We start from the raw sequence: 57,671 nt of genomic DNA, 5'->3' as shown, positions 1-57,671 counted from the left end.
GCTGCTGAGCAATTTCACCACCATCAACCCGACCTTGAGTGCACAGGCTGCGCAGGGGCTGGTCAACGGCGACAACCTTATCGGTGCCGTGCCGGGCAGAGGTGACACCGGAACGGCCCGTGGCAAGACTTTCCACGTGGTACTCAATGGCCTGGTGAGTTTCGGCAATACCCCGTTGTGGGACTCGTCCTCGCTGGCTGTAGAAGGTTCCATGACTCATCTGGTCAGCGTCGACAAGGGCGAGCAGTCCTTCAAGGGCAATTCCAGCTACCGGGGCATCGACAAAGTCGACACCAATGCCTACTCCATCGCGACCAACTTCACCCCGACCTGGTTCCAGGTATTCCCGGGTGTCGATATGTCCATGCCCGTCTCCTACAACGTCGGCCTCAAGGGCAACTCGGCTGTCCAGTTGGGTGGCAGCGAGAACGCCGGCAGCTACTCCGTAGGCATCGCCGCGGACGTCTATCAAAAGTACAAATTCGACCTGAAGTACGTGGATTCTTTTGGTCCTTTCAATACCTGTGAAACCGGGCTCGATAACAACACCCCCGGCAGTAGTGGGCAGTACCGCTGCATTCCCGGCCAGATCACTTCGCAGGCAGGCCTGGCGCCGCTGCTGAAGGATCGCGGGATGCTCACGGCCTCGTTCAAAACCACCTTCTGATTGACGCTCAGATCACAAAAACAAGTGGAGAGAATTCAGATGAAATTGCTAAATAGCGTGTTGGCAGCTTCCCTGGCGGCTGTCATTGCCGGTCAGGCCCAAGCGGCTGTATCGGCTCAGGAAGCAGCCAGGTTGGGCACCAGCCTGACCAATGTGGGCGCCGAGATGGCAGCTAATGCCGATGGTTCGATTCCTGCCTACAAAGGCGGCCTGACCACCCCGCCAGCCGGCTTCAAGGCGGGCGACGGCATGCGTCCGGACCCGTTTGCCGACGAGAAGCCGCTGTTGGTCATCGATGGCAAGAACGTTGACCAGTACAAGAGCCAGTTGACCGCCACCACGGCAGAGCTTGCCAGGCGCTATCCCACTTACCACATCAATGTGTATCCGACCCATCGCACTGTCGCCCTGCCTCAGGCAGTGCTGGACAACAGCGTGAAAAATGCCACCGGTACCCAGTCCATCAATGGCGGTCTGTCCATCGATAACTTGCTGCCCGGCGTGCCGTTCCCGATCCCGACCTCGGGCAGTGAAGCCATGTGGAACCACCTGCTGCGCGTAGGGGGCAATCGCAATGTCAAATATGACTCCTGGAATGTTGACTCGGCGGGTGTACCGACACTGTCCACCACGGCGCTGTCGTTCTCGAACTATCCGATCTACGACGACATGTCGAAGCCGTTCAAGAGCACTGACGTGTTCTTTCAGATGAAGCTGTATTACACCGGTCCCGCGCGCCGTGCGGGAGAGGCAATCATGCTCAAGGACACTGCCAACCCATTGGAGCAGCCACGCCGCAGCTGGCAGTACCTGCCTGGCCAGCGTCGAGTGAAGCTGGCGCCGGACTTGGCCTATGACACGCCTAACCCTGGTACGGGCGGTGCCGGTACTTACGACGACGTGTTCGTGTTCAACGGCGCGTTGGACCGCTTCGACTGGAAGCTGGTGGGCAAGCAGGAAATGGTCGTGCCCTACAACACCTACAAGCTGACTTACGCTGTGGACGCCAAGCAACTGACGACCCCCAACCACATCGCATCTGACTTTGTGCGCTGGGAGAAACACCGCGTCTGGGTGGTGGAAGGCACGCTCAAATCCGGCGCGCGGCACATCTACCAGAAGCGCCGCATGTACCTGGATGAAGACAGCTGGATCGCTTTGGCTTCTGACCAGTATGACTCCAGCGGCAAGCTCTACCGTGGCTCCTTCGCCTTCCTCAGCCAGAGTTACGACAAAAACATCCCCGATGTCTCGCCTTTCATGATCTACGACCTGGTGGGCGGTTCCTACAACATCAACGGCATCACGGGCGCGTACGGCGGCATCAAGTACATCGAGTCTCTGTCGAAGGCGCAGTGGGCTCCGGATGCGCTGGCAGCGTCCGGCATCCGCTAAGCGTCAGGCGATAACAGTCCGGGGCGATCGGTAGAGATCCCCCGGCAGAGTGACTGGAAGATGGACGGCCTGAGCGTCGTTCGTCCTGGGTTGCCGACTCCGACGCCGGGCTGTACCTCGTGTGCTTTCCGGTGCCGTTTTCCTAGAAGGTGCGGTATGGGTTCCTTGAAAAATTTCGTGCTGGCGCTGCTGTGCTCGATGCTGGCGTTATCGCAGGGTGTCGCTCAGGCGGCCGGTTATGCCGATGTGCTGGATCTGCCAGCCAAGCCGAGTCCCTTGGCCGTGCGTAGCCCCTTGATCGGCATCGCTCGCGCCGGTGAGCGCCTGGTCACCGTTGGCCAGCGTGGCCATATTCTTTACTCCGATGACGCTGGCAAGCAGTGGCTGCAGGCCAGCGTTCCGCTGAGCAGCGATCTGACAGCGGTGTTTTTTCCTTCCGCGAAACAGGGCTGGGCGGTCGGTAACGACGGTGTCGTGCTGCACAGCAGCGATGCCGGCACCACCTGGCACAAGCAGCTCGATGGTCGTCAGATCGGCGCCTTGCTGGTCAAGCATTATGAAGCGCTGGCCAGTGCCCAGCCGGCCAACGAGCAGTGGCCGTTGCTGGTCGCCGAGGGTCAGCGCCTGGTCGAGCAGGGCGCCGACAAGCCGTTCCTCGATGTGTGGTTCGCCAACGACAAAACCGGCTATGTGGTCGGGGTGTTCAACCTGATCCTGCGCACCGACGATGGTGGCCTGACCTGGACCCCATTCCAGGACCGCACCGACAACCCCCAGGGTTTCCACCTCAACGCCATCGCCTCCACCGGCGACGGTTTGTACATCGCCGGCGAGCAAGGCCTGTTGCTCAAATGGGACGACAGCGCCCAACGCTTCGCCGCCGTGCCAACGCCTTATCAGGGCAGCTTCTTCGGCGTGCTCGGCAAGCCTGGCGAAGTGCTGGTCTACGGCTTGCGCGGCAATGTGCTGCGCAGCACCGATGGCGGCCAGAACTGGACCGCGCTGGACACCAGCCTGCACGTCAGCATCACCGCCGGCCTGATTGATGCCCGTGGTCATTACCGCCTGTTCACCCAGGGTGGGCAGATGCTGGTCAGCCAGGGCACTGGCGCGCAACTGCATCTGGTGCAGCAACCGGCACCGACGCCGATAGCCGGCGCCACCCAGTCCGCCGCTGGTGCCTTGGTGCTGGCCGGCAGCCGTGGTGCGCGGACGTTGTCCGTCGACCCAGCCCTCGAACCTTAAGAGCGAGAACCCAGACATGGGCAATATCAAACAAGACGCCATGCCGGTGATCCGCGAGCTGCGTGACTTCGATCGGTGCTCTGGCAACCGGCTGGAGCGGCTGGTGTTCAACTTCCGCCCGCTGTTCATGCTGCTGATGGCGCTGGCCACCGTGGTGCTGGGCTACATGGCGCTGACCCGTCTGGAACTGCGGCCCAGCTTCGAGAAGATGATTCCGCAGAGCCAGCCGTACATCCAGAATTTCCTGGAGAACCGCCAGTCGCTGCGCGGCCTGGGCAACTCGGTGCGGGTGGTGGTCGAAAACACCCAGGGCGATATTTTCGACCCCGGTTACCTGGACGTACTCAAGCAGGTCAACGACCAGTTGTTCCTCACTGAAGGAGTCGACCGCTCCTGGATGAAGTCGCTATGGAGCCCAGGGGTGCGCTGGACCGAAGTCACTCAGGAAGGCTTCCAGGGTGGGCCGGTGATGCCCGACGCCTACCAGGGCAAGCCTGAGCAAATCGAACAGTTGCGCCAGAACATTTCTCGCGCCGGCATCGTCGGCAGCCTGGTGGCCAGCGACTACAAGTCGAGCATGCTGATCGTGCCATTGCTGGACAAGGCCTCGGCCACTGGCCAGAGCATCAACTACCACCAGTTCTCGCGGTTACTCGAAGAACAGCTGCGCGACAAGATCGAGTTCGCCGGTGACAGTGCGGCGCGCAAGGCCGGGGCAGAGGGCACGGGCCAGTACAAGGTGCGGGTGATCGGTTTCGCCAAACTGATGGGCGACCTGATCGACGGCCTGATCCAGGTGATGATGTTCTTCGGTCTGGCGGTCGTCACGTCGCTGTTGATTATCTATGCCTACACCCGTTGCGTGCGCAGCACCCTGCTGGTGGTCGGCTGCTCGCTGATCGCGGTGGTCTGGCAATTGGGCATCGTCGCCTGGCTGGGTTATGCCATCGATCCGTACTCGGTGCTGGTGCCGTTCCTGATCTTCGCCATCGGCGTGTCCCACGCCGCACAGAAGATGAACGGCATCATGCAGGACATCGCCCGTGGCACCCATAAACTGATTGCCGCGCGCTACACCTTTCGCCGCCTGTTCATTGCCGGCGTCACCGCGCTGCTGGCCGACGCCGTGGGTTTCGCCGTGCTGATGCTGATCGATATCCCGGTGATCCAGGATCTGGCGATCACCGCCAGCATTGGCGTCGCGGTGCTGATTTTTACCTCCTTGCTGCTGATGCCGGTGGCGCTGTCTTACATCGGTGTCGGCGCCAAGGCCGCCGAGCGTGCGCTGAAAATCGACACTCGTGCAGAGAAGCACAAAGGCTTCGGCAAACTGTGGGACGCGCTCGATCGCTTCACCACGCGCAAGTGGGCCACGGGGGCGGTATTGGTGGCCACGCTGATGGGCATCGGCGGCTTCATGATCAGCCTGCAACTGAAAATCGGCGACCTCGACAGCGGGGCGCCGGAGTTGCGTGCCGATTCGCGCTATAACCGCGACAACGCCTACATCACCAGCCACTACGCACTGTCCAGCGATATGTTCGCGGTGATGATCAAGACGGCGCCGGAAGGCTGCCTGAACTACCAGACACTGGTCCTCGCCGACCGTCTGGCCTGGGAGCTGCAACAGTATCCGGGCGTGCAGGCGACGTCTTCGCTGGTCAACGCGGTGCGCCAGATTACGGCCGGCACCTATGAAGGCAATCCCAAGCTCAACAGCATCCAGCGCAACCAGGACGTGCTGAACTATGCCGCGCAACAAGCCTCGGTCAACTCGCCTGAGTTGTTCAACAACGACTGCTCGCTGATGCCGGTGATTGCCTTTCTCACTGACCACAAGGCTGAGACGCTGGACGCGGTGGTGGCGATTGCCGACAAGTTCGCCAAGGAAAACAGCACCAAGGATCGTCAGTTTCTGCTGGCCGCCGGTAGTGCCGGCATCGAGGCCGCGACCAACATCGTGGTGCGCGAAGCCAACCGCACCATGCTGTTTTACGTGTATGCCGCGGTGACGCTGTTCTGCCTGATCACCTTCCGTAGCTGGCGCGCCACGCTGGTGGCCCTGTTGCCGCTGGTGCTGACCTCGATCCTCTGCGAAGCCTTGATGGTGGTGATGGGCATCGGCGTGAAAGTCGCGACCCTGCCGGTGATCGCCCTCGGCGTCGGGATCGGTGTGGATTACGCGCTGTATTTGCTCAGCGTTCAGCTGTACCACCAGCGCCAGGGTCTGTCGCTGGCGGATGCCTACCGAAAAGCGGTGTCGTTCACCGGTCGGGTGGTCGGGCTGGTGGGCATCACCCTGGCTGCCGGGGTGGTGTGCTGGGTCTGGTCGCCGATCAAGTTCCAGGCCGACATGGGTATCCTGCTGACCTTCATGTTCCTGTGGAACATGCTCGGCGCGCTGATCCTCATTCCCGCTCTGTCGTACTTCCTGTTGCGCGGGCCCTCGCTGAACCGTCGTACGGCCTCGGATGAGCCAGTGGTGCATGAGTCGCTGCTGCCCGTCAGTGAGACCGGCCATCCGCAAAAAACAGGCATGCCTCATGCCCTCACATTGACCGAGCAAGCCCACCATGTCTGATTACAAAGCCCCATTGCGCGACATGCGCTTCGTACTCAATGAAGTCCTCGAGGTGTCCAGGCTCTGGGCACAACTGCCCGGTCTGGCCGAGGCAGTCGACGAAGCAACGGCTGCCGCCATCCTCGAAGAGGCCGGCAAGATCAGTGCTGGCAGCATCGCACCGCTGCGCCGCAGTGGCGACGAGCAAGGTTGCTCCTGGAACAATGGCACAGTGAAAGTCCCGGAGGGTTTTGCCGAGGCCTATCAAGCCTTCGCCGACGGCGGTTGGGTCGGTGTCGGTGGCAACCTGCAGTTCGGTGGCATGGGCATGCCCAAGGTGATCTGCGCCCAGGTCGAGGAAATGGTCACCTCGGCCAACCTGTCGTTCGGCCAGTACCCGATGCTGACCGCCGGTGCCTGCCTGTCGCTCGATGCGCATGCCAGCGAAGGCCTGAAAAAGAAGTACCTGCCCAATATGTATGCCGGGGTCTGGAGCGGCTCCATGTGCCTGACCGAGGCCCATGCCGGCACTGACCTGGGGCTGATTCGCACCCGGGCCGAGCCCCAGTCCGACGGTAGCTACAAGGTCAGCGGGAGCAAGATTTTCATCACCGGTGGCGAACACGATCTGACCGGGAACATCATCCACCTGGTGCTGGCGCGACTGCCGGATGCACCCGCGGGGCCCAAAGGCATTTCGCTGTTCCTGGTGCCGAAAGTGCTGGTCAATGACGACGGTTCGCTGGGCGAGCGTAATTCGCTGTCCTGCGGTTCCATCGAACACAAGATGGGCATCAAGGCGTCCGCCACCTGCGTGATGAACTTTGACGGGGCGACGGGCTGGATCGTCGACGCACCGAACAAGGGCCTGGCGGCGATGTTCACCATGATGAACTACGAACGCCTGGGCGTGGGTATCCAGGGCCTGGCGCAGGGCGAACGCTCGTACCAGAGCGCCGTCGAGTATGCCCGTGATCGTCTGCAGAGCCGTGCGCCAACCGGTGCGCAGCACCAGGATCAGGCCGCCGACCCGATCATCGTGCATCCGGACGTGCGGCGCATGCTGTTGACCATGAAAGCCTTGAACGAGGGCGGGCGGGCGTTTTCCAGCTACGTGGCCCTGCAACTGGACACCGCCAAGTACAGTGAAGACCCGACGGCGCGTACCCGCGCCCAAGAGTTGGTGGCCTTGCTGACCCCGATCGCCAAGGCGTTTCTTACCGACATGGGCCTGGAAACCACCCTGCACGGGCAGATGATTTTCGGCGGCCATGGCTACATCCGCGAGTGGGGCCAGGAGCAGTTGGTGCGCGATGTGCGCATTACCCAGATTTACGAAGGCACCAATGGTATCCAGTCCCTGGACCTGGCCGGGCGCAAGATCGTCGGCAGCGGCGGGGCGCTCTACCGTTTGTTTGCCGCTGAAGTTCGCCACTTCACCGCCAACGCCAGCGCAGAGCTTGGCGAGTTCACCCAACCGTTGAACGCCGCCATGGACACCCTCGACGAACTGACGGCGTGGCTGCTCGACCGGGCCCAGGGCAACCCGAATGAAATCGGCGCGGCCTCAGTCGAGTACCTGCAGGTATTCGGCTACACCACCTATGCCTACATGTGGGCCCTGATGGCCAAAGCGGCCCTGGGCAAACAGACCGACGATGACTTTTACGCCAGCAAACTGGGCACCGCACGCTTCTACTTCGCCCGCCTGCTACCGCGCATCCACTCACTGAGCACTTCGGTCAAAGCCGGTAGCGACAGCCTCTACTCGCTGGATGCGGCGCAGTTCTGAATCAGGAAGGTATAACCATGCTGAAGACAAAAATAATTCCACCGGCACAAGGCGCATACACCTACCCGCTGTTGATCAAGAGCTTGTTGCTGTCAGGGGTGCGATACGAACCTGCCAATGAAATCATCTACGCCGACAAGCTCCGATATAGCTACAGGACCCTCATCGAACGAATCCATCGGCTGGCCAATGCGCTGACGGCGGCCGGGGTCAAGGCCGGGGACACGGTGGCCATGCTCGACTGGGACAGCCATCGCTACCTGGAATGTTTCTTCGCCGTGCCAATGATCGGCGCGGTGCTGCACACGGTGAATATTCGCCTGTCGCAGGAGCAGGTGCTCTACACCATGAACCACGCCGAGGATGACCTGGTGCTGGTGCATGATGATTTCGTGCCCATGATCGAGCAGATTCAGGGGCAACTCACCACCGTCAAAGGCTTCCTCCAGCTCACTGATGACACCGCAGCCAGCACGTCGCTGGCAGTGCTGGGCGAATACGAGCAACTGCTGGCCCAGGCATCGGACCATTACGACTTCCCCGACTTTGATGAAAACTCGGTGGCGACCCTGTTTTACACCACGGGGACCACCGGCACGCCGAAAGGGGTGTATTTCACTCACCGTCAGTTGGTGCTGCATACCTTGAATGCCGTGGGTACCCTGGGCGTTTACCAAAGCCTGCCATTGCTGCGTTCGAATGATGTGTACATGCCGATCACGCCGATGTTCCACGTGCATGCCTGGGGCGTGCCCTATGTCGCGACCCTGATGGGCATCAAGCAGGTGTACCCCGGCCGTTACGAGCCCAATAGCCTGGTGCGGCTTTTTCGTGAAGAGAAGGTCACCTTTTCTCATTGCGTACCGACCGTCCTGCAAATGGTCCTCAACTGTGAGGAAGGCAAGGCGACCCGGTTCGACGGCTGGAAAATGCTCCTGGGCGGCAGTGCGTTGACGTTGGGCATCGCCAGTCAGGCAAGTGCCAAAGGCATTCAGGTCCACAGTGGCTACGGCCTGTCCGAGACCTGTCCGATGCTTTGCCTGAGCTTCCTGCGGGGCGAGGAACTTGAACAGTCCATGCCGGCGCAGTTACCCACTCGCATCAAGACCGGTATGCCGATACCCATGGTCGACATGAACATCATTGATGCCAACGGCCATGCGGTCGCCCATGACGGCGAGTCCCTGGGCGAAATTGTCGTCCGCGCGCCATGGCTGACCCAAGGCTATCTGAAGGCCCCGGAAAAGGGTGCAGAACTGTGGCACGGCGGCTGGCTGCACACCGGCGACCTGGCTTCCATCGATTCGCAAGGCAGGGTGGAAATCAAGGACCGCATCAAGGACGTGATCAAGACGGGTGGCGAGTGGATCAGTTCACTGGACCTGGAGAACCTGATCAGCGAGCACGCGTCGGTCACTTCTGTTGCCGTGGTGGGCATTGCCGATGAGCAATGGGGCGAACGGCCCATGGCTCTGGTGGTGTGTGAACCGGGGCAGTTCGTCGACAAACAGATGCTCGAAGCCCACCTGCAACAGTTCGTGGCCTGTGGCCGCATCAACAAATGGGCAATCCCCAAGCAGTTCAAGTTCGTCGCGGAAATTCCCAAGACCAGCGTCGGCAAGATCAACAAGAAACTGATTCGGGAAAGCGAGTTGAGCTGAGGGAATCGAGCTATTCCACGGCACCCACTCCTTTTTCCGAACGAGAAAACATCCATGAATGACTTGATCCATTATCAAAACGAAGGTCCTCTGGCCCTGATCGGCCTCGCCCGTGCCCCCGTCAACGCCCTGGGCCAGGCTTTGCGCGAACAATTGCTGGAGGCCTGTGACCGCGCCGCCACCGATGCCAGCGTGAAAGCGATTGTGCTCTACGGCGAGGGCTTGGTGTTCAGCGCTGGTGCGGACATCTCCGAGTTCGGTAGCGCCGCGTCGTTCGCCAGGCCGGACCTGCCAGGGCTGCTGACCCGTCTGACTGAATTGGACAAGCCGCTGATTGCCGCCATTGGTGGCCTGGCATTGGGTGGTGGGCTGGAACTCGCCCTGGCCTGCGGCTATCGCGTGGCTGAAGCCGGGGCGCGCCTGGGCTTGCCGGAAATCAAGCTTGGTTTACTGCCAGGTGCCGGTGGCACTCAGCGCCTGCCGCGCCTGATCGGTGCCGAGGCGGCGCTGGATATGATTGCCTCCGGTCAGCCGATCAATGCTAATCGGGCACTGGCGCTGGGACTGCTTGATCGCGTGGCACAAAGCGCTGACAGCTTGCTCGACACGGCCAAGGCGTTGGCCGCAGAACTGATTGCCGCACAGGCACCGGCGCGTCCGACCTGGCCGCAGGCGAGTCCGGGCGCAGCCCTGCCGGTGAATTATTTCGCCGACTATCGCGCCGCCAATCAGTCTCGCTGGAAAGGCCAGAGCGCGCCGCAGCGAGTGGTGACGGCGATCGAAGCAGCCTGCAACCTGCCGTTGGCCGAGGGCTTGGCCAGGGAGGGCGAGCTGTTCAAGGAGGCCGAGGCTTCCAGCGAGTCCGAGGCCCTGCGCCATGTGTTTTTCGCCGAGCGTGAAGTCGGCAAATTGCCGGGTCTGGATGCTGGTACGCCGATCCGTCCTGTCACTCAGGTTGCGGTGATCGGCGCCGGCACCATGGGCGGCGGGATTGCCATGAACTTCGCCAATGCGGGCATGGCGGTGACGCTACTGGAGCTCAAGGCCGATGCCCTGGCACGTGGCCTTGAGCTGATTCGCAAAAACTACGAAACCAGTGTCCAGCGCGGCAAGCTCACGGCCGGGCAGATGGACGAGCGCCTGGCGCTGATCCACGGCACCCTGGACTACGCCGATATCGCCGACTCGGACCTGGTGATCGAAGCCGTTTTCGAGAACCTGTCGATCAAGCAGCAGGTGTTCCGAACCTTGGACGAGGTGTGCAAGGTCGGGGCGATTCTCGCCAGCAATACCTCCACTCTGGATGTCGACGCCATTGCCGCCGTCACGCGCCGGCCGCAGGACGTCGTCGGCCTGCATTTCTTCAGCCCGGCCAACGTCATGCGCCTGCTCGAAGTGGTGCGCGGCACGGCCACGGCCGCTGATGTCCTGGCCACCACGCTGAAGGTCGCCAAGCGCATCGGCAAGATCCCGGTGGTGTCCGGGGTGTGCTTCGGCTTCATCGGCAACCGCATGCTCGAACCCTATTCCCGCGAAGCGCACCGTCTGCTGCTGGAAGGCGCCACGCCTGCGCAGATTGACAAGGTGCTCACCGGTCTTGGTTTGGCGATGGGGGTCATGGCCATGCACGATCTGGCGGGCATCGATGTCAGTTTCCTGGTGCGCGAATCGCGCCGTGACGTCATCGCCCACGATCCCGGCTACTGCAAGCTTGCCGATGCGCTTTACGCACTGGGCCGTTTTGGCCAGAAGAGCAGTCGCGGCTATTACCGCTACGAAGGCCGTGAGCGCAAGGATGACCCTGAAGTGGTTGCCTTGGCCGAGCGCATCGCAGGCGAACTGGGCATTCAGCGCCGCGTCATCAGCGATCAGGAAATTCACGACCGTTGCCTGTTGATGCTGATCAACGAAGGCATCCAGTTGCTCGACGAAGGCATCGCCCGGCGCAGCAGCGATATCGACCTGGTCTGGATCAACGGCTACGGCTTCCCGGCCTGGCGCGGTGGCCCGCTGCACTACGCCGAAGGGCTGGGGTTGGCACAGGCGCTGGAACGTATCGGCCATTACCGCCAGACACTCGGCGCATACGGAGCGATGTGGTTCCAGCCGGCAGCACTGCTTGAGCGCCTGGTGACCAGCGGCAAGACCCGCATCGAACGCATCTGACTTTTCGGCGGCCACTGCACATTGGCCGCCCCGACCCGTCACGCAAGGAATTGCAACATGAAAGAAGCCGTCATTCTCTCCACCGCCCGTACCCCCATCGCCAAGGCTTTCCGCGGCGCGTTCAACACCATCAAGTCACCGACCATGGCCAGCCACGCGATCCGTGCGGCGGTCGAACGTGCCGGTATCGAAGCCGGGGAGATCGAAGACCTGGTCATGGGCACCGCACTGACCAGCGGCACTGCCGGTTTGAACCTCGCACGCATGGCGGCACTGGCCTCGGGCCTGCCGTTGTCGGTCAGCGGGCAGACCCTGGATCGCCAGTGCGCGTCGGGCCTGATGGCCATCGCCACGGCCGCCAAGCAGATTATCGTCGACGGCATGCCGGCCACGATCGGTGCTGGTCAAGAAAACATCAGCGCGGTGCAGAACCGCAACATGGAATGGGCCTACGCCGAGCGCGACCCGCAGGTGGAGCGCAACGCCATCCACGCCTACATGCCCATGCTGCAAACCGCCGAGCTGGTTGCTCAACGCTATGGCATCAGTCGCGAGGCGCAGGACGCCTACGCCCTGCAATCGCAGCAACGCACCGCAGCGGCGCAGCAGGCCGGGCTGTTCGACGGCGAAATCGTTCCGGTCAGCAGCATTCGGCAGGTGATCGACAAAGCCACTGGCGAGGCGCGCCTGGAGGAAGTCACCCTGCGTCAGGATGAAGGCAACCGTCCGCAGACCCGGTTGGAAGACCTGATCAACCTCAAGCCGGTGATCGAGGGCGGCTGCATCACTGCCGGTAACGCCAGTCAGCTGTCGGACGGCGCCAGCGCCTGCGTGCTGATGGATGCGCGTCTGGCCGAGCAGCGCAACCTCAAGCCGCTGGGCCTGTACCGCGGCATCGCGGTCGCCGGCCTGGCTCCGGAAGAGATGGGCATCGGCCCGGTGCTGGCGGTTCCCAAGCTACTCAAGCAACACGGCCTGAAGGTCGACGATATCGGCCTGTGGGAGCTCAACGAGGCGTTTGCCTGCCAGGTGCTTTATTGCCGCGACACCTTGGGCATCGACGACGCCCGATTGAACGTCAATGGCGGCTCCATTGCCATCGGCCACCCTTACGGCATGAGTGGCGCACGTATGGTCGGGCACGCTTTGCTGGAAGGCCGCCGACGCGGCGTGAAGTATGTGGTGGTGACCATGTGCGTTGGCGGCGGCATGGGCGCGGCGGGACTCTTCGAGGTGTTCCAGTAAGCACCTGGGTGCCAGGCCCGCGGCAACGCCGACGGTAAATCCAATCACTGCGCACACGGCTCACACCCTGTGCGCAGTGTCTTTATTGCAGGCGCCGCCACAGCGTGGAGCGACTGATACCCAGTTCAATAGCCGTTTGCGCCAGATTGCCGTTACAGGCCAGAAGCGTTTCGCGTATGTATTGCTTTTCCTTTTCCTTGGCGATGTTTTTCAAGTCACTGACTGCCGGTGTTGCCTGACCTGGTGCCTGGGGCAAGGCTTGGCTTTTCAGCAGTTCGGGGATCACCAGGGCGAGGCTCAACTCATCGATCGCGGCGCCTTGCAGCAGGTCCTGTGCCGAAAGCGCCGCACGTTCAACGATGTTTTCCAGTTCACGGATGTTACCTGGCCAGGCATACGCCATGAGCTTGGGCAGCAATGCATCCAGCAGTCGTTCCTGCAATCGCGGCGGGCGTTTGTCTGCATTCAGACGCAGCAGAATGGCGCGGGCGATGTCTGCGATGTCTTCACCGCGTTCCCGCAAAGGCACCGTCTGCAGACGCAGGATGTTCAGGCGATAGTAAAGGTCGCTGCGAAATTCTCCGGCCTCGATGGATCGGGAGAGGTCCTGATGGGTGGCGGCGATGATTCGGATGTCGATGCTGATCGGTTCTGTTGCGCCCAGGCGCAGGACTTCACGCTCTTGCAAGACGCGCAACAGGCGGGTCTGCAGTGACACCGGCATGTCGCCGATTTCGTCGAGGAACAACGTGCCGCGATGGGCGGCTTCGATCAGCCCGGGTTTACCGCCTTTGCGTGAGCCGCTGAAGGCACCTTCCTGATAGCCGAACAGTTCGCTCTCCAGCAGCGATTCGGGAAACGCCGCGCAGTTGATCGCGACGAAAGGACCGCGCTGGCGGTTGCTGACATTGTGCATGCCTTGCGCCAGCAACTCCTTGCCGGTACCGCTTTCGCCGGTGATCAGCACGGTAGAGGAGGTGGCTGCATAGCGTTCGGCCAGTTTCAGCAGCTGTCGGGTCGCCAGGCTTTTGCCGTTGATTTGCTCCAGGCGGTATTTGGCCAAGAACCCGCCAGGGCGGTGCGTCGAGCGGATGCGCTGGTCGGCGCGCTGTACCGCGGACGTATCCTGGCAAGTCAACACCAGCCCGGTGCGTTGGCCGTCTTCCAGAATCGGCAGGATATTGCTGACGACCAGGTTCTGGCCCAGGCGGATGACGGTGTTCTCTTCGCCGACTCCACTGCGCAGCACTTCGTCCAGCGCCAGTTCCGGACAGAGCTCCTGCAGGGGACGGCCCAGCATGAGGTTTGCCGGCATGCCCAACAGGGCTTCCAGTGCCGGGTTCGCCGATTGCACGATTCCCCGGTTGTCCACGGCTGCAACGCCTGTCGGAATGTGCTGCAACACACCGTTCAGATGCCGGCGTTTGGCAATTTCCATGCGCTGGCTGTGCAAGATGCCCAGCGCTTCTTCCAGCGCTTTGCGCACGGTGTCCTGGCTCAATGAAAGCACGCCGTGCAAGCCGACACGTTCCGCCAGTTCAACCACGGTCGATGAGCCAATCACCGTCCGGTAACCCAGGCTGCGGGCGTGCTCCACCGCCTGTCGAGCCTCTTCGAGCGTGAGGTAGCACGCCTGGTGGATCTGCACCGTGAACAGCGCTGCCATCGACTCGAGGTCGGCGTTGATTCGCGCATAACTGATGACGGCGATGTGCGGTGAACGCAGGCGTGCTTGTTCCAGGGCGCGCAGGAGATCGGCGCCGCCCACGCGCATCGACAGCACCGGGCGGGTCAGGTGCCTGCGCAGGTAGGCAGCGGTAGCGCCTGCGCAAATAAAGACTTCGACTTCGTTGTTCTGCTCCAGCTCGCGGGCCAGTTGCAATGACTCGGCGACGGTGGTGTCCAGCACGCGGATGCTGGTTTCGGCCGAATAGTCAGCCATCACGCTGTTCACCACGCGCGCCAGGCGGCTTTGTTGCAGCGGGCGTTCCAGGTGGCTGATGAGAACGATGATCTGGGGTTGGCGGGGCTGCATGGCGAGCGAGCTCTGATGAGTGTTTCAAGAGGGTTTCATAGTTGAATGCAGATGTTGCAGAAATGCAACGTTTGTCGGCGCTATAAAGCCTCGCCGCCGCCCGCTGAAATGGCTGCAGCGCCTGCGCTGCCTGGCGTCCAGCAGACGATCAGGACATGCAGCAAAAGCTGGCCCGGCAATTGCTCCGTCAATGATTGCAGTGAAGCCATCCTCTTCAACAACAATTCCAACAGGTCAGGTGCGGCGTCTAATGAGTGATCCGAACGTAGCAGCGGTGACAGTGCCGCAGCCCGAAGCACAACTGAAAAAAACCAGGCTTGAAACCTTCCTGTGCGCCCAGGCCGGCGCGCAACGGGTGACCGTCGACAATCAGCAGCGCCTGTCTGGTGGCGCCATCCAGGAAAACTGGTTGCTCGACGTGAATGTGGAGGGCGGCGCGTATGCCGGCCGCCAGCGCTGGGTCCTGCGCAGCGACGCTCAATCGGCCGTGCAGGAGAGCCTGAGCCGCGCCCAGGAATTCGCGGTGTTGAGCACGGTCCACCGTGTCGGGGTGAAGGTGCCCAGACCACTCTGGTTGTGTGAAGACACCGCGGTGCATGGGCGGGCCTTTTTCATCATGGAGTGGGTGTCCGGTATCACGGCCGGCCATCGGCTCACCAGTCAGCTGGGAGCGCAAGGCGATATGCAGTTGGTGTCCGACCTGGGCGCCAACCTGGCACGTATCCATTGCATCGCGCCTGGCGAGGCCGGCCTGGATTTCCTTGGTGATCCGCAGCGGGTCTCGGTGCAAGCGTCGATTGATGCCCTGCGTGCCGTATTGGACCGCCTCGGGGCGGTTCAGCCTGTGCTGGAGTGGGGCCTGCGTTGGTGTGAGTCCAACGCGCCAAAAAGCACCGCCCGGTGTTTGCTCCATGGTGACTTCCGCACCGGCAATTACCTGGCCGAATCCGGCAGGTTGCAGGCGGTACTGGATTGGGAATTCACCGGCTGGGGCGATCCGCGCCAGGACATTGGCTGGTTCACCGCCCGCTGCTGGCGGTTCGCCCGGCCTGACCTGGAGGCCGGCGGCATCGGCACGCTGGAGCACTTCATGCGCGGTTACACCGAGGTGTCTCCCCTCAATATCGAGCCTGAAGAATTGGTCTTCTGGCAGGTCATGGCCACGTTGCGTTGGGCGATCATCGCCCAGCAGCAGGCCCAGCGGCATTTGTCCGGTGAGGAGCCTTCGCTGGAACTGGCCCTGACGGGAACGCGGGTCCCCGAACTGGAACTGGACATATTGCGGTTGACCGGAGGGCTGCGCTGATGAATATCCGGCCCGACGCGAATGAACTGTTGGCGATAGCCCGCCAGACCCTGCTCGACGAGTTGTTGCCGCAGCTACCAGGCAGGCTGCGCTACCAGGCGCTGATGGTCGCCAATGCCATGGCCATTGCCGGGCGCGAATACCTTGAGGGCGAGACCGCGCAGGCTACCGAGGCTCGACTGCTCGCGGGACTGCTGGACGATGACCAGGCGTCACTGACGGATGCCCGCCAGGCGCTGTGCCGGGCTATTCGCCTGGGCCGTTTCGATGAGCCCGGGAGTGAACAGGATCACCTGTTATTGGCGCTCTCGGCGATCACCCGTGCACGGCTGTCCATCAGCAATCCGAAGGCGCTTGGCCAATGAGTGCTCCAGCGGTTTTGCGACGTCGTTGCTACCTGGTACGCCATGGCCATGTGGATTATTTCTCCCCCGAAGGCCAGCCGCTGGATCCGCGCAGCGTGCCGCTTTCCGACCTGGGAGAAGATCAGGTGCGGCAGCTGGCGCAGGTGATGAAGTCGATCAGTTTCGACCGTGCGCTGTGCTCCGATTACCCACGTGCGCGGCAGACCGCTGAAGGGCTGCTGGGCGATCGCCAGATCGAACTGCAGGCGTGCGCGCAGCTACGGGAAGTGCGTGCCGGCCGTCTGCGCGAGATTGCCCCGCAGCAACTGCGACAGCAGGTCAGCTACGCCTACGACAGCTTTGCCGATCCTGAGGGCAGCTTCATGGGTGGGGAGCGCTGGAGCGATTTCGACCGCCGCATCATGGCCCGCTTCGAAGAGGTCCTGGCCGAGCCCGACTGGCAGAGCTTGCTGCTGGTCAGTCATGACGCCGTCAATCGCCTGCTGCTGGGTTGGGCTCTGGGTGGCCCGAGCGGTTGCGCCGCGGCCCTGGAACAGGACAACGCCTGCCTGAACATCATCGATATCGACATGCAGGCCGGTCGCGTCCTGCGCTGCTACGTGCGTGTCGTGAACCTGACGCCCTACGACCTCCCCAAGACCCGCCAGCGACAAACCGTGATGGAGCGCATCTACGCGCAGCTTGCGCCTCTTGCCGAACAACGACCCTAGTCGAACAGAAACCAGGACCACCATGAACTTCACCATCCCCCAAGAGTTGCTGGACCTGCGCGAAAAGACTCGCGCCTTTATCGCCGAACAGGTGATCCCCATGGAGACCGATCCGCGCCTCACAGCACACGGTCCCAGCGAAGCGTTGCGCCAGGAGCTGCTGGACATGGCCCGTCGCGCCGGTCTGTTGTGCCCGCACGCCAGTCGTGAAATGGGCGGTGCAGGCTTGAGCCACTTTGCCAAGGCAATCGTCTTCGAAGAAGCCGGTTATTCGCCGCTAGGTCCGATTGCGTTGAACATCCATGCACCGGACGAAGGCAACATTCACCTGATGGACGAGGTGGCCACCGCGGCGCAGAAAGACCGCTGGTTGCGTCCCTTGGTCAGTGGCCGGATCCGCTCCTGTTTTGCCATGACCGAGCCAGCGCCGGGTGCAGGTTCCGATCCGTCGATGATGCAGACTGTCGCCGTGCGCGACGGCGACCACTACGTCATCAACGGTCGTAAATGGCTGATTACCGGGGCCGACGGGGCCGGGTTCGCAATCATCATGGCGCGCATGGAGGATGGCTCGGCAACCATGTTCCTGGTGGACATGAACACGCACGGAATTATCCATGAACGGCAACTCAAGACCCTGGACAGCTGTTTCGCAGGCGGCCATTCAATACTGCGATTTGAAAATGTGCGGATTCCGGCCACCGATGTGCTGGGCGAAATCGGCAAGGGTTTTCGTTATGCGCAAGTGCGCCTGGCGCCTGCGCGGCTGACCCACTGCATGCGCTGGCTGGGCGCTGCCCGCCGTGCCCACGATATCGCCTGCGACTACGCGAGGACCCGCGATTCGTTCGGTAAAACCCTGGGAGAGCACCAGGGTGTCGGCTTCATGCTGGCGGACAACCAGATGGCGCTGCACAGCACCCGCCTGGCCATCTGGCATTGCGCCTGGGTCCTGGACGAAGGCGGTCGGGGCAATGTCGAGTCGAGCATGACCAAGGTGCTGAGTGCTGAAGCCTTGTGGCACGTGGTCGATCGCTGCGTACAGATTCTGGGGGGACGCGGTGTGACCGGGGAAACCGTGGTCGAGCGCATCTTCCGCGACATCCGCCCGTTCCGTATCTACGACGGCCCAAGCGAGGTGCACCGCATGAGCCTGGCGAAAAAAATCCTCGAAGGACACAAGGAGTTTTCCTGATGAAACCTGCAAACACTCAGCTTTTCGATCTGACTGGCCGTCGAGCCTTGGTCACTGGCGCCTCCAGCGGGCTTGGCCGGCATTTCGCCCGGACGCTGGCGGCGGCGGGTGCCGAAGTGGCGGTGGCGGCGCGCCGGGTCGAGCAGTTGCAGACCCTGGTCGAAGAAATCGAAGGCGAGGGCGGGCGCGCCCGTGCGTTCCCCCTGGACGTGACCGACCGGACCTCGGTCAACAGCTGCCTGGCGCGGATTGCCGAGGAACTGGGTCCGTTGGACATTCTGGTGAATAACGCCGGCGTCAGCGACAGCCTCCACGTGCTTGAGTACACCGATGATGATTGGGACCGAGTGGTCGGCACCAACCTCAAGGGGGCCTGGATCGTCGCCCAGGAAGTGGCGCGGCGCATGGTCGAGGCGCAGCGCGGCGGCAGTCTGATCAACGTGACGTCGATCCTGGCCAGCCGCGTTGCCGGCAGCCTGAGCCCCTATGTCGCGGCGAAGGCCGGCTTGAGCCATTTGACCCGCTCCCTGGCCCTGGAACTGGCGCGTCACGAGATCCGGGTCAATGCCATCGCCCCCGGCTATGTGATGACTGAACTCAACAGCGATTTCCTGCGCAGTGAGGCAGGCGAAAAGTTGCGCGCCCGTATTCCCACCCGGCGTTTTTGCACGCCGGCCGATCTGGACGGTGCCTTGCTACTGCTTGCCTCTGATGCCAGCCGTGGCATGACGGGCAGTGAAATTGTCGTGGATGCAGGGCATTTGTGTAGCACGTTATAGCGGGATTTTTAACGAATGCCGCACGCCTTGAACTGATAGGACTGGAAAACCAACATGAACCCACTGCACGAAAAAGTCGCGGTGATCACCGGGGCCGCCAGCGGCTTCGGTCGCGAACTGGCGATAGCCTGCGCCAACGAAGGCATGCGCCTGGCGTTGACCGATATCGATGAGAAGAACCTGCAAGGCACGGTTGAGCTACTGCCGGCGGGCACGCAGGTGCTGACGATGACCTGTGATGTCGCCCAGGCCGAGCAAATCGAGCGGCTGGCGGTTGCCACCTACGCGCGCTTCGGCGCCGCGCACCTGCTGTTCAACAACGCCGGCGTACTGGTCGGCGGCCCGCTGTGGACCACGACCGAACAGGATTGGGCGTGGATGTTCGGCATCAACGTGATGGGCGTCGCCCATGGCATCCGCAGTTTTGTGCCGCGGATGCTGGCGCAAAAGGATCGATGCCACATCGTCAATACCGCCTCGGTCGCCGGCTTGCTGTCGGTGCCGGGTAACGGCATCTACTGTGCGACCAAGCATGCGGTGGTGACGATGTCTGAATGCCTGCAGCTTGAATTGCAGGAGGAAAACGCATCGATCGGTGTGTCGGTGCTGTGCCCGGCCTTCGTAGCGACGGGCATCGCCGATGCCGGACGCAATAGGCCGGCCGAATTGGCTGTCGCCAACCCGCTGAAAGAGAAGTACGAAGAACAGACGCGCAAGGCGACCCAGGCCGGCAAGCTCAGTGCGAACGATATCGCGCGCATCACCCTTGATGCGGTGAAGGAAAACCGCTTCTACATTTTGCCGCATCAAAAGATCAAGAGCCTGATCGAGGTGCGCATGGGCGACATCCTCGAAGAACGCAGCCCGCGCAAAACCTCGCGCTGAAGTATCTGCCTGCCAGCGGCGCATCTGTAGGAGCGAGCCCTGCTCGCGATGGACTCAAGAGCGCCGCGTTTTACCAGTAAACACGCGTTATCGTTGAAGACCATCGCGAGCAAGCTCGCTCCTACAGGGTTAATAGTGCAGGCAGATCTTGCCAAAATGCCCGGCAGTCTGCTGATGGGCAAAGGCCTCGGCAATCTGTTCCAGCGGATAGCGGCTGTCGATGACCGGGCGCCAGCTGAAGTTCTCCAGCGCACGCACCATGTCCTGCTGCTGCTCACGGCTGCCGACGATCAGACCGCGCAGGGTTTGCTGTTTGCGCATCAACTCCAGGGTCGGCACGCTGCCGGCAAACCCGGTGAGCACGCCGATCAGCGCAATGTGGCCACCCGCTGCGCAGGCGCGGATGGACTGCGGCAGCGTGCCCGGGCCACCCACTTCCACCACGATGTCGGCACCGCGGCCATCGGTGGCGGCCAGAACCGCATCGCCCCATTCGGGCTGGTCTTTGTAGTTGATGACCTGATCGGCCCCCAATGCCAGCAGACGCTCTTTCTTGGACTCGGACGACGTCGTGGCAATCACCCGTGCGCCCATCGCCTTGGCCATTTGCAAGGCAAAGATCGACACGCCGCCGGTGCCCAGTATCAGTACGGTATCGCCGGCCTGGATGTGACCATCGACTACCAATGCACGCCAGGCAGTCAAACCGGCGGTGGTCAGCGTGGCGGCTTCTTCATGGGTGTAGCCCTTGGGCGCCAGGGTGAAGGCCTCGGTGGGCAGGTTGACCCGTTCGCGGGCAAATCCGTCCACGCCATCGCCCGGCACGGTCTGGAAGGTGGTGGGCACGGCGCGGCCGGATTGCCAGTGGGGGAAGAAGCACGACACGACGCAATCACCCACGGCAAATTCCGTCACGCCTTCGCCCACGGCAGTGACGACGCCGGCGCCGTCGGACATGGGAATGCGGCCATCCTCTGCACGGGCGTGGCCGGTGACCACACCCAGGTCGTGGTAGTTGAGCGAGCTGGCATGGATGCGTACCTGGATCTCGCCGGCTGCGGGTGCACCGGGGGCGGCCATGTCGACCAGGCGCAGGTTGTCCAGGCCAGCGGGGTGTTGGAGTTGAATGGCTTTCATGATGGTCCTTGAGTCAGTCCGTGCGACGGGAGGATTGGAATTTGTTCGTCTGCGACAACCGTACCCACCTACAGCACCTTGCCTCAAGGGGAGGCTGCGGCGATGCGCACCGCAGCCTGAGCTTGATTAGCGCATAACGTCACGCATGCTGTTCATGTCGATCACGAAGCGGTACTTCACGTCGTTGCGCTGCAGGCGGTCAAAGGCCGTGTTGATGTCTTTGATATCAATCATTTCGCAGCTGGGCAATACCTGATGCTCGGCGCAGAAATCCAGCAGTTCCTGGATCGCCTGGATGCCACCGATGAGCGAGCCGGCGATGCTGCGGTTGTTGCGAATCAGCAAGCCACCATGGATGGGCTCCAGCGGTTCGATGGCGCCGACCAGCACCAGTACGCCTTCGCGACCCAGCAGCATAAGGTAGGGGTTGACGTTGTGCCGGCTGGGAATGGTGTCGATGATGAATTCGAAGGCATTGGCCGCCGCCGTCATGGCCGGCGAATCGTTGGACAGCAGTACGTGTTTGGCACCCAGGGCGCGGGCATCGTCGGCCTTGCCCGGTGAGGTGGTAATCACGGTCACCTCGGCACCGAGCGCCACGGCCAGTTTCACGGCCATGTGCCCGAGCCCGCCGAGGCCGACCACCGCGACTTTCGAGTCCTCGCCCACGCCGTAGCGGCGCATCGGGTTCCACACGGTAATGCCGGCGCATAGCAACGGTGCGGCGAAACGCGGATCGAGGCTTTCGGGCATGCGCAGTACGAACTGTTCACGCACGACAATATGCTCGGAGTAACCGCCATAGGTGATCTCGCCGGTGTGACGATCCTTGCCGTTATAGGTGGGCGTCGGACCATGGGCACAGAGTTGTTCCTGATGCTCGTGGCAGGGGGCGCACTGCAGGCAGCTATCGACCTGGCAACCGACGGCGACCCGGTCGCCGACTTTGAAGCGGCTGACGTTACTGCCGACGGCAGTGACATGCCCGACGATCTCATGGCCTGGCACGATGGGGTAGACCGTGTTGTTCCAGTCATTGTGCACCTGATGGGCGTCGGAGTGGCAGACGCCGCAATAGGCGATATCGATAGCAACGTCATCGGCACGCAAGTCGCGACGCTCGAAACGAAACGGCGTGAGGGCGGAGTGGGGCTCGAAGGCGGCAAATCCCAGGCAAGTGGTCATGGGTAAGTCCTGTAAGAATCAACGCGTACCCCCGGCAATGGCCAGGGGTACAGGAGGGGTTAGATCGACGGGCGCAACCATGGCGCCGGGGTCGTTTCCGGCGAGGCGATCTGGTTGACGATCCACTTGCCCATGCGCCGCAGTGGCTCGATGGAATCTTGCGGACCCGCCCATTTCAGCCCCGCCGCGTAGCCCAGCGAGACGATTCGCTGAGCGCCATACAGGGGCAGAATGTCCTTGAGATCTTCCTTGATGCTTTCCGGATAGACGCCGACGGTCTGGGTGTAGGCATCCACGGCATCCATCATCTCGGTCAGGTCATCGACCGGCACCAGGTTGGCGGTGCGGTCGTCGAGCCGGGTGGCAAACGACACCGACTCCGGAATCTGTGAGCAGATGACGGCGCCTTCACCGTCCTGGCCGCCAATCACCTGGTACCACTCATCATCCAGGCGCAGCGCGTCGACTTCGGCCTTGAGGCCCTGGTCGTAGCGTTTGGGCACGGTGCTGAGGGTGTTGGGCAGGGTCTGCATGGCGTCGTAGACATAACGGCCGAAGGTGTTCAGATTCGCCAGGCCGGCCTCATCGGTGCCGCTCTGCACATAGACCACCCGGGCGCACACACAGGCCTTCTGGTTCAGTGCGCCAATGTCGCTGGCCAGGCGCAGGGCGGCCTCGCGCATGGTCGCTTCACTGTCGAAGGCACCCTTGCCGATGATGCTGGCGCTGCGTTTCGGGTCGAGGGAGATCAGCTCCAGACCCGGCTGGATGTAGCGGGTGACATGCTTCATCGAATTGAAACCACCCCAGGCAACGATCTTCTCCAGGTTCTGCGGCTGGTACAGGCGTTCTTCGAAGGCCTGGTCGCCACCTTTCCAGTAGGCGACGCTGAGGTGTTTGGTCAGCGGATGGTCCGGCGCCATCTCAACCATGGTGCGGGCGATGGCCAGGGCCGTGAACGGGTCGTTGGACGGCGCCTTGATGATCGCGTCGCTGCGCAGCACCATGTTGCGCAGGATGGTCAGCAGGGACAACCCGGTCGCGTTGCCGGCGACGATATGCAGGGTGCGGGCGCCGAAGCAGCGCACGTCCAGTTCGGTGCCGTCGATCAAGCGTTGCTTGACCCAGCCTTCCAGGTACTTGACGCCCACTGAGTTCTCCACCTGTTCGGTGACCGACTCACGGGTGAGCATGTGGCGCAGCCCCATGTAGCTGCCCTTGACCATGCTCGGAGTGACCGGCGCAGTCAGGTACGACAGCTCGCAGGCTTCCTGCAAGTAGGGGTTTTTGTCGAATTCAAGACGTTCACCGAGGGCTTCGGCATAGTCGAGGATGTCGTTGAAACTGAGGGTGTACAGGTCGGCCAGCCTGGCCGGGTTACCCAGTGGCAACTGGTCGATATACTTGTGCGCATCCGGGGTCTGGAACACCAGGTCACCGCCGCGGCCACCCACGTCGATCAGGTTGTCGGTGATGACTTTGCCGCGGATGATCATTGGCGCAATAGGTTTGCTCATGGGGTTAGCCCTCTAATGTGTTCAGGAAATCCATCGCCTGGCGATGGGAGTCTTCTGTTGCTGCACAAGTGATCTTGTCGTCGCCACCATTGAGTTCGCTGTAGCGCTGGATCGGCCCGACGACGTAGCAACTCGGCCGGCCGCATGCGCAAGGCTTGTCCCATTCGACGGTGATTTCATCGCCGGTAATAAAGCCGCCCCAGCGGATCTCGGCGCCGAGGTCGAAGAAGGCTGCACGACCGGTCACGCGGCCTTTGCGCGGCAGCGGCTTGCTGGTCTCTGGATCGAGCAGGTAGGGGACGACGGTGGGGGCGAAGTGGAAGTGGCCCGCTTCGCAGCGCGCGTGGGCGCCGCCGACGATTTCGGACATGGCGTAGGATTCGTTGAGCGTCCTGGCGCCGGTGAAGCGCAGCACGTCTTCGCGCCAGCCTTCGGGTTGAACGACACCCTTGCCGCCACCGGCGGTGTGCACGAACGAGTCAGGGTGGAAGACACCTTCCAGGCCACGCGCAAGGCCGGCCTTGGCCATGCTGTGCAGCAGGTTCCAGGTCGCGCCGATGTACACGCGCTGGCCCTTGAGCTTGGTGGACATATGATCGAAGAAGGTCGCCAGGTGCTGTGGCATCTCGGCCTGCAGCTGGTCGAAGGCCTTCTTCTTTTCCAACAGTTCCGGGCTGATCACCAGGCGATCGAGGGTGCCTTTGGACTGTGCCGCGCGCAGCTTGGCCCCCAGGTGCAGCACGTCGGTGCTGAGGGTGGTCGGGTAAGCGGCATGGAAATGCGATTCGTCCGGCAACAGTGCTGGAATCATGGCGGCATGGACGCGCACATGGCTCAGGTAACCCTTGCGGTAGTAAGGGTAGATCGTGTGCAAGTTGGGCTCCGGGGTGTCCGGACCCTCCATGTTCCACACCATCATCTTGCGCAGTTGAGCGAATTTTTCCCACTCATGTACGCCCTGGGGCAGGAACGACAGGGTGCCGGAAGTGCCCGAGGTGTGACTGATGCGCAGCTGCGGCACGCCTTCGTCCATGGTTTCGAACCAGTCATCCAGGCCTTGGCAATCGCTGACGTTGACCGCGGCGATGGCTTCGGCAACCTCTGGCGTCACCAGTTTGCCCAGCCATTTGTTGATCTGGCCGAAGCTGCGCTTCTCCAGCAACGATGGCGGGTAGGACTTGTAAACGGTGTGTTCGAACAGCAGCGGCACTACGTCGTCGAGTTGCTCGATCTTTTCCACGCCTTGGGCGTCGGCGAGTTTCTTCAGTACCGGTATGCGCTCGCGGAGTTCTTCGAAGCGTTGCTTCAGGGCGTTGAGTTGTAGCGCGTCGATTTCGGCGCGGGGCAAATGGTTCCAGGCTTGCTGGGAATAGTTGACCAATTCTGCCGGGTTGTTCAGCAGCTGCTGGGTTTTTTGTTCTATCGACAGTTGTGCAGTGGGCATTTTCTGGCTCGCTACTCGACTAGTGGGAACCGGCGAGGCCGGGGAAGGGTGCGGCTCAAGTATGGGGATGCCGCCTCGGAATTTGTTCCGGATTCATGTGCCGGTCGATGTCGCTCAAGTAACTGAAAAACAAGGAAAAAAGTAAGCGTGTCGAGATGCCCGTGCAGGCCGTTCCGGATTCGGGGTGGGTGACCGGATTTCAGGCGGGATCAGGAAGTGGGCTGGCATACACTCTGTCTCGCTCACTCCTGTCAATGAGGGGAGCGCTGCCACTCAGACGGCTATTCGTGAGGGGTTTCCGGTTGGCGTATGGGCTTTGCAATCGCCATGAAAACTCAACGCAACACACACCTATTCGTGAGGCTTCCATGTTGAAAATGGTATTTCAAACCACTCCATCAATGATCATCGAACGCGGTGCTGCGACCCGGCTCGCCGATCATGTTCGCGCCAGGGGCTGCAAATCGGTTTTGCTGGTGACCGATGCGGGGGTTATTGCGGCTCGGCTACTGGATGCGGTGCTCGCCGGTTTCGAGGGCCAGGACATAGCCGTCAGCGTGTTTTCCCAGGTACAGGCCGACCCGCCGGAGTCGGTGATCCTGGCTGCGGTGGATGCCGCGAAAACCTGTGGCGCCGATTGCGTGGTGGGGCTGGGCGGCGGCAGTTCGCTGGATGCCGCCAAGCTGGCCGCGCTGTTGGCGAGCAGTGGCGAGTCGTTGAGTCAAGTCTATGGCATCAACCAGACCAAGGGCCCGCGCCTGCCGCTGATTCTGGTGCCGACCACGGCAGGGACCGGTTCGGAGGTGACTTCGGTCTCGGTCGTGACCACCGGTGCCGGTGAGAAGAACGTGGTTTACTCGCCAATGCTGTTGCCCGACCTGGCGGTGCTGGATGCGGAGCTGACCCTTGGCCTGCCGCCCCACGTCACTGCAGCGACCGGTATCGATGCCATGGTCCATGCCATCGAGGCCTATACCACCAGGAACCTGAAGAATCCGATTTCCGATTGCCTGGCACGAGAGGCGCTGCGTCTATTGTCCGGCAGTCTGTTCCAGGCCTGCCTGGATGGCAGCAACCTGCAAGCGCGGGAGAACATGTTGCTGGGTGCCTGCCTGGCGGGTATGGCGTTCGCCAACGCACCGGTGGCGGCGGTGCATGCCCTGGCGTATCCCCTCGGCGCACGTTTCCATATACCGCACGGCCTTTCCAATGCGCTGGTGCTGGGGCCGGTGATGCGCTTCAATCTCGAGGCGGTGGCGCCGCTGTATGCGCAACTGGCCGATATCGTCCTGCCTGGCATCCTGGGTACCGATACAGAAAAAGCCGCTACGCTGGCCAACTACCTTGGCACCCTGGCCGGTGAACTGGGCCTGTCGACCCGCTTGCGTGACCTGGGCATCGTCGAGTCCGACATCGAGGCGCTGGCTATCGATGCGATGAAGCAGCAGCGCCTGCTCGGCAACAATCCGCGGCAGCTGTGCCTGGAAGATGTGCGCTCGATCTACAGGGAAATCCTATGAGCAACAAACTCAAACGGCCGTGCCGGGACGAGTTTCGCCATTTCACCAAAGTGCCGACGCGCTTTGGTGACAATGACTCCTTTGGGCATGTGAACAACGTGGTCTACTACTCGTACTGTGAGTCGGCGATCACGGCGTTCCTGGTCGAACAGGGCACCCTGGACATTGCCAACAGCCCGGTGATCGGGTTGATCGTCAATTCCGGTTGCACCTACTTTGCGTCCATCGGCTTCCCCGATCAGGTCAATGTCGCAATGAAAATATCCCACCTGGGTAACAGCAGCGCACGCTACGAGCTGGCACTGTTTCGCAACGATGAGCATGAAGCGGCCGCAGCAGCCCATATCGTCTATGTGTACGTCGACCGCGCCAGCAACACCTCGGTGCCCATCCCGGAAACGGTGCGTTGTGTACTCGCGAGACTCGCTGACTAAGCGAGTCGGCTCGGTCATACTCCAGTTTGCTGCTTGTCGGTTTTGCCACGGTGGCAATGAGCGGCATTCTGGAGAGGACACCATGACCAAACCAACCCCTGACAAGCCGGGCGTGCAGGTCGAAATTCCTGCCCAGCCGCGCAAGGAACCGCGGCAGGCACGCTCGATCGCGCTGGTCACGGCCGTCAAACAGGCCGGCCGGCAGATTCTCGAAAGCGAAGGGCGGGAAGCCTTGAACGCCATGCGCCTGGCCGAAGACTCAGGGGTGGCGATCAGTTCGATCTACGAGTACTTCCCGACGATGGAGTCGTTGATCGCTGCAGTGTTTGATGATTACCGGACTGAAGCCCGCATCGGACTGTACGCCGACATTATGGCGCTGCCGTCTGGCACCACGCTGTTAGACGGGATTTTGCTGGCCTTGCGGGCCGTACTGGCCGCCCATCACAAGAAAACCCTCTACGATCCTGGGTTCAGCGTGCGCTCCACTCATTATGACGAGCTGGTGCGACTGGATGTGGTCAAGGCCAAGCAGCTTTGGACCGCCACCGCGAGTTCGGCCTTGATGAAACGCTTCGCCAGCGAAATCCGGGTCAAGGACCGGGAAAAAGCAGAGTTTCTGGTTTACCAGACCTGGTCGGTGCTACCTCGGGCCATGCTGTTGGAAAGACCGGGCTACCTCACTGACGAGGACACGCCCAAGTTGATGGCGCGCATGCTGCACGCAATGTTGACTGACCCGAGCCCTTGAACCGCGAACAAAGCGACGCCCCGCAAGCGGGGCGTCAGGTGTTACGCAGCGCAGGCGGCGTGGAGGCTCAGATACCGATGCACAGGTATTTGATTTCCAGGTAGTCCTCGATGCCGTACTTGGAACCTTCGCGGCCCAGGCCCGAGGCCTTGATGCCACCGAACGGCGCCACTTCGTTGGAGATGATCCCGGTGTTGACGCCGACGATGCCGTATTCCAGCGCTTCGCCCACACGGAACACACGGCTCAAGTCGCGAGCATAGAAGTACGAGGCCAGGCCGAATTCGGTGTCATTGGCCATGGCGATCACCTCGGCTTCATCCTTGAAGCGGAACAGCGGTGCCAGCGGGCCGAAGGTTTCTTCCTTGGCGACGGCAGCATTGCGCGGCACATCGACCAGCACGGTCGGCTCGAAGAAGGTCCCGCCCAGGGCGTGCGGCTTGCCGCCGGCGACCACACGAGCCCCTTTGCTCACGGCATCGTCAATGTGCTCCTGGACCTTGGCCATGGCCTTGGCGTCGATCAGGGGACCTGTGGTGATGCCGTTTTCCAGGCCGTTGCCGATGTTCAGCCTGGCCACGGCGGCGGTGAGTTTTTCGACGAAGGCATCGTAGATACCGTCCTGGATGTACAGGCGGTTGGCGCAGACGCAGGTCTGGCCGTTGTTGCGATACTTGGAGATCAGCGCGCCCTCGACGGCGGCGTCCAGGTCGGCGTCATCGAACACGATGAAGGGTGCATTGCCGCCCAGTTCCAGCGAGACTTTCTTGATGTCCTTGGCGCACTCGACCATCAGCTGGCGGCCGATTTCGGTGGAGCCGGTGAAGGTCAGCTTGCGCACGATCGGGTTACCGGTCAGCTCGGCGCCGACTTCGCCGGCACTGCCGGTGACCACGCTGAACACGCCTTTCGGAATACCGGCGCGCTCGGCCAGCTCCGCCAGGGCCAGGGCCGAGTAGGGGGTTTGCGAGGCAGGCTTGAGGACCATGGTGCAACCGGCGGCCAGGGCCGGACCGGCCTTGCGGGTGATCATCGCCGAAGGGAAGTTCCACGGAGTGATGGCCGCAGTGACACCGATCGGTTGCTTGAGCACCATCAGGCGCTTGTCGACCTGGTGACCGGGGATCATGTCGCCATAGACGCGCTTGGCTTCTTCGCCGAACCACTCCAGGAAGGAGGCGGCGTAAGCGATTTCGCCACGGGACTCGGTCAGCGGCTTGCCTTGTTCGAGGGTCATCAAGCGGGCCAGGTCTTCCTGGTTGGCCATCATCAGGTCGAACCACTTGCGCAGTTTGTTGGCGCGTTCCTTGGCGGTCAGGGCGCGCCAGGCCGGTAATGCCTTGTCGGCGGCCTCGATGGCGCGCCGGGTCTCGGTAGCGCCCATCTTCGGTACGCTGCCGATGATTTCACCGGTGGCCGGGTTGTTGACCTTGAGGGTCTGGCCGTTGTCGGCATCTACCCATACACCGTCGATATAGGCTTGCTGGCGGAACAGTTTCGGATCGTTGAGTTGCACGCGTGATTCCTCGCTGCTGGGTTATCGTTAATGGGGGGCTGCGATGGATGCCGCCACAGGGGCGGGTTTGACAAAACTGACGCCAGAACTTGTGAGCTGTTCGCGGACCTTGTCGACGATGTACGCACCGATCGGGATGGCGGAGGTCGCGGCAGGTGACGGAGCGTTGCAGACGCTGACGCTGCGAGCGGTGTTGACGAACAGGAAGTCGTCGATCAGCTTGCCGTCCAGCGAGACAGCCTGGGCTCGGACACCGGCCGGGTAGGCGGTGAGATCGCTCTTGGTGAGGCTCGGGCAGTACTTCTGCACTTGCTTGAGGTAGCCGCCCTTGAACAACGAGTTTTTCATCTCGATCAGTCCGGGGCGCAGGTTCTTCTTCAGCACCTTGAGAATGCCCGGGGTGGTCAGGGTTTCGAACATATCGGACAGCGAGACATCGGTCTTGCGATAACCTTCGCGCTTCATCGCCAGCACCGCGTTGGGGCCGACGGTGACGGTGCCGTCGATCATGCGGGTCAGGTGTACGCCGAGGAACGGCATGGACGGGTCCGGGATCGGGTAGATCAGGTGGTTGACGATCTGGTTGTGCTGCTTGGGCAGCAGGTAGTACTCGCCCCGGAACGGGCAGATGATGAAGTTCGGCTTCATTCCGAGCATGCGCACAACGCGGTCGGCCATCAGGCCCGAGCAGGTGATCAGGAAGCGCCCGTGGTGCTCCTGGTCGCTGCAGCGCACCACCACTTCATCGGGACGCTCATCGATGGCGACTACTTCGCTGTTGTAGCGGATCTCGCCACCGGCGGCTGCGAATTCGCCGCCCATGGCCGCAGTGACCTGGGCGTAGTTCACGATGCCGCTTGAAGGCACGAAGATACCGCCCAGGCCGACGATGTTCGGCTCGCGCTCGCGCAGCTCGGCGGCCGTCAACCAGTCACGCTTGATGCCATTGGCTGCAGTGCGTTCCCACAGCGCGCGCATGCGCTCCATTTCCAGCTCGTTGGTGGCCACCAGCAGCTTGCCGCACTCGTCATAAGGGATGCTGTGCTTGGTGCAGAAGGCCTTGGTGGCCTTATTGCCTTCCAGACAGAAACGCGCCTTCAGGCTGCCCGGGGTGTAGTAGACACCGGCGTGGATCACGCCACTATTGTGGCCGGTCTGGTGCCTGGCCGGGCCGGACTCTTTCTCCAGCAGGAGGATTTTGGCGTCCGGGTAAACCTGGGCCAGTTGCATGGCCGTGGACATGCCCACGATGCCGGCACCGATGATGATGAAGTCGTACACAGCCATTAGCCTGCACCCACCTGAATTACGTTCTTGTTGGAAACACCACCACGCGTGGCGGCCCTCGCCGGTTCAACCCTTGGCAAACCTTATTGGCCGCGCTGGTACAGGGTTTTCTGGTAACTGATGTAGCCACGCTGGCGCATCAGCTCACGACGCAGGCCCTGGTGGGCGATAAAGCGGTCACGGCCGTGCAGCCAGAACATGTTGTTGACCAGCACGAAGCTGCCGACCGGCACCGGTACCGACAGTTTCTGCGGGCTGCCTTCCAGCGATTCGCTCAGGGCGTTCAGCCAGATACCTTCCTCGAAGTCTTTGGGCTGCACGAACTGGTCGATGTAGCGCATGGTCGGGCGACCTTCGGCGTCGTTGTCGAACACTGCGTGGAACACGTCTTCGCGCACGTTCTTGCTGGGTGGTGCGGTGAAGCGCATTTCACGGCGAGCCAGTGGGTGAGTGTAGTAGTGGTGCAGATCTTCCCAGTCATCCAGGTGCAGCAACAGGGAGTTGCCGCCTTCCATGTTCTGCTCGTCGATCTTCATCATCATCACGTAGTCGGTGCGCTCCTGGACGAAAGTGCCGTCGTTGTGCAGTTCCATGACCCGGTGTGGCTGACGCAGGTAGCTGTCGGAGTTGTCGGTGTTGAGCACCACAAAGCGAGCGTAGAACTGGCCGCTCATGGCATCGAAGTTGGAGCGACCGATCAGGTGGGCGACTGCAGAGGAGAACTTGACCATGTCATCGGCCTGGGACACGTCGTTCAAACCTTCAGGCGTGATCAGCATGCCACCGGTGGCGCGGTCCAGGATGTTGTTGACCAACACCGGGCGCAGGGTGCCTTCGCACAGCTCGTCAAGGATCTGGGCGATGCGGAAACGCAGGAACGACTTGTACTCCAGTGCCTGGACCGGCCACTCGGCCACCGCCTTGACGAACGCGTCGACGGTTTCCTTGGCGAATTTCAGCTCAAGCAGGCGCGGCGACTGGTTGGAAGGGGTAAGGGTGAAGCCCTTGCTCTGCGATGGCAGAGGCATCACAAGGTCCTGAATTTGAGTAAAGGCGTTCATGGCAACTCCCGGGCGAAGGTAGTGGTTGGCGCCTTCCAGCAGTGGTCTGGATCTGGCAGAAGAAAAGTATCGCCATAAAACTAAAATGTCTACATTTTTATAATTAGGCGACAAAATCTTAATTTGTCGAATGTTTTTCGTCTGATAGATGTTTGGGTATGATTGGGGTTTGGCAAGTTCTGGAGCAGCACCTTGGATAGCGTCACCCCCAGGCTCAACTCTGCATTCAGCGGGTATGAACGGCTCAAGCTGGACATCATCCGTGGCACATTCAAGCCCGGTGAAAAACTCCTCATGAGCGGGCTCAAGGAGCGCTATGACCTGGGTGTCGGCCCGCTGCGCGAAGCACTTTCGCAGTTGGTGGCAGAACACCTGGTGGTGGTCATCAGTCAGAAAGGCTACCGCGTAGCCCCCATGTCGCTGTCAGAGATGCAGGACATCTATGATGCTCGCGCCAATCTTGAAGCCATGATCGTGGGCCTGGCCATCGAGCGGGGTGATGACGCCTGGGAAGCCCAGATCCTGGCGCAGTCTCATACCTTGTCAAAGGTCATGGACGTGACAACCCGTGAGAAGGTGCTCGACGTTTGGGATGAGCGGCACAAGGCCTTCCACAGCGCCATCGCGGCGGGTTGCGGTTCCAGGCAATTACTTCAGGCGCGTACTTACCTGTTCGACCAGGCCGAGCGCTATCGTCACTTGTGGTTGACGCAAACGGTGTTCTCCGAAGAGGCCCTGGCGTTGAAGCGCAAGGAACATGCCGCGCTGGTCGAAGCCATTCTGGCCCGCGACACCCTTCGAGCGACAACCATGATGCGCACCCACCTGATGACGCCGGTACCCATCATTGTCGAGGTGATGCAGCGCGACGAGTGGGCGAAGCTTTCCTGATAACGGGCAAACCAATACAACGAGAAAGGCTTCCCGATTGCTCGGGAAGCCGCGCTGATGACCGCTGCAGAAATGCCGGGTTATCCGGTGCGGCAAGGTAGTGCCCTGCCGGGACAGTTCAGCGATTGACGATCCTGGCCGGTAACGCCAGCACCAGCAGCGAGCTGGCAAGCAGGCAGGCGGCGAAGAACCATAGGGCAACCTGTGGGCTGTGGAAATGGTCCATCACCGCTCCCATCAGCGAGTTGCTGACCAGACCGGCGATGTTCGCAACCGAGCAGGCCAGGGCGAAGCCGGTGGCAGCCGCGGTGCCTTTGAGGAAGGTGGCCGGCAAGCTGAAGAATACCGGCACCGCACCAATGATGGTCAGCGACGCCAGGGAGAACAGCAGGACGGTGATCGCGACATTCTGGGTGTAGAACGTCGCCATGAACATCGAGGCCGCACCGATGATAAACGGTACGATGATGTGCCAGCGGCGCTCGCGATGCTTGTCGGAACTGGCGCCGATGGCCAGCATGCCGATCAGCCCGGCCAGGCTCGGAATGGCCACCAGCAAGCCAATGTCGCCGGGGTTGGAGACGCCCGCGTTCTTGATGAACGTCGGTAACCAGAAACCCATGGCATAGGCGCTGAGCAGAATCGAGAAATCGATACCGCCGAGCATCCACACCTTGAGGTTGAAGAAGCCGTCTCGGAACGAATGTCCGCCGGTGTTCTCGCTTTCGTCCTTGGCCAATACGGCTTCCAGCTCGCTTTTTTCGCTGTCGCTCAGCCATTTGGCCTGGCGGATTCCATTGGGCAGTACGGCAAAGCACAAAAGACCCAGCACCACGGTCGGGATGGCTTCGAGCAGGAACAGCCACTGCCAGCTGTGCAGGCCGCCGACGCCATTGAAGTTGCCCATGATCCAGCCGGAAATCGGGCTGCCGAGCATGCTCGAAAGCGGCAGGCCGATCATGAACAGGGCGATGATGCGGCTGCGGCGGTACGAGGGAAACCATTGGCTCAGGTAGTACAGCACGCCTGGCAGAAAACCGGCTTCGGCGGCGCCAAGCAAAAAGCGCAGGGTGTAGAACTGCCACTCGGTGGTGACGAACATGGTAAGGCCCGACAGCAGGCCCCAGCTGATCATGATGCGTGCGATCCAGAGCCGCGCTCCGACTTTTTCCAGCACCAGATTACTCGGCACTTCAAACAGGATATAGCCGACGAAAAACAGCCCGGCACCCAGGCCATAGGCGGTTTCGCTCATGTGTAGCGTGTCGAGCATCTGCAGCTTGGCGAAGCCGACATTGATTCGGTCCAAGTAGGACGCCAGGTAGCAAAAGCACAAAAACGGAATCAGTCGCCAGACGATCTTGCGATAGGTGTCGGTGGTGGTGGCCTGGGCCAGGCTCACGGTGGGGGCGTCGCTGAATGACATGATGGATCTCCTGGATCTGCCGCGAAAACACAGCGGCGCAAAGCGATTCATAGGGGGCAGTTCAGGAAAATAGGCTTCTGGACGGCCTTTTTTATTGTGTGTCCACCTCAAGAGGCGGTTTGCTCTTCATCGTCCGTGTGATGGCAGTGCACGAGCGAGGCGCAGCCATGCAGCGCCCGCGTCGTTGTTACCATCGGTGCGTCAGAGGCGGCTCAGGTAATCCAGTGCCTCCTGCTTGTTGATGACGTCGCCGTACTTGTTGTCGATATCGAACAGGTTTGCCTCGTGGGGCGCCTCGTGCCGATCCCCGACGCACTGGCGCACGACGATGGTTCGAAAACCATGTTGCACGCCATCGACGGCCGTCGCCCGGATGCAGCCACTGGTAGAGCAGCCGGCAAGGATCAGTGTGTCGATTCCGCTGGCCAGCAACATCGGTGCCAGGGAGGTGCCGAAGAATGCGCTGGCGTATTGCTTGCTCAGCACTACTTCTTCCGCCAGGGGCAGTACTTCGGGGCAGAACGCGGCCAAAGGGTTCCCCTCGACCATGTCCTTCATCACCGGGGCCTTTTTCACCCACATGCCACCATCGGCGAAATGGCCGGGATGATAGCGAATGTTGGTGTGAATCACCGGGATGCCTGCCTGACGAGCCTTGGCCAGCAACGCAACGCTTTCGGCCACAGCGTCGACAACGCCGGGTGCATAAAGGGGCGCGCCCCGGGTGGTGTACCCCTGCATGAAGTCGATCATCAGCAGCGCGGGGCGGTCGCCGAAACCGATGCGATTGCCCCATACGCCTTGGTAGTTGTCCTGTGCACTGGCCATGTCAAGATCCTCAGTAAGCGCCCGACAGCAGGGCGCCCGCGCCGGGTACGATCGGCTCCAGATCCAGCGCCTTGAGCATTGCGTAAGTGGTGGCGATGGCAGCGGTCAGCACCGGTTTGCCGGTTTGGGCTTCGACCTTGGCCACGGCGCTCAGGGAAGGCATCTGCACACAGGCGGAAAGCACGATTACATCCACACCCTCCAGGTCGAGGTCGGCCACTATCCCTGGCAGGTTGGCCGGGTCATGGCGTGCCACGGCCAGGTTGTCCGGGATTTCCAGGGCGTGCCAGACCTTGACTTCGATGCCTTCATGCTCGATGTAGTCGACCACGAGTTCAGTCAGCGGCTTCATGTACGGGGCGACCAGGGCGATACGCTTGGCGCCCAGAACCTTCAACCCGTCTACCAGCGCGCCGGCACTGGTGATGACTGATGCGTCAGATTCGTTGTCGCGCACCACTTGCCCCAGGCGCTGTTGTGATTCGCGATGATAGCCGCGCCCCATGGCCATGATCGCCACCAGGCAGGCGTAACCGAGCACGTCGACTCGAGCATCGGAGAGCTCCAGCGCGCAACGGTCAGACTGGGCATCCATGGCCGCCAGCTCTTCTTTTTTCACGTGCTTCATGCGCATGCGGGAAGAGTGAAAGGTGAAGCGCTCCGGGCGGATCAACTGACGGGCCGTCAGCATGGCCGGGATTTCGGTCTCCATCGTGGTGTTGGAGCTGGGGACAATCTGGCCGATGCGATAATGCTTGTTCATGAGTGTCTCCGTATCAGTTGAATGAAGGGTCGAGGAAGTCGCCAAGAGCATCGAAAAACCCGCCGAAATCGTCCCACGGGATCATGTGCCCGGCGTCCCTCACGTGGCTGACCTGCAGGGCTGGTTGCAAGGCGCGAATCTCGGCTTCGTCTTCGGGCTGAATCACCCCGCCCTTGCCAGCGACCATCAACAGTGCGGGGCGTGTCAGCAAGGGGAAATCCTGATGGATATCGACCGTATGGAAGTCCTCGTAGGCCTTCACGATGGCGGGCTCATGGCAGGTGTGCAGCCATTCGGCGCGCAGGGTTCGCTGCTCTTCGGTCCAGGTCGGGCAGAACGTGCGCATGTCCTCGCTGTTCATGCCGTTGAGTGACTGGCGAATCGAATCGACGTACCACGGCAGCTTGCCGGGGTATTCGCGTCGGCCGGGCCCTGACACAGGTGGGTCGACCAGTACCAGGCGGCTGATCGGGGCCTGTGGGTGGCGAGTTGCAGCACGCAGAATAAAACGCGCGCCCATGGAGTGGCCAAGCAGGTGGTAGTCGGTCAGTCCGAGCGCTTGGGCAAATGCCGGGATGTCGTCAGCACAGGTGTCGGTGTCATAAGCCAGTTGCTCCCCGGTGGACGATAGCCCGCGGCCTCGCGCGTCGAGCACGTAGGTATCGAAGTGCTCGGCAAGGCGTTCAGCCACAAACCCCCAGGTGATGGCCGGGCTGGTAATGCCCGGAATCAACAGCAGTGGCTGGCCTTTGCCGCCGTAGCGTAGATAGTGCTGACGAATGCCGTTGGCCTGAACGTTGCCGCCATGGAGGAAGTTGCTCATGCCGCCGATTCCGATTTGAGGGGGTGGGAATACAGGTCGTAGCCGAAGACCCAGGCTGGATCTTCCTGGGTGCGCAACCAGGTGTTGGCATTGGAAATCGTCTGCACGCGTGAGGCGCGTTCCTTGCGGTTGGCCTCATATAGCCGGAAGCCGGTGCTGTAGTCGTTCAGGCCGGTTTCCTGCAGGCAGCGTGCGAGCATCGCGCCGTCTTCGATGGCCATGGCTGCGCCTTGGGCCATGTGTGGCTTCATCGGGTGGCAGGCATCGCCCAGCAGCACCAGCCGGCCTTTGCTCCAGACGGGCAGGGGCTGGCGGTTGAGCAGCGGCCATTTGGTGATGGATTCGGCGTTTTCGATCAGCGCCTGTACCGAAGGGTGGTAGCCCTTGAAGGTGTTGAACATTTCTTCCTTGGAGCTGCCGATGAAGCTGGCGTTGCCACCTTCCCATTCAGCCTGGGGCACCCCGCTGACGAAGTAGTACTCGTCGCGTTTGCCGGTCGTGTAATAGACCATCAGATGACGGTCCCCCGACCACCACTTCACGCAATCTTCGAAATTGAAGTCGTACTTCGCCAGTTTGCTGCTCGGGATCAGGGCGCGATGTCCGACCCAGCCGCTGTAGGTCGGAGCCTCGACGCCCAGCAGATGTTCACGGACTTTGGAATTGATGCCGTCGGCACCAATCACGATGTCGGCCTGGGCGTGTGTGCCGTCGGCGAATTGCAGGCGCACTTCACTGCCGGTGTCTTCGATACTGGCCAGGTGTTTGCCGAAATGCACGCTTCCCGGTTTCAAGGTCGACATTTGCAGTGCGTGCAGATCGCCGCGGTGCACGGTGATGTAGGCCGCGTCGTATTCCTTGCGGGCGAACTCGCCCAGGGGAATGCGGGACAGGTATTCGCCATCGGCACTTCGGCTGAACCAGAAGTCGGGATGCGAGCCCATGTTTTCCAGCTGCTTTTCAATGCCCATGCGCCGAAAGATCTTCATCACGTTCGGGCCCATATGGATGCCGGCACCCAACCGGGAGAACGCTGGGGCCTGTTCGTAGACATTCACTTCAAAACCGGCCTGTTGCAGCGAAGTAGCGGCGGCCGCGCCACCGAGGCCGGCGCCAATGATGGCAATTCGTTGTGTTGTGCGCATAACGCTCATCTCTTCCAAAGCCGATCACCCGGGAGCGGGATCGGATCGCAATTACAGTGTATGCACTCTTTTATTTTTTTTGGAAGTGGATGTTCAAAAATTCTACGGCCAGCCTTTTTTTGCGCTCGTGTTTCATTTTGACCATGTATAGCTGGACTGTGTTACCGATGTTCCCATTGTTATGAATGGCTTGTGTCACAGATAAAATCGATTAATATTTGCCAATAATCAATGTGTACATTATAAATTTGCACCAGTTCAGCGCCGGTCGCGCGGATTTGGTGCGTTTAATCAGCGAGAGGAGAAGCGAAATGGCTGTCAGTGATGGTGAGTTGGTTCAGATGTTCGAGCACGTGCTCAAGCTTTCGCGAGTCGACTCGAGTCAAAGCGTTGCCGTGCTTAAAAGCCACTACTCCAACCAGCGTACCGTGCGGGCCGCCACCGAGGCCGCGCAACGGCTGGGCGCCAAGGTGTATGCCGTGGAGTTGCCGGCTTTCAATGCGCCGGTGGCGATGGGCAATGACATGACCGCGTATTGCGGGGATACCGCGTTGACCGGCAACCTGGCGGCCCAGCGGGCGCTGGAGGCAGCGGACCTGATTATCGACACCATGATGCTGCTGCATTCCCCCGAGCAGGAGCAGATTCTCAAGACCGGCACGCGGATTCTGCTGGCGGTGGAGCCCCCGGAAGTGCTGGCGCGGATGTTGCCGAGCGAAGCGGACAAGGTGCGGGTACTGGCGGCCGAAGAGATGCTCAAGGCCGCGCGCTCGATCACTGTGCGCTCTGGTGCCGGCAGCGATTTTCGCGCGGCGCTGGGTCAGTATCCGGCGGTGACCGAGTACGGCTTTGCCGACGAGCCGGGGCGTTGGGATCACTGGCCCAGTGGTTTTCTGTTCTCCTGGCCCAACGAGGAAACCGCCGAAGGCGTGCTGGTGCTGGACATTGGCGACATCGTATTGCCGTTCAAGAACTACTGTCGCGAGCGCATCACCCTGGAAATCGAAAAGGGATTTATCACCGGTATTCACGGCGGCTTCGAGGCCCAGTACCTGCGTGAGTACATGGCCTATTTCAAGGATCCCGAGGTGTATGGCATCTCGCACATCGGTTGGGGCCTGCAGCCGCGCGCCCAATGGACTGCGATGGGCCTGCACGACAAGAACGACGGGATGTGTATGGACGCCCGCGCGTTCTATGGCAACTTCCTGTTCTCCACTGGCCCCAACACCGAGGTAGGCGGCAAGCGCAAAACCCCTTGCCATCTGGATATCCCGCTGCGCAATTGCGATATCTATCTTGATGATCAGGCCGTGGTGCTGCAGGGCGATGTGGTTGCGCCCGAAGCTTCCAGGGCTCGTTGAACCAGGCTCGAACCCGGCTTCGATACGGCGTGCGGGGCTGTCTGAACGCGCATCGAGGCTTGGGTTGAGCTATCGTAGCTCCCCTTCCTGTTTCCTTGGACATCTCCCCACAATGCGTTCTACCGATTACTCCTACACCGATCAGGTCGGTCACTGGCTGCGCAAGGCCTACCAGCGTCATATGGCGATCTTCCAGCAAAACGTCGGCGAGTCGCAGTTGACGGCGGTTCAGTTCATTACGTTGTGTGCCATCCGCGATAACGGTCCCAGCTCCCTGAGTGAGCTGGTGAAGATGACGGCGGTCGACCAGGCGACCATACGTGGCATCATCGAGCGCTTGAAGGCCCGGGACCTGGTGGTGCTGGGGCACGATGAGCAGGATAAGCGCAAGGTGATTGTCAGCCTGTCCGAGGCAGGCCTTGCGGCCGTGGAGCAGACGGTTCCCTGTGCTCAGGAGATCAGCGAGCTGACCATGAGCAACCTCAACCCGGGTGAGCGCGTGGCCCTGATGTTTCTGTTGCGCAAAATGATTGACGATCCGCAAGAGCAAGACAGCCAGGCATAAGTACCCTCGTAAATTTCTTCCTATTCAGGTCTTGGCACCGATTTTGCCTTTTCATGTAGTAAGCACTTCATGAGTTGGTTGGTAACATGATGAATAAGGAAGTTTCTGCGACAACGCCGGTCAGTATTGCGTGCACGGTCAACGGGCAAGCCGTGAGCTGCACAGCCATGGCGGACACGCCGCTATTGTTGATTCTTCGCAATGACCTGCTGCTGAACGGCCCCAAGTACGGTTGTGGGCTGGGTGAATGCGGCGCCTGCACCGTCATTGTCGATGGCAAGGCCGGGCGCTCCTGTGTGTTGCCGTGGGCCGGCATGTCCGGTCGCAACATCACCACGCTCGAAGGGCTGGGTTCCCGAACGCTGTTGCATCCGGTTCAGCAGGCGTTCATCGAGGAGCAGGCGGCCCAATGCGGCTATTGCCTCAATGGCATGATCATGACCACCAAGGCCCTGCTTGATCGTAACCCCGCTCCCAGTGATGAAGAGATACGGCGGGCGCTGGCGGCCAACCTGTGCCGCTGCGGCACTCACCTCGAAATTCTCAAGGCGGTGCAGCGCGCCGTTCAGCTTTGCCGGGAGTGCCCTCACTGTGACTGATGCAATTTCTACTGTTCCTACCCAGGCGCAACTGCGCGCACGCGATGGCGTTTTACTGGTGGTCAATCAGATTCAGCCGCCCTCAGGGCCTGTGCCCAAGGGCCAACAGCCGGTGCTCAAACCCATGGAGCTTGGGCTGTTTATTGCCTTGTGCGACAACGGCAAGTTCTATGCCTTCAACGGTCACGTAGACCTGGGCACCGGTATACAGACTTCATTGGCGCAAATCGTGGCAGAAGAGCTTGACCTGCGCATGGACCAATTGCGCATGGTGCTCGGCGATACTTCGCGGGCGCCTAACCAGGGTGCAACCATTGCCAGCGCCACCTTGCAGATCTCGGCGATTCCATTGCGCAATGCGGCGGCGGAGGCGCGCCGCTGGCTGCTGGAAGCGGCGGCGCAGCGCTGGGGTGTGGAAGTCGCCAGTTTGCGCATCGAGGCAGGCTGCATTCTGGGGCCGCAGGCCCGGCAGATTCCGTTCGAGGCGTTGATCAAGGGACTGCACGTTGAGCTGAGCATTTCGGGTAATGCGCCACTCAAGGCAGTCGAAGACTATCGACTGGTCGGGCAGAGTTCTTCCCGGATCGACATCCCAGCCAAGGCCACCGGTGAGTGCACGTTTGTCCATGACATGCGCGTGCCCGGAATGCTGCATGGGCGCATGGTTCGGCCGCCCTATGATGGCTACGACACCGGCCCTTTTGTCGGCACCAGTTTGCTCGGCGTCGATGAGTCTTCGATCGCGCACCTGCCCGGCATTGTGGCGGTGGTGGTTATCGGCGATTTTGTCGGCGTGGTCGCCGAGCGCGAGGAGCAGGCGATCAAGGCGGCGAATGAGCTCAAGGTCAGCTGGAAACCCTGGCAGCATCACCTGCCGGATCTGCAGAATGTCGAACAGGCGATTCGTGACAATCCGCACATCGAAAGGGTCGTGCACGACACCGGCAATGTCGATGCTGCGCTCGCCTCGGTCAACCGTCGATTGACTCGCAACTATCTGTGGCCCTACCAACTGCACGCCTCCATCGGGCCGTCCTGCGCGGTAGCCGATTACCATGCCGAGGGCACGCTCCTGTGGTCTGGCACGCAGAACCCGCACCTGTTGCGGGCGGATCTGGCCTGGCTGCTGGAGTGTGACGAACAACTGATCGAAATCATCCGCATGGAAGCCTCTGGCTGTTATGGGCGCAACTGCGCGGATGACGTGTGTGCCGATGCGTTGTTGCTTTCGCGGGCGGTCGGCAAGCCGGTGCGCGTGCAATTGACGCGTGCACAGGAGCACGTCTGGGAGCCCAAGGGCACGGCCCAGTTGATGGAGGTGGACGGCGGCATCGATGCTGCCGGCGATCTGGCGGTCTATGACTTTCGCACCAGCTATCCCTCCAATGGTGCGCCGAACCTCGCATTGCTGCTGACGGGCCGTATAGAACCTGTACCCGTTATTTATGAAATGGGCGACCGCACCTCCATTCCCCACTATGAGTACCCCGAGCTGCGCGTGCGCATCAATGATATGGCGCCTATCGTCCGGGCGTCCTGGTTGCGCGGGGTCTCGGCGCTGCCGAACGTGTTTGCCCATGAGTCGTATATCGACGAGCTGGCCTTCGAGGCCGGGGTTGACCCGGTAGAGTACCGCCTGCGTTACCTGCCGGACGAGCGCGCTGCCGAGCTGGTGCGCTCCACTGCCCAGCGGGCGGCCTGGACCCCGCGCACCGAGCCCTGCCAGACGCCGGCCGAAGATGGCGTGCTGCGTGGGCGCGGGTTTGCCTATGCGCGTTACGTCCACAGCAAGTTCCCGGGCTTCGGTGCGGCATGGGCTGCGTGGGTGGCGGATGTGGCGATCGACAAGGCCACTGGCGAGGTGGCGGTGACCCGGGTGGTGGTGGGGCATGATGCCGGAATGATGATCAACCCGGCCGGTGTGCAGCATCAGATCCACGGTAATGTCATACAGTCCACCAGCCGGGTGCTCAAGGAACAGGTGACATTCGAGGAATCGCGGGTGTCGAGCAAGGAGTGGGGCGGTTACCCGATTCTGACCTTTCCCGAGTTGCCGGCTGTCGATGTGATGATGATGCCACGTCAGAGTGAGCCACCCCTCGGGGCCGGTGAGTCCGCGTCGGTACCCAGCGCAGCTGCTATCGCCAACGCGATTTTCGATGCCACGGGCATTCGTTTTCGTGAGCTGCCGATTACGCCCGAGCGAGTGCTGGCAGCGCTCAAGCTCAAAGAACCAGCTGATCCTCAAGACCCGATTGGTTTGCCTTACGCTGCCCCGGTCAAATCGAAGCGGCGTAAATGGCTATTCGGCGGGGTCGCGGGCCTGTTCGGCGCAGCCATGGGCATTGGCCTGACGGCGATGCCGTGGCGCCTGGAAATTCCCAGGGTTGCAGCGCCCGCTGCGGGAACCTGGAGCGCCGCCACGCTGGAGCGTGGCCGGCTGCTGGCTGAAACGGGTGATTGTGCGGTCTGCCACACCGGCCCCAACGGCACTGTCAATGCCGGTGGGCTGGCCATGGACACACCGTTCGGCAAGCTCTATAGCAGCAATATCACTCCGGATCCGGCGACGGGTATTGGCAACTGGTCATTCAGTGCTTTTGATCGAGCCATGCGCCAGGGGGTCAGCCGTGATGGAAAACACCTGTATCCGGCTTTTCCCTACACGGCCTTTCGCAACATGAAAGAGGCCGACATGCAGGCGCTCTACGCCTACCTGATGTCCCAACCGGCGGTATCGAGCACGCCGCCGGCCAATAGCATGAGCTTTCCGTTCAATGTTCGCCCGTTGATGGCTGGCTGGAACAGTTTGTTTCTCGGCCGGGGTGAGTATCAGGACGTTCCCGGGCAGAGCGAGCAGTGGAACCGCGGCAACTACCTGGTCAATGGACTGGGGCACTGCGCGGCCTGCCATTCGCCGCGCAACCTGATGGGGGCAGAGAAGGGGGGGCGTGCGTTTCTGGCGGGCGCGGTTGTCGACGGCTGGGAAGCGCCACCGCTGGCGGGCATGGCTACAGCATCGGTGCCCTGGAGCGAAGAGCAGTTGGTCGAGTACATGCGCACGGGCTTCTCCAATGAGCATGGCGTGGCAGCCGGTCCCATGGGACCGGTGGTGTCCGGGTTGGCGACGCTGCCTGAAGCGGATGTTCGGGCGATTGCCAATTACCTGATATCGCTGCCGGGTGAAAAACTTGCCGCGCAGCGCACGCCGGCCAAGGTCAATGTGAGCCTGCGGGTGGCCGATCTGGCGGCAGGACGGAGGATTTTCGAAGGCGCGTGCCTGGGCTGTCACAGTGCCGCGCAAGGCGGCCCGGTTCTGTTCGGTGTCAGCCCGTCCATGGCGGCCAACACCAGCGTGCACAGTGAGCGGCCCAACAACCTGATCCAGGTGATTTTGCAGGGAATTGAAAGCCCGGCGAACGGTGACCTGGGGTACATGCCGGCGTTCAAGGCGAGTTTTTCCGACACTCAGGTAGCGGATCTGGTGGCGTACCTGCGGGCAGAGTTCGCCCCGCAGAAGTCTGCCTGGCCAGAACTGACCAAACAGGTTGCGTGGCTGCGTGCCAATCCGGGCAGCCATTGAGACAGACGCCTAGTGATCAATCTCCGGTGTTTTACGAAGGCCCCGTAACACCTGGTCGCACGCATAGCTCAACCATTGGTCCCTGGCATTCGGGCGGGTCAGGTCGGTGTCCAGGAACGCGCCCAGGGTGTGGAGGTTGGAGTTATAGAAATAACAAAGCGAGGAAATGAGCAGGTAGACATGATTGATTGTGACGTCTCGACGAAACAGGCCCTGTGACTGGCCAGATTCGATGATCGGCGCAAGATTACCCAGCGCTTCTCCGGAAAGGGCCTTGAGCACGGGTGACTTTCTGGAGTGGCTCGCCTTGTGCAGGTTCTCGGTGTTGAGGATGCTGATGAACTCCGGGTGTTGAATGTAGTAATTCCACACGAAACCAATCAATTGCTGCAGTGCGGCAACCGGGTCACTGAGATCGAAACGCTGGCGACCCTGCGCTTCGTTGAAGCTGCAGTAGATACTTTCCAGTACGCGGATGAACAATTGCTCCTTGCTTTTGAAGTAGTAGTAGATCATCCGGTCATTGGATTTTGCCAGTCTCGAGATTTTCTCGATGCGCCCTCCCGAGAAACCGTCCTGGCTGAAAACACGTATGGCGGCCTTCAGAATACGCGCACGGGTCAAGTCCGCTTGCTGGGCGCGGATTCCTGTATTTGATATGGGCATTGGCTCTCCTGGGCGTACGGATGATCCATGATACGACATGATGCAAAAAGGACTGGCGCGTCAACTCGCTAAAAATGTCCGATCAACCCGCTCTCAGGGCAAGCAGCCCCGACCAAAAGCGGTCGGTGAAACAGGGCCGCTACTGTCTCCATAAATGGGGCATTTCACCCACCCAACCGGGCGTTTACCACCTGATTTGAGGAATACTCCCCCCCTCACCTTTTCTCTCGCTTCAAACACTCAGAAATAGCTGGTTAATTCATTTGGATTTTTTTCCGCGCTATTGAAATGGCTCATTAGTTGCACCCCCCCTCGTACCCACAACCGCTGTCGTCCCGGACATCCTGGAGATGACTGGGTTTGCCGATTCGGCATGACGCGAGGGGTGAAAATTGAAACGCGGACACCACCATGCAACTCCATCGCCTCTTATGAGGAGCTTCCTATGAGTTCCATGATCAAGATTGGTATCGTTGATGATCACCCGCTGTTAAGGGATGGGGTCACAATGGCGCTGAAGAAAATAGCTGACTTTCAGGTGGTCGGACAGGGCGAGTCTGCCGATGATGCCCTGGAAATTGCCGCTCGTTCTGCTCCGGATGTTTTGCTGATGGATCTAAACATGCCGGGCGATAGCTTTGCTGCCGTGCGAGCGATCTCAGCTTCTTCGCCGGCAGTCAAAATTTTGATGCTGACGGTATCTGAGTCCATCGAGGACGCCTATTCCGCCCTCGAAGCGGGCGCGCAAGGATATGTGTTGAAAGGCATAAGCGGTCATGAGCTTGTACAAGCCATCAGAAATGTTGCCGGTGGTGAAACCTTCATTACACCCAAGCTGGCCAGCAAGCTGTTAAGCAATTTCAGAAAGCACGCCGGTGATAAGCAAAAGGTCGAGCTGACCCATCGCGAAGAACAAGTTATCCGGGAGGTATCGAAGGGCCTGACTAACCGCGAGGTCGCGATCAAGCTTGAACTCTGCGAGAAGACCATCAAGCACTACATGACGAATGTCATGTACAAGCTACGGGTTCGTAACCGGACGCAGGCAGTCGCAGCAGTGAGACGGCATTGGGAGAGTGACCATATACCTGGCTTATGTGGTGTTCTTCAACGCCGCGACTTGAATGACAACGGTAAGACAAGTAACGGGCGATAAGCGCTTGCGGTTACTTGGGTGCAACGATCATTTTGGCACGGTGATCAGATTTTGAACTGCGCCCTGGCTTTGGTACCGGCATGGGGCGCCGATTCAATGATGAATATTCCGCCGAGGGATTCGACGCGATAGCGCATGCCGACAAGGCCCAGATGAGTTCTACCTCGACCTGGTACACTCGGTTTTTCGGTTGAAATACCCACTCCCGCATCCTCGACTTGCACTTCCAGTAGCCCTTCGCAGTAAGAGGCACTGAGTTTTTGGCCTTTTCCACCGGCGTGAATATAGGCATTGTTCAATGCTTCCTGGGCGAAGCGGTAAATACAAATTTTATGCGCTATCGGTACATCCTCTGGAAGAGTATCAAGCTCCAGTTCGACTCGCGTCTCGGTTCGCTCTTCGTGCCGCTCGGCAAGCAATACCAGCGCATCGTGCAGGGTCAGATCATTGACTTCCGGAAGTGCCAGGCCGAGTGATATTTCCCGCACTTCGTTTAAAGCATCCTTACCGGCACGTCTGATCATTTCGAGGACTTCCCCATCTGAGGCGCCTTGCGAATCTTCGAGCTCTTCAAGGCGAAGGAGAATAAGAGACAACAGCTGAGCAGGACCATCATGAAGATCTGCCCCGATCCGACGAAGAGTGAGCTCATTGATTCTGGAGAATTCGCGATTAGCTGTAGTGACTTTGCGCTGAAGGGCGGCATTATTTGAGTGCAACTTTGCTTGCTCATGCATTCGCCATTCAAGTGCTGTTTCATGCTGCTTTATAATCTTGTCGTCACGCCGAACGATAAAAAATAACAGTAAAAGCATGGCCATCGTTGCTGTACCAACAATCGCCCATACTTTCTTGCGAACGTTATTTATTTCGCGCTGTAACGCTTCCGCGGTTTCGTAGAACTCACCCACCGCAATAATCTTTCCAGTACCCGCTTCGCGCAGTGGAGCAAAAATTTCATAGAACGGAATATTCAGGCTTCGCTCAAAAGCATCCTCAGTATCATCCTCAAAATCATTGTCCAGCTCTGTATAGATCTTGCCTGTCAGCGCCTGTGAGATCTCCTCTGTCGGAAAATGTTTTTGGACCGCGGATTTGTCGGCGCTGTAGACAATCGTGCCGTCTGGAAGCCAGATCTTCACCGAGACAACATGGGTACTGAACGAGGTGCTGGACAGCAGCTGATCAATGGTCTGAATAGTTCCATCGGGGAGTTCTTTGGCAGTGGTTAATCCTTGGACGAAAGGTTCGAGGAAGTTCTGCATATAACGCGCGCCCGTCTCTGCCGCCGTTTGAACCGTTGCTTCTTCGATACTCTGGCTTACGAGGTTTCCAACGAACGTCATGGTCAAACCCAGAATTATTGTGGCGCAGATTACGAACTGGGTTGAGCGGCTCAAATGGCGCAATTTCGCACGGGGGCCCTGGCTCCCGGGCACTCCGCTACTGGACGTTTGGCCAGTGTCTGATTCGACCAAGGTCTGATCCGAATCATTGACCAAGGTCTCAGAATTTGATTGGGCTTTCGTCTCTGTACACATCCGGGTAGCCCCTCAATACTCATTTTTAATGGAGTGTAGAGCTAGCGTTTGAGGTTGAAGGCGGGAGGCGCGATGAATAGTTCAAAAAGATTCTCGATCAATCTGGATCATCGCTATTTCCGGCAACAACGGCCGGGGGTTATTACCAATAGTGTGGCCGGCCATTCGCGCCCTGTACTGTCACCTTACGGCCATACAGGCCAGGATGTCTGCCCGCTGGGCATTCAAGTCGAACTCAGTTCACTTGAAATCTCTGTTGAGAAAACGTTCCAGTACAATTTTCAGTACGACAGTGTGGGTGTTCCACTCAATCAGAACCAAACCCATGGTTCTAATGATTTCCTGACTCCGCCACCAGGCGTGTGGAACCCGTCTCCAATACATACTAGTCAATTCGTGGTCGATGCCCGTTTGCTCATGGATAAAAGGCTTGTTGACGAAGCCGCATGGAGGCAGAACCGTGCCATCACCCCTCAGGAAGTCCCGGACTATGGCGATCTTCGCGAGCATATTCCGGCCAATGACTCTGATCGCTGGATGTGTGGCATCTGTGACAAGCCCCTTATGCCTGAGAGAGCTACATGGACAAATGCATAGAGCCCCGATACGTGACGAGGCCTTTAGTAAGTTGCACCTTCTATTCAACCTGCATTCATGGGCCGTCGCCTCCTTGATGCGCAACACCAGCCTGTAAATACGGTTGCCATGGGGCATTGATCCTCAGTTGAGCACTGCTGATCGCACGCGATTCAGTAAGGGCTCGGTGCGGCCGTGAAATCAGGTCCCGTCGTTCAATTTCTGTTTTTTGTTTATGGGGTTCAACACTAAACCACGCGTTTGCAGCCGTGTTTTATGCGTGTGGTTTCCTGACTAGTCAAGCATCGAGGAAACAGCCATGGCCAGCTTCATCAAGTCCGATCTTGAGTTCATTCTCGAACAAATTTTCATCGCTGAACGGAATGCGGCAGGCGCGAGTCTGGCTGACATGCTGCCGAACGTAGAGGTACCCTTCGGCCTGCGCACCGTCTCCGGCATCGACAACAACCTGGCCAATCCCCAGTTCGGTGCCGCCGACAATTTCTTTCCGCGCATGACGACGCCGGTGTTCAATACCGCGCAGGTCCAGCCGGTCGGCTTCTTCGGTCCCGCCGATCCTGGCGGAACCACGCCGACCTCCTACCTGCAGACCAGCGGTTTCGTCTTCGACTCGCAGCCGCGCACCATCAGCAACCTGATCGTCGACCAGACCGCCAACAATCCGGCGGCGGTCGCGGCCGCAGCGGCCAATCCGGATTCACAGGTGGTCACCAGCCCCGGGCTGGATGGCCTGTTCGGCACCGCCGATGACATTTCCGTCTTCCAGATCCCCAATATCACGCCGGACGCGGGCCTGACCGCGCCCTTCAACGCCTGGATGACCTTCTTCGGCCAGTTCTTCGACCACGGCCTGGACCTGGTCACCAAGGGCGGCAGCGGCACGGTGTTCATTCCGCTGCAGCCCGACGATCCACTGTTCGTGCCTGGCAGCCCGACTAACTTCATGGTATTGACGCGAGCCACCAATCTGCCCGGTCCCGACGGCATCCTCGGCACCGCCGATGACATCCACGAGCAGAGCAACACCACCTCGCCGTTTGTCGACCAGAACCAGACCTACAGCTCGCATCCTTCGCACCAGGTATTCCTGCGCGCCTATGAGCTCAACGCCGCCGGCGATCCGGTGGCCACCGGCAAGCTGATCGAGAACCGGACTGCCGGTGTCGACGGCATCCTGTTTACCGGTGACGACAGTTTGACGGGTGGCATGGCCACCTGGAAGGTGGTCAAGGCGCAGGCGAACGCGCTTCTGGGCATCAACCTCACCGATGCCGATTTCGACAACGTGCCGCTGCTGGCGACCGACGCCTATGGCAACTTCATCAAGGGGCCCAACGGCCTTCCGCAAGTCGTGATGAAGGGCGCGGATGGCATTGCCGGCACGGCCGACGACGTGCTCGTCGAGGGTAATCTGGCCGCACCCATCAGCCTGACGAACGCCGTGCGCACCGGCCACCAGTTCCTCATCGACATCGCCCACAGCGCCGATCCGACCGGCGGCTTGACGGCTGACGCGGACACCGTCATTGGCGGCCTGCAAGCGCCCGGCACCTACGACAACGAGTTGCTGGATGCGCACTACATCGCCGGCGATGGCCGCGTCAACGAGAACATCGGCCTGACCACGGTGCATTCCATCTTCCACAGCGAGCACAACCGGCTGGTTGACCAGACCAAGGCGACGGTGCTGGCCTCCGCCGACCTCGACTTCCTGAACAAGTGGCTGATGCCCGACGCCCAACTGGCAGCGTTGCCGGTGACGGCGGCCGACATCGCGGCCCTGCACTGGAACGGCGAGCGGTTGTTCCAGGCGGCCAAGTTCGGCACCGAGATGCAGTACCAGCACCTGGTGTTCGAAGAGTTCGCGCGCACCATCCAGCCGCAAGTGGACGTCTTCCTGGCACCCATGGGCAACGACACCACGATCGACCCGTCGATCGTCGCCGAGTTCGCGCACACGGTTTTTCGCTTCGGTCACTCGATGCTGGTGGAGACGGTCGATCGTTTCGATGCCAATTTCAACGTCGTCGGTGACGGCAATCCGATTGCCCCGGGCAATCAACAGACCGGCCTGATCGCGGCCTTCCTCAACCCGCTGGCATTTGCTGCGAGCGGCCCCACTCATGAGCAGGCGGCAGGCGCCATCGTACGCGGCCTGACCCGTCAGGTCGGCAACGAGATCGACGAGTTCGTGACCGACGCGGTGCGCAACAACCTGGTCGGTCTGCCGCTGGACCTGGCCGCCCTCAACCTGGCGCGCGGCCGCGACACCGGCATCCCGTCGCTGAATGAGGCGCGGCGCGAGTTCTACCACATGACCGGCGACAGCCAGTTGACCCCCTACACGAGCTGGGCCGATTTCGTGCAGCACATGAAACACCCGGAATCGCTGATCAACTTCATCGCCGCCTACGGCACGCATTCAACCATCACTAGCGCTACGACGCTGGCGGGCAAACGCGCCGCGGCTGCGGATCTGGTGCTCGGTAGCGCCACGGCGCCGGCTGATCGCCTGGACTTCCTGCACAGTACCGGCGCCTGGGCCAGCACCGCGGGTGCGGACGGTATTCTGAACACCGCAGACGACGTGACCACCACCGGCCTGGACTCCGTCGACTTCTGGATCGGCGGCCTGGCCGAGGAGAAGATGCCCTTTGGCGGCCTGCTGGGTTCGAGCTTCAACTTCGTCTTCGAAACCCAGTTGGAAAACCTGCAGAATGGCGACCGCTTCTACTACTTGGCCCGCACCGCAGGACTCAACTTCGGCACCGAGCTTGAGAACAATTCGTTCGCCAATCTGGTGATGCTCAACAGCGACGCAACACACCTGTCGGCTAACATATTCCTGACGCCGGCCTTCATCCTGGAGACCGACCCGACGCACCAGTTCAATCAGAGTGTGGTGGCCGGCCCGGACGGCATCGTCGGCACGCTCGACGATCTGCCCGCCAACGCCGACCCCTTTGGCCCGTCGGAGCACCCGATCGGCTCACCACGGATTGACCATTTCACGCCGCTGGTGATCCGCGACAACCCCGCCACAGTGGGCCCGGATACCAACTACCTGCACTACACCGGCGGCGATACGGTCGTGCTGGGTGGCACGGTCGGCAACGATATCCTCATTGCCGGCGACTCGGACGACGACACCGTCTATGGCGACGCCGGCAACGACCGGCTCGACGGCGGCTACGGCAACGACAACGTCTTTGGCGGTGCCGGCGACGACATCATCACCGACATCGGCGGCAGCGACACCCTGCGCGGCGAGGACGGCAACGACGTCATCCAGGCCGGCAACTCGACCCTCGGCCTCAACAACCTGGTCTTCGGCGGCGCTGGCAAAGACTTCATCATCACCACCGAAGACATCACCATGACCTTCGCCGGCGCGGGCGACGATTTCATCCTCGGCGCCAAGGTCAACCTCGCGCCGACCGGCAACGAAGGCGACGACTGGATCGAGGGCGGCACCCAGGACGGTGCGCCCGGCGATAACATGAGCCCGACCTTGTCCGACGATGTGCCCGGCAACGACATCTTCATCGGCACCGGCGGATTCGATGAAATGATCGGCGAGGGCGGCGACGACACCTTCGTCGCCAGCGACGCTCAGGACAAGATGGACGGCATGTCCGGGTTCGACTGGACCACCTACAAAAATGACAAGTTCGGCGTGACCGTCGACATGGTCACCCCGTTCTTCAGTCCCTATCACCCGGTGGCCGATGCCGCGGGCAATATCGTGGGTGCGGTGGCGCAATCGCCCGATGCGGTCTATGACCGGTTCGCGGAAGTGGAGGGCCTGTCGGGGTCGGCCTTCGCCGACTTCCTGCGCGGCGATGAACAAAACGCAGCCATCATCGCCAACATCACGGCCAGGGGCAGCATCCTCACCAACTTCGATCTCGTCAGCGGCCTGCGGGCCTTCGTCGGCAGCGCCGGATTCGGTGCCGACGGTATCGGGGGGACGGCCGACGATCAGTTCGGCGCGGGCAACATCATCCTCGGCGGCGATGGCAGCGACATCATCGAAGGCCGTGGCGGTAGCGACCTCATCGACGGCGACAGTTGGCTCAACGTGCGCATCAGCGTGCGTCAGAACGTGGATGGCACCGGGCCGGAGATCGCCAGCTTCGACAGCATGACGCCGATGATCCCGCTCATGCTGAACGGTACCTACAACCCCGGCCAGCTCGTCGCCGTGCGCGAAATCCTGCCCGGTACATCCGCAGGCGGGGCTGCGTTTGACACCGTCAACTTCCTGGGCCCTCTGGCGAACTACACGATCGCCGTCAACGGCATCGTCGTCGATCCCGCCATTCCCCTCGATATCGCCGGCACCGACATCGTCACCGTGACCGACAATGTAGGCAAGGAAGAAACCGACCGTCTCACCCACATCGAGCGGCTGCAGTTCTCCGATCAGGCAGTGGTCCTCGTGCAGGGGGTCAACGCCGAGCCTGTGGGTGCACTGACGGTCGATAACACCGCACCGACCGTTGGCCAGACGCTGACCGTGTCGGCGGCAGGCATCACCGATGACGACAACGCGGGCGGGGGGATCAACAATTCCATCAGTTACATATGGCAGGTTGAAGCGGCACCGGGCTCGGGCGTCTTCGAGGACATCATCCTCGGGCCAGGCCGCATCGGTCTCGGATTTACAAGAGCGGACGCGCCCACTCTCACGGTGACGTCGGATCTTGCCGGCCTGGCAGTGCGCGTCAAAGGCATCTATGCGGACGATAATGGCGTGACCGAGCAGGTATTCTCGGCACCGACCACGGCAATAGTGGCCGCGGCGCCGGCCCCCGCACCGGCGCCTTCGCTGATCGATCCGCAGACCACTGCCCCCAGCAACGGTGTGCGTTACACGCAATCCGACCTGGCGTTCATCCTTGACCAGATCAAGATCGCGGAACACAACGCGGCGGGTGAGAACCTGGTTTCTCTGCTGCCGAATATACGGATGCCGTTCGGTTTGCGCACGGTCGAAGGGACGGAAAACAACCTGCTTCATCCCGAGTTCGGTGCTGCCGATAACGTATTCCCGCGCCTGACCACGCCGGACTTCCGCACGGCCGACGCCGGCACGAGCTACACCCAGACCAGCGGCCTGGTGATCGATTCGCAGCCGCGCACCATCAGCAACCTGATCGTCGACCAGACCGCCAACAACCCGGCGGCGGTCGCGGCCACCTTCGATCCGGGTCTGGATGGCATCCTTGGCACGGCTGACGATGTCTTGAAGGTCGGTGCACAGGTGGTTACCGGTACCCGCACCGATGGCACGACGTTCCAGACCTTCTTCGACCCGAACGTGAGCCCCGACGCGGGCCTGACCGCGCCCTTCAACCAATGGATGACCTTCTTCGGCCAGTTTTTCGACCATGGACTGGACCTCGTCACCAAGGGCGGCTCGGGCACCGTGTTCGTTCCGCTGCAGCCGGATGACCCGCTGTTCGTGCCCGGTAGCCCGACCAACTTCATGGTGCTGACGCGTGCCACCAATCAGCCCGGTCCCGATGGCATTCTGGGCACGGCCGACGACATCCACGAGAACACCAACACCACCTCGCCGTTTGTCGACCAGAACCAGACCTACAGCTCGCATCCCTCGCATCAGGTGTTCCTGCGCGCGTACGAGTTCAACGCTGCCGGTGATCCGGTGGCCACCGGCAAGTTGATCGAGAATCGTGATCTGGGCGCCGATGGCGTGTTCGGTACGGCCGACGACGTCGGGATCGGTGGCATGGCCACCTGGAAGGTAGTCAAGGCGCAAGCCCATGATCTGCTCGGCATCAATCTCACCGATGCCGATTTCGACAACGTGCCGTTGCTCGCGACCGACGCCTACGGCAATTTCATCAAGGGCCCCAACGGCTTTCCGCAGGTCGTGATGAAGGGGGCGGATGGCATTGCCGGCACGGCCGACGATGTGCTCGTCGAAGGTAATCCGCTGGCGCCCATCAGCCTGGTCGATGCCGTGCGCACCGGTCATGCCTTCCTCAACGACATTGCGCACACTGCCGTTCCGGTGGACGGCCAGACCGGCGCAGCGCTCCTGCCTGATGTAGACACCGTCGTCGGCGGGCCGGTAGCCGCCGGCTTCTACGACAACGAACTGCTGGATGCGCACTACATCGCTGGCGACGGCCGGGTCAACGAGAACATTGGCCTGACCACCGTCCATTCCATCTTCCACCATGAGCACAACCGCCTGGTCGATCACACCATGGCGGTGGTCCTGGCGACAGCGGCAAGTGGCGATGTGTCGTTCCTGAACGAGTGGCTGCTGACGCCCGTCACTGCCGTTCCTGCCGACACCTCGACCCTCGACTGGAACGGCGAGCGCCTGTTCCAGACCGCGAAGTTCGGCACCGAGATGCAGTACCAGCACCTGGTGTTCGAGGAGTTCGCGCGCACGATCCAGCCGATGGTCGATCCCTTCTTCGCCCCGGGCCAGGTGTACGACACCGCGATCGATCCGAGCATCGTTGCCGAGTTCGCGCACACCGTCTATCGCTTCGGGCACTCGATGCTGCTGGAGCAGGTCGACCGGCTGGATCCGAACTTCGCCTCAAGCGATATCGGGCTGATTCAGGCCTTCCTCAACCCGATCGCGTTCGCGGGCAGCGGTCCGACCCCGGAACAGGCGGCCGGTGCCATCGTGCGCGGCGTGACCCGCCAGGTAGGCAACGAGATTGACGAGTTCGTCACTGAAGCCCTGCGCAACAATCTGCTCGGCCTGCCGCTCGATCTGCCTGCCATCAACCTGGCGCGCGGCCGCGATACCGGCATTCCGTCGCTGAACGCGGCGCGGCGGGAGTTCTATCTGCCTACTGGCGACGCAGAGCTGAAGCCTTACACCAGTTGGGCCGATTTCGTGCAGCACATAAAACATCCGGAATCGCTGATCAACTTCATCGCCGCCTACGGCACGCACTCGACCATCACCGGCGCCATCACGCTGGCGGACAAGCGCGCAGCGGCTGCGGACCTGGTGTTAGGCGGCGCGACTGCACCGGCCGACCGTGTCGACTTCCTGAACAGCACGGGAGCCTGGGCCAGCACCGCCGGTGCGGACGGTATTCTGAACACCGCAGACGACGTGACCATCACCGGCCTGGACAACGTCGACTTCTGGGTTGGCGGGCTGGCCGAGGAGAAAATGCCCTTTGGCGGCATGCTCGGCTCGACCTTCAACTTCGTCTTCGAGAACCAGATGGAGAAACTCCAGGACGGAGACCGCTTCTACTATCTGGAGCGCACCGCCTCGATGGACTTTGGCGCGGAGCTTGAGAACAACACGTTCTCCGCGCTGGTCATGGCCAATACCGACGCAACACACCTCTCGGCCAGGGTTTTCCTGACGCCGGCTTACACTCTGGAGGTCAACCAGGCGAACCAGTACAACCCGAGTGTGGTGGCCGGGCCCGACGGCATCGTCGGCACGATCGATGATCTGCCAGTCACCGCCGATCCGTTTGGTCCGTCGGTCCACCCGATTGGCTCACCGCGCACTGATTTTCTCACGCCGCTGGTGATCCGCGACAACCCCGGCACAGTGGGCCCGGATACCAACTACCTGCACTACACCGGCGCTGATACGGTCGTGCTCGGCGGCACGCCCGGCAACGATATCCTCATTGCCGGCGACTCGGACGATGACACTGTCTATGGCGATGCCGGTAACGACCGGATCGATGGCGGCTACGGTAACGACCAACTCCTTGGCGGTACCGGTGACGACATCATCACCGACATCGGCGGCGACGACGTCATCCACGGCGAGGACGGCAACGACGTCATCCAGGGCGGCAACGGCCTGAACCTGATCCTCGGCCAGGCCGGCCAGGACTTCATCATCACTGGCGAGGACGCGGCCGACAGCAGTGGCGGCCTGGGCAACGACTTCATCCTCGGCAGCAAGGCGAACGAGTTCGCGCGCGGCGGTGAAGGCGACGACTGGATCCAGGGCGGATCCGCCGATGGCGTTGCCGGCGACAACTTCGACCCATTCGGCAACGATCCGATCATTGGCAACGATGTCTTCATGGGCGATGGCGGACCGGATAACTTCGATGGGGAAGGCGGTGATGACATCATGGTCGGCAGCCCCAGCGAGGCGGACCGTTTCATCGGGTTCTCCGGTTACGACTGGGCGACCTACAAGGACGATCCGGTCGGCGTGACCATTGGCCTCAACTCCAGTCAGCGCTTCTTCGATCAGCCGGCGGTGCCCGGTTCCACCGCGTCGATCCTTGCCCGGTTGGACCTGGTGGAAGGGCTGTCGGGATCGGCACACGCCGATTTCCTCAGCGGCGATGATTCCACCGCGGTAACGCTCGCTATCGCTGGCGCCACGGGCAGCGTGCTCACCAACTTCGACCTCATCAGTGGTCTGCGGGCGTTCGTCGGCGCCGCTGCTGCTGGCACCGATGGCATCGTGGGTACTGCAGACGATAAGTTCGACGGGGGCAACATTATCCTGGGTGGTGCCGGCAGCGACGTCATCGAAGGCCGTGCCGGCGATGACCTCATCGATGGCGACAAGTGGCTCAACGTGCGCATCAGCGTGCGGCAGAACATCGATGGCACCGGGCCGGAAATCGCCAGTTTCGACAACATGACGCCTCTGGTTCCGCTGATGTTGAACGGTACCTATAACCCCGGCCAGCTCCAGGTCGTCCGTGAAATTCTGACGGCGACCGGTCCCGACTTCGACACGGCGCTGTTCTCCGGCAATTTGGCGGATTACACCGTGATTGAAAACGTCAACGGCACCTATACGGTCATCGACAGTGTCGCTGGCAGGGACGGGACCGACACCCTCAGCAATATCGAGCGGGTGCAGTTCTCCGATCAGGCGATCGTGCTTGGCGGTTTGAACTCGGCGCCAGTCGGTTCGCTGAGGATCGACGATCCTACGCCTGCCGTCGGCCAGGTGCTGACGGTATCGGCGGCAGACATCTCTGATGCCGACAATACCGCGACCGGCGGCGCGATCACCAGTCCCATCAGTTTCTTCTGGCAGTTCGAACCGAGCCCGGGCTCGGGCGTCTTCGAAGACATCACCTTCTTTGCCGCCGGGGAGGTCGCGCGCGCGGAGGGTACGACCGTCACGGTGGGCACGGAACTCAGGGTCCCACCACCGGCGACCCTCATCGGTGCCGTGCCGGCTATCCCGCAACTCGTCGTGCCAACCGGACTGGCTCTGCGCGTCAGGGCAGTCTACAAGGACGCCAATGGCGTGCTGGAGGAGGTGTTCTCGGCGCCGACCGCACCGATCACGCCGGCCGGTACCGGCACCGTCAATGTCCTGCCGGTTGGAGCGGTGCTGATCAGCGATACGACTCCGACGCCAGGCTTTGCCTTGACCGCCACGGATGCGTTCACCGACGCCAACGGGACCACGACTTCGGTGATTACCCATCAGTGGCAGGTGGGGAGCGGTGCGATTTTTACCGACATCGCCGGCGAGACGGGCACGACCTTCACGCCCAGCTCGGCGCAGACCGGTCAGCAACTGCGTGTCGTCGCGAGTTACGTCGATGACCTCGGCACACTCGAGCGGGTCACTTCTGCCGCAACGACAGTGGTCGGCGAACTGTTTGTCGGTACCGCGGGTGTCGACATATGGACCGGCACGATAGGCGACGACTTGGCCAGCGGAGGTGATGGCAACGACATCCTGAACGGCTTGGGCGGCAACGACATCCTCAATGGTGACGCAGGCAATGACATTCTCATCGGGGGTACGGGTGCCGACACGATGGCCGGCGGTGTTGGCGACGATGTCTACGAAGTCACCGACCTTGGGGACGTGGTGACCGAGCTCGCCGGTGCCGGCAACGACACGG

Annotated in this window: 40 protein-coding genes (1 of these 40 running past the window's edge); 25 read left to right on the top strand and 15 right to left on the bottom strand. The window is 61.2% G+C overall.

Annotated features, from left to right (window positions below):
- The 8 genes from KGA85_RS10885 to KGA85_RS10850 all read left to right on the top strand — a co-directional run.
- Positions 1-667: the 3' portion of a DUF1302 domain-containing protein gene (locus tag KGA85_RS10885; protein WP_223531931.1), read on the top strand. The gene continues 1,205 nt to the left of window position 1, outside the view; 667 of the gene's 1,872 nt are visible here — the last part of the coding sequence; its start codon lies beyond the left edge, outside the window; its stop codon occupies positions 665-667.
- Positions 668-706: 39 nt separating this feature from the next.
- A complete protein-coding gene (locus tag KGA85_RS10880; protein WP_223454596.1) occupies positions 707-2,062 on the top strand; it encodes a DUF1329 domain-containing protein in 1,356 nt (451 codons plus the stop codon).
- A 156-nt stretch (positions 2,063-2,218) separates the two neighbouring features.
- Complete coding sequence (locus KGA85_RS10875; protein WP_223454594.1) at positions 2,219-3,307, top strand: WD40/YVTN/BNR-like repeat-containing protein; 1,089 nt, start codon at positions 2,219-2,221, stop codon at positions 3,305-3,307.
- 16 nt (positions 3,308-3,323) lie between these two features.
- Positions 3,324-5,888 (top strand): efflux RND transporter permease subunit, encoded by a 2,565-nt coding sequence (locus tag KGA85_RS10870; protein ID WP_223454592.1) that lies wholly within the window; start codon positions 3,324-3,326, stop codon positions 5,886-5,888.
- Entirely contained in the window at positions 5,881-7,659 is a 1,779-nt protein-coding gene (locus KGA85_RS10865) for an acyl-CoA dehydrogenase C-terminal domain-containing protein (protein ID WP_223454590.1), read from the top strand. The genes KGA85_RS10870 and KGA85_RS10865 overlap by 8 nt, the downstream gene beginning before the upstream one ends.
- 17 nt (positions 7,660-7,676) lie before the next feature.
- Positions 7,677-9,320 carry a fatty acid--CoA ligase gene (locus KGA85_RS10860; protein ID WP_223454588.1) on the top strand — a complete coding sequence of 548 codons (1,644 nt, stop codon included), beginning with the start codon at positions 7,677-7,679 and terminating at the stop codon, positions 9,318-9,320.
- A gap of 54 nt (positions 9,321-9,374) precedes the next feature.
- Entirely contained in the window at positions 9,375-11,486 is a 2,112-nt protein-coding gene (locus tag KGA85_RS10855) for a 3-hydroxyacyl-CoA dehydrogenase NAD-binding domain-containing protein (RefSeq protein ID WP_223543106.1), read from the top strand.
- A gap of 57 nt (positions 11,487-11,543) precedes the next feature.
- Positions 11,544-12,731 carry an acetyl-CoA C-acyltransferase gene (locus KGA85_RS10850; RefSeq protein WP_223454584.1) on the top strand — a complete coding sequence of 396 codons (1,188 nt, stop codon included), beginning with the start codon at positions 11,544-11,546 and terminating at the stop codon, positions 12,729-12,731.
- Positions 12,732-12,813: 82 nt separating this feature from the next.
- Here the strand turns inward: KGA85_RS10850 and prpR are convergent, their stop codons facing one another.
- Positions 12,814-14,766 (bottom strand): propionate catabolism operon regulatory protein PrpR, encoded by a 1,953-nt coding sequence (prpR, locus tag KGA85_RS10845; RefSeq protein ID WP_223543105.1) that lies wholly within the window; start codon positions 14,764-14,766, stop codon positions 12,814-12,816.
- Between the two features lie 250 nt (positions 14,767-15,016).
- Between prpR and KGA85_RS10840 the strand changes: the two genes are divergently transcribed.
- Genes KGA85_RS10840 through KGA85_RS10815 form a run of 6 tightly spaced genes read left to right on the top strand, consistent with a single transcriptional unit; the run spans position 15,017 to position 20,006 of the window.
- Entirely contained in the window at positions 15,017-16,072 is a 1,056-nt protein-coding gene (locus KGA85_RS10840; RefSeq protein WP_223454580.1) for a phosphotransferase family protein, read from the top strand.
- Entirely contained in the window at positions 16,072-16,437 is a 366-nt protein-coding gene (locus tag KGA85_RS10835; protein ID WP_223454578.1) for a DUF6285 domain-containing protein, read from the top strand. Before KGA85_RS10840 ends, KGA85_RS10835 begins: the two co-directional genes overlap by 1 nt.
- On the top strand, positions 16,434-17,147 hold the full coding sequence (locus KGA85_RS10830; RefSeq protein WP_223454576.1) for a histidine phosphatase family protein: 714 nt from the start codon (positions 16,434-16,436) through the stop codon (positions 17,145-17,147). The genes KGA85_RS10835 and KGA85_RS10830 overlap by 4 nt, the downstream gene beginning before the upstream one ends.
- A gap of 22 nt (positions 17,148-17,169) precedes the next feature.
- A complete protein-coding gene (locus tag KGA85_RS10825) occupies positions 17,170-18,342 on the top strand; it encodes an acyl-CoA dehydrogenase family protein (RefSeq protein WP_223543104.1) in 1,173 nt (390 codons plus the stop codon).
- Positions 18,342-19,121, top strand: coding sequence for an SDR family NAD(P)-dependent oxidoreductase (locus tag KGA85_RS10820; RefSeq protein ID WP_223543103.1), 780 nt, complete (start codon positions 18,342-18,344; stop codon positions 19,119-19,121). Before KGA85_RS10825 ends, KGA85_RS10820 begins: the two co-directional genes overlap by 1 nt.
- A gap of 54 nt (positions 19,122-19,175) precedes the next feature.
- A complete protein-coding gene (locus KGA85_RS10815) occupies positions 19,176-20,006 on the top strand; it encodes an SDR family NAD(P)-dependent oxidoreductase (RefSeq protein ID WP_223454571.1) in 831 nt (276 codons plus the stop codon).
- Between the two features lie 129 nt (positions 20,007-20,135).
- Here the strand turns inward: KGA85_RS10815 and KGA85_RS10810 are convergent, their stop codons facing one another.
- The 4 genes from KGA85_RS10810 to KGA85_RS10795 all read right to left on the bottom strand — a co-directional run bounded on the left by KGA85_RS10810 (position 20,136) and on the right by KGA85_RS10795 (position 25,289).
- Positions 20,136-21,143, bottom strand: coding sequence for a zinc-dependent alcohol dehydrogenase family protein (locus tag KGA85_RS10810; protein WP_223531918.1), 1,008 nt, complete (start codon positions 21,141-21,143; stop codon positions 20,136-20,138).
- Between the two features lie 126 nt (positions 21,144-21,269).
- On the bottom strand, positions 21,270-22,328 hold the full coding sequence (locus tag KGA85_RS10805) for an NAD(P)-dependent alcohol dehydrogenase (protein WP_223454567.1): 1,059 nt from the start codon (positions 22,326-22,328) through the stop codon (positions 21,270-21,272).
- A 59-nt stretch (positions 22,329-22,387) separates the two neighbouring features.
- On the bottom strand, positions 22,388-23,845 hold the full coding sequence (locus KGA85_RS10800) for an acyl-CoA reductase (protein WP_046038015.1): 1,458 nt from the start codon (positions 23,843-23,845) through the stop codon (positions 22,388-22,390).
- A gap of 4 nt (positions 23,846-23,849) precedes the next feature.
- Positions 23,850-25,289, bottom strand: a complete 1,440-nt coding sequence (locus KGA85_RS10795) for a hypothetical protein (protein ID WP_223454566.1) — start codon at positions 25,287-25,289, stop codon at positions 23,850-23,852.
- Positions 25,290-25,657: 368 nt separating this feature from the next.
- Between KGA85_RS10795 and KGA85_RS10790 the strand changes: the two genes are divergently transcribed.
- The 3 genes from KGA85_RS10790 (at position 25,658) to KGA85_RS10780 (ending at position 27,994) form a co-directional block, all read left to right on the top strand.
- Entirely contained in the window at positions 25,658-26,809 is a 1,152-nt protein-coding gene (locus KGA85_RS10790) for an iron-containing alcohol dehydrogenase (protein ID WP_223454564.1), read from the top strand.
- Positions 26,806-27,243, top strand: coding sequence for an acyl-CoA thioesterase (locus KGA85_RS10785; RefSeq protein WP_223531916.1), 438 nt, complete (start codon positions 26,806-26,808; stop codon positions 27,241-27,243). Before KGA85_RS10790 ends, KGA85_RS10785 begins: the two co-directional genes overlap by 4 nt.
- Positions 27,244-27,325: 82 nt before the next feature.
- The gene (locus tag KGA85_RS10780; protein WP_223531914.1) at positions 27,326-27,994 is read left to right on the top strand and encodes a TetR/AcrR family transcriptional regulator; all 669 of its coding nucleotides are present in this window, start codon (positions 27,326-27,328) and stop codon (positions 27,992-27,994) included.
- A gap of 67 nt (positions 27,995-28,061) precedes the next feature.
- On the opposite strand, the gene gabD is transcribed toward KGA85_RS10780, so the two are convergent.
- The 3 genes from gabD to glaH all read right to left on the bottom strand — a co-directional run bounded on the left by gabD (position 28,062) and on the right by glaH (position 31,858).
- On the bottom strand, positions 28,062-29,510 hold the full coding sequence (gene gabD / locus KGA85_RS10775; protein ID WP_223531912.1) for an NADP-dependent succinate-semialdehyde dehydrogenase: 1,449 nt from the start codon (positions 29,508-29,510) through the stop codon (positions 28,062-28,064).
- A 27-nt stretch (positions 29,511-29,537) separates the two neighbouring features.
- The gene (gene lhgO, locus KGA85_RS10770) at positions 29,538-30,791 is read right to left on the bottom strand and encodes an L-2-hydroxyglutarate oxidase (RefSeq protein WP_223454659.1); all 1,254 of its coding nucleotides are present in this window, start codon (positions 30,789-30,791) and stop codon (positions 29,538-29,540) included.
- Positions 30,792-30,880: 89 nt separating this feature from the next.
- Positions 30,881-31,858 (bottom strand): glutarate dioxygenase GlaH, encoded by a 978-nt coding sequence (gene glaH / locus KGA85_RS10765; RefSeq protein ID WP_223531910.1) that lies wholly within the window; start codon positions 31,856-31,858, stop codon positions 30,881-30,883.
- A 192-nt stretch (positions 31,859-32,050) separates the two neighbouring features.
- Here glaH and csiR point away from each other — a divergent pair, with 192 nt between their 5' ends.
- Complete coding sequence (csiR, locus tag KGA85_RS10760; RefSeq protein WP_223454556.1) at positions 32,051-32,749, top strand: DNA-binding transcriptional regulator CsiR; 699 nt, start codon at positions 32,051-32,053, stop codon at positions 32,747-32,749.
- Positions 32,750-32,867: 118 nt separating this feature from the next.
- On the opposite strand, the gene KGA85_RS10755 is transcribed toward csiR, so the two are convergent.
- From KGA85_RS10755 to KGA85_RS10735, 5 genes are all read right to left on the bottom strand, one after another.
- Positions 32,868-34,175, bottom strand: a complete 1,308-nt coding sequence (locus KGA85_RS10755; protein WP_223443326.1) for an MFS transporter — start codon at positions 34,173-34,175, stop codon at positions 32,868-32,870.
- A gap of 201 nt (positions 34,176-34,376) precedes the next feature.
- On the bottom strand, positions 34,377-35,003 hold the full coding sequence (locus tag KGA85_RS10750) for an N-carbamoylsarcosine amidohydrolase (protein WP_223531908.1): 627 nt from the start codon (positions 35,001-35,003) through the stop codon (positions 34,377-34,379).
- Positions 35,004-35,013: 10 nt separating this feature from the next.
- The gene (locus KGA85_RS10745) at positions 35,014-35,766 is read right to left on the bottom strand and encodes an Asp/Glu racemase (RefSeq protein ID WP_223454553.1); all 753 of its coding nucleotides are present in this window, start codon (positions 35,764-35,766) and stop codon (positions 35,014-35,016) included.
- A 13-nt stretch (positions 35,767-35,779) separates the two neighbouring features.
- Positions 35,780-36,589 carry an alpha/beta fold hydrolase gene (locus KGA85_RS10740; RefSeq protein ID WP_223454551.1) on the bottom strand — a complete coding sequence of 270 codons (810 nt, stop codon included), beginning with the start codon at positions 36,587-36,589 and terminating at the stop codon, positions 35,780-35,782.
- Positions 36,586-37,734 carry an FAD-dependent monooxygenase gene (locus KGA85_RS10735; RefSeq protein ID WP_223454549.1) on the bottom strand — a complete coding sequence of 383 codons (1,149 nt, stop codon included), beginning with the start codon at positions 37,732-37,734 and terminating at the stop codon, positions 36,586-36,588. Before KGA85_RS10735 ends, KGA85_RS10740 begins: the two co-directional genes overlap by 4 nt.
- A gap of 311 nt (positions 37,735-38,045) precedes the next feature.
- Between KGA85_RS10735 and KGA85_RS10730 the strand changes: the two genes are divergently transcribed.
- The 4 genes from KGA85_RS10730 (at position 38,046) to KGA85_RS10715 (ending at position 43,845) form a co-directional block, all read left to right on the top strand.
- Positions 38,046-39,098: a 2,5-dihydroxypyridine 5,6-dioxygenase gene (locus KGA85_RS10730; RefSeq protein WP_223443310.1), complete on the top strand. Its 1,053-nt coding sequence runs from the start codon at positions 38,046-38,048 to the stop codon at positions 39,096-39,098.
- 112 nt (positions 39,099-39,210) lie between these two features.
- Positions 39,211-39,663 (top strand): MarR family winged helix-turn-helix transcriptional regulator, encoded by a 453-nt coding sequence (locus tag KGA85_RS10725; RefSeq protein ID WP_223443300.1) that lies wholly within the window; start codon positions 39,211-39,213, stop codon positions 39,661-39,663.
- Between the two features lie 89 nt (positions 39,664-39,752).
- On the top strand, positions 39,753-40,262 hold the full coding sequence (locus KGA85_RS10720) for a (2Fe-2S)-binding protein (RefSeq protein WP_223454657.1): 510 nt from the start codon (positions 39,753-39,755) through the stop codon (positions 40,260-40,262).
- On the top strand, positions 40,255-43,845 hold the full coding sequence (locus KGA85_RS10715) for a molybdopterin cofactor-binding domain-containing protein (RefSeq protein WP_223543102.1): 3,591 nt from the start codon (positions 40,255-40,257) through the stop codon (positions 43,843-43,845). The genes KGA85_RS10720 and KGA85_RS10715 overlap by 8 nt, the downstream gene beginning before the upstream one ends.
- Positions 43,846-43,854: 9 nt before the next feature.
- Here KGA85_RS10715 and KGA85_RS10710 read toward each other — a convergent pair whose 3' ends face one another.
- Positions 43,855-44,511 (bottom strand): TetR family transcriptional regulator, encoded by a 657-nt coding sequence (locus tag KGA85_RS10710; protein ID WP_223543101.1) that lies wholly within the window; start codon positions 44,509-44,511, stop codon positions 43,855-43,857.
- A 445-nt stretch (positions 44,512-44,956) separates the two neighbouring features.
- Here KGA85_RS10710 and KGA85_RS10705 point away from each other — a divergent pair, with 445 nt between their 5' ends.
- On the top strand, positions 44,957-45,667 hold the full coding sequence (locus KGA85_RS10705; protein WP_223454543.1) for a response regulator: 711 nt from the start codon (positions 44,957-44,959) through the stop codon (positions 45,665-45,667).
- A gap of 44 nt (positions 45,668-45,711) precedes the next feature.
- On the opposite strand, the gene KGA85_RS10700 is transcribed toward KGA85_RS10705, so the two are convergent.
- The gene (locus KGA85_RS10700) at positions 45,712-47,208 is read right to left on the bottom strand and encodes a sensor histidine kinase (RefSeq protein WP_223531904.1); all 1,497 of its coding nucleotides are present in this window, start codon (positions 47,206-47,208) and stop codon (positions 45,712-45,714) included.
- A gap of 72 nt (positions 47,209-47,280) precedes the next feature.
- Between KGA85_RS10700 and KGA85_RS10695 the strand changes: the two genes are divergently transcribed.
- Together KGA85_RS10695 and KGA85_RS10690 are read left to right on the top strand one after the other, a co-directional pair.
- Complete coding sequence (locus tag KGA85_RS10695; protein ID WP_223454539.1) at positions 47,281-47,805, top strand: hypothetical protein; 525 nt, start codon at positions 47,281-47,283, stop codon at positions 47,803-47,805.
- Positions 47,806-48,103: 298 nt separating this feature from the next.
- On the top strand, positions 48,104-57,671 hold a 9,568-nt coding region (locus tag KGA85_RS10690), incomplete at its 3' end, for a peroxidase family protein (protein ID WP_223543100.1).

It is taken from the genome of Pseudomonas sp. GL-B-12 (genome assembly GCF_019955895.1).
Taxonomy (GTDB): Bacteria; Pseudomonadota; Gammaproteobacteria; order Pseudomonadales; family Pseudomonadaceae; genus Aquipseudomonas.
This window is presented reverse-complemented; position numbering and strand designations above follow the sequence as displayed.

Coding starts and splice junctions, on each gene's coding strand:
- KGA85_RS10695 (WP_223454539.1), top strand. CDS start 47,281: ATGAATAGTTCAAAAAGATTCTCGATCAATCTGGATCATCGCTATTTC.
- KGA85_RS10745 (WP_223454553.1), bottom strand. CDS start 35,766: ATGAACAAGCATTATCGCATCGGCCAGATTGTCCCCAGCTCCAACACC.
- KGA85_RS10870 (WP_223454592.1), top strand. CDS start 3,324: ATGGGCAATATCAAACAAGACGCCATGCCGGTGATCCGCGAGCTGCGT.
- KGA85_RS10780 (WP_223531914.1), top strand. CDS start 27,326: ATGACCAAACCAACCCCTGACAAGCCGGGCGTGCAGGTCGAAATTCCT.
- KGA85_RS10825 (WP_223543104.1), top strand. CDS start 17,170: ATGAACTTCACCATCCCCCAAGAGTTGCTGGACCTGCGCGAAAAGACT.
- KGA85_RS10740 (WP_223454551.1), bottom strand. CDS start 36,589: ATGAGCAACTTCCTCCATGGCGGCAACGTTCAGGCCAACGGCATTCGT.
- KGA85_RS10835 (WP_223454578.1), top strand. CDS start 16,072: ATGAATATCCGGCCCGACGCGAATGAACTGTTGGCGATAGCCCGCCAG.
- KGA85_RS10700 (WP_223531904.1), bottom strand. CDS start 47,208: ATGTGTACAGAGACGAAAGCCCAATCAAATTCTGAGACCTTGGTCAAT.
- KGA85_RS10720 (WP_223454657.1), top strand. CDS start 39,753: ATGAATAAGGAAGTTTCTGCGACAACGCCGGTCAGTATTGCGTGCACG.
- glaH (WP_223531910.1), bottom strand. CDS start 31,858: ATGAACGCCTTTACTCAAATTCAGGACCTTGTGATGCCTCTGCCATCG.
- KGA85_RS10865 (WP_223454590.1), top strand. CDS start 5,881: ATGTCTGATTACAAAGCCCCATTGCGCGACATGCGCTTCGTACTCAAT.
- KGA85_RS10735 (WP_223454549.1), bottom strand. CDS start 37,734: ATGCGCACAACACAACGAATTGCCATCATTGGCGCCGGCCTCGGTGGC.
- KGA85_RS10810 (WP_223531918.1), bottom strand. CDS start 21,143: ATGAAAGCCATTCAACTCCAACACCCCGCTGGCCTGGACAACCTGCGC.
- KGA85_RS10730 (WP_223443310.1), top strand. CDS start 38,046: ATGGCTGTCAGTGATGGTGAGTTGGTTCAGATGTTCGAGCACGTGCTC.
- KGA85_RS10855 (WP_223543106.1), top strand. CDS start 9,375: ATGAATGACTTGATCCATTATCAAAACGAAGGTCCTCTGGCCCTGATC.
- KGA85_RS10850 (WP_223454584.1), top strand. CDS start 11,544: ATGAAAGAAGCCGTCATTCTCTCCACCGCCCGTACCCCCATCGCCAAG.
- KGA85_RS10805 (WP_223454567.1), bottom strand. CDS start 22,328: ATGACCACTTGCCTGGGATTTGCCGCCTTCGAGCCCCACTCCGCCCTC.
- KGA85_RS10705 (WP_223454543.1), top strand. CDS start 44,957: ATGAGTTCCATGATCAAGATTGGTATCGTTGATGATCACCCGCTGTTA.
- KGA85_RS10750 (WP_223531908.1), bottom strand. CDS start 35,003: ATGGCCAGTGCACAGGACAACTACCAAGGCGTATGGGGCAATCGCATC.
- KGA85_RS10710 (WP_223543101.1), bottom strand. CDS start 44,511: ATGCCCATATCAAATACAGGAATCCGCGCCCAGCAAGCGGACTTGACC.
- KGA85_RS10860 (WP_223454588.1), top strand. CDS start 7,677: ATGCTGAAGACAAAAATAATTCCACCGGCACAAGGCGCATACACCTAC.
- KGA85_RS10790 (WP_223454564.1), top strand. CDS start 25,658: ATGTTGAAAATGGTATTTCAAACCACTCCATCAATGATCATCGAACGC.
- KGA85_RS10815 (WP_223454571.1), top strand. CDS start 19,176: ATGAACCCACTGCACGAAAAAGTCGCGGTGATCACCGGGGCCGCCAGC.
- KGA85_RS10800 (WP_046038015.1), bottom strand. CDS start 23,845: ATGAGCAAACCTATTGCGCCAATGATCATCCGCGGCAAAGTCATCACC.
- KGA85_RS10830 (WP_223454576.1), top strand. CDS start 16,434: ATGAGTGCTCCAGCGGTTTTGCGACGTCGTTGCTACCTGGTACGCCAT.
- KGA85_RS10795 (WP_223454566.1), bottom strand. CDS start 25,289: ATGCCCACTGCACAACTGTCGATAGAACAAAAAACCCAGCAGCTGCTG.
- prpR (WP_223543105.1), bottom strand. CDS start 14,766: ATGCAGCCCCGCCAACCCCAGATCATCGTTCTCATCAGCCACCTGGAA.
- KGA85_RS10840 (WP_223454580.1), top strand. CDS start 15,017: ATGAGTGATCCGAACGTAGCAGCGGTGACAGTGCCGCAGCCCGAAGCA.
- KGA85_RS10880 (WP_223454596.1), top strand. CDS start 707: ATGAAATTGCTAAATAGCGTGTTGGCAGCTTCCCTGGCGGCTGTCATT.
- KGA85_RS10785 (WP_223531916.1), top strand. CDS start 26,806: ATGAGCAACAAACTCAAACGGCCGTGCCGGGACGAGTTTCGCCATTTC.
- KGA85_RS10875 (WP_223454594.1), top strand. CDS start 2,219: ATGGGTTCCTTGAAAAATTTCGTGCTGGCGCTGCTGTGCTCGATGCTG.
- KGA85_RS10820 (WP_223543103.1), top strand. CDS start 18,342: ATGAAACCTGCAAACACTCAGCTTTTCGATCTGACTGGCCGTCGAGCC.
- KGA85_RS10725 (WP_223443300.1), top strand. CDS start 39,211: ATGCGTTCTACCGATTACTCCTACACCGATCAGGTCGGTCACTGGCTG.
- KGA85_RS10755 (WP_223443326.1), bottom strand. CDS start 34,175: ATGTCATTCAGCGACGCCCCCACCGTGAGCCTGGCCCAGGCCACCACC.